The sequence below is a fragment of the Sphingomonas sp. DMC8 genome, assembly GCF_056314185.1.
Genome location: NZ_JBQUYV010000007.1, coordinates 108502 through 164198, shown reverse-complemented (window position 1 = coordinate 164198; position 55697 = coordinate 108502). Strand labels below are relative to the sequence as shown.

The 55697-nt window shown below is 61.9% G+C and carries 56 protein-coding genes, 2 tRNA genes and 2 pseudogenes (2 of these 60 only partly in view); 35 read left to right on the top strand and 25 right to left on the bottom strand.

Features of this window, described 5'->3' with window-relative positions:
• A protein-coding gene (locus ACT53K_RS15355; RefSeq protein ID WP_476229584.1) for a response regulator transcription factor crosses the window boundary here: on the bottom strand, positions 1 to 404 show its 5' portion. It extends 226 nt beyond the left edge of the window; the window shows 404 of its 630 coding nt (coding positions 1–404); the start codon lies at positions 402 to 404; its stop codon lies off the left edge, out of view.
• On the bottom strand, positions 397 to 1914 hold the full coding sequence (locus ACT53K_RS15350) for a PAS domain-containing sensor histidine kinase (RefSeq protein ID WP_476229583.1): 1518 nt from the start codon (positions 1912 to 1914) through the stop codon (positions 397 to 399). The genes ACT53K_RS15355 and ACT53K_RS15350 overlap by 8 nt, the downstream gene beginning before the upstream one ends.
• Positions 1915 to 2216: 302 nt before the next feature.
• Here ACT53K_RS15350 and ACT53K_RS15345 point away from each other — a divergent pair, with 302 nt between their 5' ends.
• The 7 genes from ACT53K_RS15345 (at position 2217) to mobF (ending at position 10001) form a co-directional block, all read left to right on the top strand.
• Positions 2217 to 3107, top strand: coding sequence for an ROK family protein (locus tag ACT53K_RS15345; RefSeq protein ID WP_476229582.1), 891 nt, complete (start codon positions 2217 to 2219; stop codon positions 3105 to 3107).
• Between the two features lie 81 nt (positions 3108 to 3188).
• Positions 3189 to 3265: transfer RNA gene (locus tag ACT53K_RS15340), tRNA-Pro, on the top strand.
• A gap of 187 nt (positions 3266 to 3452) precedes the next feature.
• Entirely contained in the window at positions 3453 to 4364 is a 912-nt protein-coding gene (locus tag ACT53K_RS15335) for a hypothetical protein (RefSeq protein WP_476229581.1), read from the top strand.
• Between the two features lie 73 nt (positions 4365 to 4437).
• Positions 4438 to 4635: a helix-turn-helix transcriptional regulator gene (locus ACT53K_RS15330; protein WP_476229580.1), complete on the top strand. Its 198-nt coding sequence runs from the start codon at positions 4438 to 4440 to the stop codon at positions 4633 to 4635.
• A gap of 388 nt (positions 4636 to 5023) precedes the next feature.
• Entirely contained in the window at positions 5024 to 5395 is a 372-nt protein-coding gene (locus ACT53K_RS15325) for a hypothetical protein (protein ID WP_476229579.1), read from the top strand.
• A complete protein-coding gene (locus ACT53K_RS15320; RefSeq protein ID WP_476229578.1) occupies positions 5392 to 7239 on the top strand; it encodes a type IV secretion system DNA-binding domain-containing protein in 1848 nt (615 codons plus the stop codon). The genes ACT53K_RS15325 and ACT53K_RS15320 overlap by 4 nt, the downstream gene beginning before the upstream one ends.
• A complete protein-coding gene (gene mobF / locus ACT53K_RS15315) occupies positions 7239 to 10001 on the top strand; it encodes a MobF family relaxase (protein WP_476229577.1) in 2763 nt (920 codons plus the stop codon). The genes ACT53K_RS15320 and mobF overlap by 1 nt, the downstream gene beginning before the upstream one ends.
• A 140-nt stretch (positions 10002 to 10141) precedes the next feature.
• Here the strand turns inward: mobF and ACT53K_RS15310 are convergent.
• Positions 10142 to 11367: pseudogene (locus ACT53K_RS15310) on the bottom strand (IS701 family transposase).
• A gap of 16 nt (positions 11368 to 11383) precedes the next feature.
• Here ACT53K_RS15310 and ACT53K_RS15305 point away from each other — a divergent pair.
• From ACT53K_RS15305 to ACT53K_RS15285, 5 genes and pseudogenes are all read left to right on the top strand, one after another.
• Positions 11384 to 12250 (top strand): annotated as a pseudogene (locus tag ACT53K_RS15305) (integrase core domain-containing protein).
• A gap of 298 nt (positions 12251 to 12548) precedes the next feature.
• Positions 12549 to 13790, top strand: coding sequence for an HlyD family secretion protein (locus tag ACT53K_RS15300; RefSeq protein ID WP_476229576.1), 1242 nt, complete (start codon positions 12549 to 12551; stop codon positions 13788 to 13790).
• 62 nt (positions 13791 to 13852) lie between these two features.
• Positions 13853 to 14845 (top strand): FHA domain-containing protein, encoded by a 993-nt coding sequence (locus ACT53K_RS15295; protein ID WP_476229575.1) that lies wholly within the window; start codon positions 13853 to 13855, stop codon positions 14843 to 14845.
• A 526-nt stretch (positions 14846 to 15371) separates the two neighbouring features.
• Positions 15372 to 17513 carry a peptidase domain-containing ABC transporter gene (locus ACT53K_RS15290; RefSeq protein ID WP_476229574.1) on the top strand — a complete coding sequence of 714 codons (2142 nt, stop codon included), beginning with the start codon at positions 15372 to 15374 and terminating at the stop codon, positions 17511 to 17513.
• Positions 17510 to 19204 (top strand): hypothetical protein, encoded by a 1695-nt coding sequence (locus tag ACT53K_RS15285; protein ID WP_476229573.1) that lies wholly within the window; start codon positions 17510 to 17512, stop codon positions 19202 to 19204. Before ACT53K_RS15290 ends, ACT53K_RS15285 begins: the two co-directional genes overlap by 4 nt.
• Before the next feature lie 160 nt (positions 19205 to 19364).
• On the opposite strand, the gene ACT53K_RS15280 is transcribed toward ACT53K_RS15285, so the two are convergent.
• Together ACT53K_RS15280 and ACT53K_RS15275 are read right to left on the bottom strand one after the other, a co-directional pair.
• Positions 19365 to 19502 carry a transposase gene (locus tag ACT53K_RS15280; RefSeq protein WP_476229572.1) on the bottom strand — a complete coding sequence of 46 codons (138 nt, stop codon included), beginning with the start codon at positions 19500 to 19502 and terminating at the stop codon, positions 19365 to 19367.
• On the bottom strand, positions 19502 to 19645 hold the full coding sequence (locus ACT53K_RS15275; RefSeq protein WP_476229571.1) for a hypothetical protein: 144 nt from the start codon (positions 19643 to 19645) through the stop codon (positions 19502 to 19504). The genes ACT53K_RS15280 and ACT53K_RS15275 overlap by 1 nt, the downstream gene beginning before the upstream one ends.
• 162 nt (positions 19646 to 19807) lie before the next feature.
• Here ACT53K_RS15275 and ACT53K_RS15270 point away from each other — a divergent pair, with 162 nt between their 5' ends.
• The 4 genes from ACT53K_RS15270 to ACT53K_RS15255 all read left to right on the top strand — a co-directional run bounded on the left by ACT53K_RS15270 (position 19808) and on the right by ACT53K_RS15255 (position 23088).
• Positions 19808 to 20728: a HEPN domain-containing protein gene (locus ACT53K_RS15270; RefSeq protein WP_476229570.1), complete on the top strand. Its 921-nt coding sequence runs from the start codon at positions 19808 to 19810 to the stop codon at positions 20726 to 20728.
• Positions 20729 to 20948: 220 nt separating this feature from the next.
• Complete coding sequence (locus ACT53K_RS15265; RefSeq protein WP_476229569.1) at positions 20949 to 21437, top strand: hypothetical protein; 489 nt, start codon at positions 20949 to 20951, stop codon at positions 21435 to 21437.
• Positions 21434 to 21946, top strand: a complete 513-nt coding sequence (locus tag ACT53K_RS15260; protein WP_476229568.1) for a sigma-70 family RNA polymerase sigma factor — start codon at positions 21434 to 21436, stop codon at positions 21944 to 21946. The genes ACT53K_RS15265 and ACT53K_RS15260 overlap by 4 nt, the downstream gene beginning before the upstream one ends.
• 239 nt (positions 21947 to 22185) lie before the next feature.
• Positions 22186 to 23088, top strand: a complete 903-nt coding sequence (locus ACT53K_RS15255; protein WP_476229567.1) for an ArdC family protein — start codon at positions 22186 to 22188, stop codon at positions 23086 to 23088.
• Between the two features lie 112 nt (positions 23089 to 23200).
• Here the strand turns inward: ACT53K_RS15255 and ACT53K_RS15250 are convergent, their stop codons facing one another.
• The 4 genes from ACT53K_RS15250 to ACT53K_RS15235 form a co-directional block, all read right to left on the bottom strand.
• Complete coding sequence (locus ACT53K_RS15250; RefSeq protein ID WP_476229566.1) at positions 23201 to 23542, bottom strand: helix-turn-helix domain-containing protein; 342 nt, start codon at positions 23540 to 23542, stop codon at positions 23201 to 23203.
• On the bottom strand, positions 23535 to 23894 hold the full coding sequence (locus ACT53K_RS15245; RefSeq protein ID WP_476229565.1) for a type II toxin-antitoxin system RelE/ParE family toxin: 360 nt from the start codon (positions 23892 to 23894) through the stop codon (positions 23535 to 23537). The genes ACT53K_RS15250 and ACT53K_RS15245 overlap by 8 nt, the downstream gene beginning before the upstream one ends.
• Before the next feature lie 39 nt (positions 23895 to 23933).
• Positions 23934 to 25148, bottom strand: a complete 1215-nt coding sequence (locus ACT53K_RS15240) for a phage integrase (protein ID WP_476229564.1) — start codon at positions 25146 to 25148, stop codon at positions 23934 to 23936.
• 305 nt (positions 25149 to 25453) lie between these two features.
• Positions 25454 to 26089, bottom strand: coding sequence for a tyrosine-type recombinase/integrase (locus ACT53K_RS15235; protein ID WP_476229563.1), 636 nt, complete (start codon positions 26087 to 26089; stop codon positions 25454 to 25456).
• Positions 26090 to 26569: 480 nt separating this feature from the next.
• Between ACT53K_RS15235 and ACT53K_RS15230 the strand changes: the two genes are divergently transcribed.
• The 5 genes from ACT53K_RS15230 to hslU all read left to right on the top strand — a co-directional run bounded on the left by ACT53K_RS15230 (position 26570) and on the right by hslU (position 31213).
• The gene (locus tag ACT53K_RS15230; RefSeq protein ID WP_476229562.1) at positions 26570 to 27166 is read left to right on the top strand and encodes a tyrosine-type recombinase/integrase; all 597 of its coding nucleotides are present in this window, start codon (positions 26570 to 26572) and stop codon (positions 27164 to 27166) included.
• Positions 27167 to 27533: 367 nt separating this feature from the next.
• Positions 27534 to 28052, top strand: a complete 519-nt coding sequence (locus ACT53K_RS15225) for a hypothetical protein (protein ID WP_476229561.1) — start codon at positions 27534 to 27536, stop codon at positions 28050 to 28052.
• A gap of 61 nt (positions 28053 to 28113) precedes the next feature.
• Positions 28114 to 29229: a helix-turn-helix domain-containing protein gene (locus tag ACT53K_RS15220; protein WP_476229560.1), complete on the top strand. Its 1116-nt coding sequence runs from the start codon at positions 28114 to 28116 to the stop codon at positions 29227 to 29229.
• 69 nt (positions 29230 to 29298) lie between these two features.
• Positions 29299 to 29865, top strand: a complete 567-nt coding sequence (hslV, locus tag ACT53K_RS15215; RefSeq protein WP_476229559.1) for an ATP-dependent protease subunit HslV — start codon at positions 29299 to 29301, stop codon at positions 29863 to 29865.
• A 52-nt stretch (positions 29866 to 29917) separates the two neighbouring features.
• Positions 29918 to 31213 (top strand): ATP-dependent protease ATPase subunit HslU, encoded by a 1296-nt coding sequence (hslU, locus tag ACT53K_RS15210; protein ID WP_476229558.1) that lies wholly within the window; start codon positions 29918 to 29920, stop codon positions 31211 to 31213.
• Between the two features lie 169 nt (positions 31214 to 31382).
• Here hslU and ACT53K_RS15205 read toward each other — a convergent pair whose 3' ends face one another.
• The 7 genes from ACT53K_RS15205 to ACT53K_RS15175 all read right to left on the bottom strand — a co-directional run bounded on the left by ACT53K_RS15205 (position 31383) and on the right by ACT53K_RS15175 (position 36310).
• The gene (locus ACT53K_RS15205; protein WP_476229557.1) at positions 31383 to 31964 is read right to left on the bottom strand and encodes a class I SAM-dependent methyltransferase; all 582 of its coding nucleotides are present in this window, start codon (positions 31962 to 31964) and stop codon (positions 31383 to 31385) included.
• A 72-nt stretch (positions 31965 to 32036) separates the two neighbouring features.
• Complete coding sequence (locus tag ACT53K_RS15200; protein ID WP_476229556.1) at positions 32037 to 32441, bottom strand: hypothetical protein; 405 nt, start codon at positions 32439 to 32441, stop codon at positions 32037 to 32039.
• 45 nt (positions 32442 to 32486) lie between these two features.
• Positions 32487 to 33221: a hydroxyacylglutathione hydrolase gene (gloB, locus tag ACT53K_RS15195; RefSeq protein WP_476229555.1), complete on the bottom strand. Its 735-nt coding sequence runs from the start codon at positions 33219 to 33221 to the stop codon at positions 32487 to 32489.
• Positions 33218 to 34261 carry an NAD(P)H-dependent flavin oxidoreductase gene (locus ACT53K_RS15190; RefSeq protein WP_476229554.1) on the bottom strand — a complete coding sequence of 348 codons (1044 nt, stop codon included), beginning with the start codon at positions 34259 to 34261 and terminating at the stop codon, positions 33218 to 33220. The genes gloB and ACT53K_RS15190 overlap by 4 nt, the downstream gene beginning before the upstream one ends.
• A 2-nt stretch (positions 34262 to 34263) precedes the next feature.
• Positions 34264 to 34698: a VOC family protein gene (locus ACT53K_RS15185; protein WP_476229553.1), complete on the bottom strand. Its 435-nt coding sequence runs from the start codon at positions 34696 to 34698 to the stop codon at positions 34264 to 34266.
• 65 nt (positions 34699 to 34763) lie between these two features.
• Positions 34764 to 35591 carry a tetratricopeptide repeat protein gene (locus ACT53K_RS15180; RefSeq protein ID WP_476229552.1) on the bottom strand — a complete coding sequence of 276 codons (828 nt, stop codon included), beginning with the start codon at positions 35589 to 35591 and terminating at the stop codon, positions 34764 to 34766.
• On the bottom strand, positions 35591 to 36310 hold the full coding sequence (locus ACT53K_RS15175; protein WP_476229551.1) for an alpha/beta fold hydrolase: 720 nt from the start codon (positions 36308 to 36310) through the stop codon (positions 35591 to 35593). Before ACT53K_RS15175 ends, ACT53K_RS15180 begins: the two co-directional genes overlap by 1 nt.
• Before the next feature lie 115 nt (positions 36311 to 36425).
• Between ACT53K_RS15175 and ACT53K_RS15170 the strand changes: the two genes are divergently transcribed.
• Positions 36426 to 36557 carry a hypothetical protein gene (locus tag ACT53K_RS15170; protein WP_476229550.1) on the top strand — a complete coding sequence of 44 codons (132 nt, stop codon included), beginning with the start codon at positions 36426 to 36428 and terminating at the stop codon, positions 36555 to 36557.
• Positions 36558 to 36609: 52 nt separating this feature from the next.
• On the opposite strand, the gene ACT53K_RS15165 is transcribed toward ACT53K_RS15170, so the two are convergent.
• From ACT53K_RS15165 to ypfJ, 3 genes are all read right to left on the bottom strand, one after another.
• On the bottom strand, positions 36610 to 37647 hold the full coding sequence (locus ACT53K_RS15165) for a M48 family metallopeptidase (protein ID WP_476229549.1): 1038 nt from the start codon (positions 37645 to 37647) through the stop codon (positions 36610 to 36612).
• Positions 37647 to 38714, bottom strand: a complete 1068-nt coding sequence (locus tag ACT53K_RS15160) for a YjgN family protein (protein ID WP_476229548.1) — start codon at positions 38712 to 38714, stop codon at positions 37647 to 37649. The genes ACT53K_RS15165 and ACT53K_RS15160 overlap by 1 nt, the downstream gene beginning before the upstream one ends.
• Positions 38715 to 38794: 80 nt before the next feature.
• Positions 38795 to 39685, bottom strand: a complete 891-nt coding sequence (gene ypfJ / locus ACT53K_RS15155) for a KPN_02809 family neutral zinc metallopeptidase (protein WP_476229547.1) — start codon at positions 39683 to 39685, stop codon at positions 38795 to 38797.
• 122 nt (positions 39686 to 39807) lie between these two features.
• Here ypfJ and ACT53K_RS15150 point away from each other — a divergent pair, with 122 nt between their 5' ends.
• The 9 genes from ACT53K_RS15150 to ACT53K_RS15110 all read left to right on the top strand — a co-directional run bounded on the left by ACT53K_RS15150 (position 39808) and on the right by ACT53K_RS15110 (position 48489).
• Positions 39808 to 40962: a patatin-like phospholipase family protein gene (locus tag ACT53K_RS15150; protein WP_476229696.1), complete on the top strand. Its 1155-nt coding sequence runs from the start codon at positions 39808 to 39810 to the stop codon at positions 40960 to 40962.
• A 4-nt stretch (positions 40963 to 40966) separates the two neighbouring features.
• Complete coding sequence (locus ACT53K_RS15145) at positions 40967 to 41752, top strand: 3-hydroxybutyrate dehydrogenase (RefSeq protein ID WP_476229546.1); 786 nt, start codon at positions 40967 to 40969, stop codon at positions 41750 to 41752.
• Positions 41749 to 42378 carry a DUF4893 domain-containing protein gene (locus ACT53K_RS15140; protein ID WP_476229545.1) on the top strand — a complete coding sequence of 210 codons (630 nt, stop codon included), beginning with the start codon at positions 41749 to 41751 and terminating at the stop codon, positions 42376 to 42378. The genes ACT53K_RS15145 and ACT53K_RS15140 overlap by 4 nt, the downstream gene beginning before the upstream one ends.
• A gap of 66 nt (positions 42379 to 42444) precedes the next feature.
• A complete protein-coding gene (locus ACT53K_RS15135) occupies positions 42445 to 43758 on the top strand; it encodes an amidohydrolase (RefSeq protein WP_476229544.1) in 1314 nt (437 codons plus the stop codon).
• 9 nt (positions 43759 to 43767) lie between these two features.
• Positions 43768 to 45060 carry a PDDEXK nuclease domain-containing protein gene (locus tag ACT53K_RS15130; protein ID WP_476229543.1) on the top strand — a complete coding sequence of 431 codons (1293 nt, stop codon included), beginning with the start codon at positions 43768 to 43770 and terminating at the stop codon, positions 45058 to 45060.
• Positions 45061 to 45193: 133 nt separating this feature from the next.
• Positions 45194 to 45532: a preprotein translocase subunit YajC gene (gene yajC, locus ACT53K_RS15125; RefSeq protein ID WP_476229542.1), complete on the top strand. Its 339-nt coding sequence runs from the start codon at positions 45194 to 45196 to the stop codon at positions 45530 to 45532.
• Positions 45532 to 47118: a protein translocase subunit SecD gene (gene secD, locus ACT53K_RS15120; RefSeq protein ID WP_476229541.1), complete on the top strand. Its 1587-nt coding sequence runs from the start codon at positions 45532 to 45534 to the stop codon at positions 47116 to 47118. Before yajC ends, secD begins: the two co-directional genes overlap by 1 nt.
• Before the next feature lie 14 nt (positions 47119 to 47132).
• A complete protein-coding gene (gene secF, locus ACT53K_RS15115; RefSeq protein WP_476229540.1) occupies positions 47133 to 48104 on the top strand; it encodes a protein translocase subunit SecF in 972 nt (323 codons plus the stop codon).
• Between the two features lie 13 nt (positions 48105 to 48117).
• Entirely contained in the window at positions 48118 to 48489 is a 372-nt protein-coding gene (locus ACT53K_RS15110) for an Mth938-like domain-containing protein (RefSeq protein ID WP_476229539.1), read from the top strand.
• A gap of 18 nt (positions 48490 to 48507) precedes the next feature.
• On the opposite strand, the gene rlmB is transcribed toward ACT53K_RS15110, so the two are convergent.
• Together rlmB and ACT53K_RS15100 are read right to left on the bottom strand one after the other, a co-directional pair.
• The gene (gene rlmB, locus ACT53K_RS15105) at positions 48508 to 49254 is read right to left on the bottom strand and encodes a 23S rRNA (guanosine(2251)-2'-O)-methyltransferase RlmB (protein ID WP_476229538.1); all 747 of its coding nucleotides are present in this window, start codon (positions 49252 to 49254) and stop codon (positions 48508 to 48510) included.
• On the bottom strand, positions 49254 to 50864 hold the full coding sequence (locus ACT53K_RS15100; protein ID WP_476229537.1) for a M20/M25/M40 family metallo-hydrolase: 1611 nt from the start codon (positions 50862 to 50864) through the stop codon (positions 49254 to 49256). Before ACT53K_RS15100 ends, rlmB begins: the two co-directional genes overlap by 1 nt.
• 119 nt (positions 50865 to 50983) lie before the next feature.
• On the opposite strand from ACT53K_RS15100, the gene ACT53K_RS15095 reads away from it, so the two are divergent.
• A tRNA-Tyr gene (locus ACT53K_RS15095) sits at positions 50984 to 51070 on the top strand.
• Positions 51071 to 51129: 59 nt separating this feature from the next.
• Here the strand turns inward: ACT53K_RS15095 and ACT53K_RS15090 are convergent.
• From ACT53K_RS15090 to rph, 4 genes are all read right to left on the bottom strand, one after another.
• Positions 51130 to 51330 (bottom strand): hypothetical protein, encoded by a 201-nt coding sequence (locus ACT53K_RS15090; protein WP_476229536.1) that lies wholly within the window; start codon positions 51328 to 51330, stop codon positions 51130 to 51132.
• Between the two features lie 319 nt (positions 51331 to 51649).
• Positions 51650 to 52141 carry a transcriptional regulator gene (locus tag ACT53K_RS15085; protein WP_476229535.1) on the bottom strand — a complete coding sequence of 164 codons (492 nt, stop codon included), beginning with the start codon at positions 52139 to 52141 and terminating at the stop codon, positions 51650 to 51652.
• A gap of 106 nt (positions 52142 to 52247) precedes the next feature.
• Positions 52248 to 52919 (bottom strand): RdgB/HAM1 family non-canonical purine NTP pyrophosphatase, encoded by a 672-nt coding sequence (rdgB, locus tag ACT53K_RS15080; RefSeq protein WP_476229534.1) that lies wholly within the window; start codon positions 52917 to 52919, stop codon positions 52248 to 52250.
• Positions 52916 to 53629, bottom strand: coding sequence for a ribonuclease PH (rph, locus tag ACT53K_RS15075; RefSeq protein WP_476229533.1), 714 nt, complete (start codon positions 53627 to 53629; stop codon positions 52916 to 52918). Before rph ends, rdgB begins: the two co-directional genes overlap by 4 nt.
• Positions 53630 to 53717: 88 nt before the next feature.
• On the opposite strand from rph, the gene ACT53K_RS15070 reads away from it, so the two are divergent.
• The 3 genes in view from ACT53K_RS15070 to grpE are tightly spaced (at most 35 nt apart) and all read left to right on the top strand, a layout consistent with a single transcriptional unit that may run on beyond the window.
• Positions 53718 to 54251 (top strand): DUF6438 domain-containing protein, encoded by a 534-nt coding sequence (locus ACT53K_RS15070; RefSeq protein WP_476229532.1) that lies wholly within the window; start codon positions 53718 to 53720, stop codon positions 54249 to 54251.
• A gap of 35 nt (positions 54252 to 54286) precedes the next feature.
• Positions 54287 to 55330, top strand: coding sequence for a heat-inducible transcriptional repressor HrcA (gene hrcA / locus ACT53K_RS15065; RefSeq protein ID WP_476229531.1), 1044 nt, complete (start codon positions 54287 to 54289; stop codon positions 55328 to 55330).
• A gap of 13 nt (positions 55331 to 55343) precedes the next feature.
• Positions 55344 to 55697, top strand: partial view of a nucleotide exchange factor GrpE gene (gene grpE / locus ACT53K_RS15060; protein WP_476229530.1) — the 5' portion only. 204 nt of this gene lie beyond the right edge of the window; only the first 354 of its 558 coding nucleotides appear in the window; the start codon lies at positions 55344 to 55346; its stop codon lies off the right edge, out of view.

Genomic DNA, 55697 nt, shown 5'->3' with positions numbered 1-55697 from the left:
TCATGGCCGGTGGCGACCTGGTCGGCGCCCTGGCGCAGCCGCTCGAAACCGCGCTCGATCGCATTGGTCAGTTCGGCGCGCTCGAACGGCTTTTCGATGAAGTCGACGGCGCCGCCCTTCATCGCTGTGACGGCAGTGGTGATGTCGCCATGCCCGGTCAGCACGATCACCGGCATCCGCACGCCGCGCGCATTGAGTTCGGCCTGGACTTCCAGCCCATCCATCTGCGGCATCCGCACGTCGAGCAGGATGCAGCCTTCTTCTGCGTTGCGTACTTCCTGCAGGAACTCGACGCCGGAGGCATAGGTCTTCACTTCATAGCCCGAAGTGCGCAGCATGAAGCTGGCCGAACGCCGGATCGATTCCTCGTCGTCGACGAGGTGGATGAGTTGTTTATCAGTCATGCGGATCGTCCGTTCCAGCGCCCATGATGGTGAAGTGGAAAATCGTGCCGCCGCCGGGCCGCGGCTCTGCCCATATCCGGCCGCCATGCGCCTCGACGATCGTGCGACAGATCGAAAGCCCCAGGCCCATGCCATGTTCCTTGGTGCTGGCGAATGCCTCGAACAGGCGCGGCGCTAGCGTCGGGTCGATGCCAGGGCCGGTGTCCGCCACCGAGATGCGGATCATGCCGCGGGAAGCGGCTTCGCTCGACACGGTCACGTCGCGCTGCTCGCTTTCGGCCATCGCTTCCACGGCGTTGCGGATCAGGTTGACCAGCACCTGCTGGATCTGCACCCGGTCGCACAGCACCGCGCCCGCATTGGGGTCGAGGTCGAAAAAGGCGCGGATGCCGCGTTCGCGTGCGCCCACCAGCGCCAGCCGGCTTGCCTCGTCGATCAGCCGGGGCAGGTCTTCGATGCCCTTCTCGACATCGCCGCGCGCGACGAAATCGCGCAGACGCCGCACGATATTGCCCGCACGCAGCGCCTCGCGGGTCGATTCCTCCATCGCCTCGCGCAGCAAGGCCCGCGCCTCTGGATCGTCGGCCATGTCGAGGACATTCTGGCCGGCTTCCATATAATTGGCGATGGCGGTCAGCGGCTGGTTCAGTTCGTGCGCCAGCGTCGATGCCATGGTGCCCATCGCCGACAAGCGCGAGACGTGGATCAGCTCCGACTGCAATTCCTTCAGCCGCAACTCGGCATGCTGCTCGGCAGTCAGGTCGCGGATGAAACCGGTGAAGATGCGGTGGCCCTCGCTGCTCGCTTCGCCGACCTGCAGCTCCATCGGAAAGTCGGTGCCGTCGCGCCGTTGGCCGACGACGATGCGGCCCAGCCCGATCACGCGGCGCTCGCCGGTGGAAAGATAGCGGGCGAGATAGGCGTCGTGCAGCTGGCGGTCCGGCGCCGGCATCAACAGGCTGACATTGCGGCCGACGACTTCGCTTTCCTTCCAGCCGAACAAGCGCTCGGCAGCGGCGCTGAACGACAGGATCAGCCCGTGCTCGTCGATCACGATCATCGCTGAGGGCACGGTCGCCAGGATCGAGCGCAGATGCAGCGCGCTGCCGGCCAGCGCCGTTTCCGAGGCCTTGCGGTCGGTCACGTCGCGGAACACTTCGGCATAGCCGCGCAGCGTGCCGTCGCGGGCGATCAGCGCGGTAAGCTGAACTTCGGCCAGAAATTCGGTGCCGTCGCGGCGGATGCGCCACCGTTCCTCGATCAGCCGCCCTTCGGCATGGGCGCGGGCGAGATCCTGTTGCGGGCGGCCGGCGGCGGTTTCGGCCGGCGGATAGAGCAGCGCATGGTCGGCGCCTTCGAGCGCTTCGCCGCTCCAGCCGGTGACGCGCTCGGCGCCCTGATTCCAGCTTTGCACCTTTCCATGCGGGTCGAGCAGGAAAATGCCGCGATCCGTGGCGGCCTCCAGCAGCAGGGACAGCGCCTCGGGATCATGTTCTGGCTTCATATGCATGATCCGAAAGGACATTCCTGTACTGCGCAAACAACAACGCCACCATGCGACGACGCTGCGGTTTCGTTCAAGCAAATTTGATCGCGATCAAGGTCCGATTTGGCCGGGATGCGATCATGGAACGCTTTTGACAGAGGTGTTCCCATGTTCGACATCATCGGCAGCAACTATCTGTTCGTCGCGCTTGGCGCGTTCGGCCTGTTCCTGGCTGCGCTGGCATTCGTCAGCGTCACCGACCGCGAAGACCATCACCCGCGCTGATGCCCTTTCCCTTCGCTGCGGAGCGCGCTAGCGCGCTGACCATGGCGAACCAACCTGTGATAGCCGGCCTGGAACTGGGCGGCACCAAATGCGTGGCCACGCTTGGCGTGGGCCCCGGAGACATTCGCGCGCAGTCGGTGGTGCCCACCACCGATCCTGCCACTACGCTCGCGGCGCTGGAGGCCGTGCTCGACGGCTGGACCTTCGACGCGATCGGCATTGCCAGCTTCGGGCCGATCCAGCTCGACACGGCGCAGCCCGATTTCGGGTCGATCATCGCGACCACCAAGCCGGGCTGGAGCGGCACCGATCTCACCCGCCGCCTTGCCGCCCGCTATGCCAAGCCGCTGGCGATCCAGACGGACGTCAACGGCGCGGCGCTGGCCGAGGGGCGCTGGGGTGCGGCGCAGGGGCTGGCTGCCCATGCCTATATCACCATCGGCACCGGCGTCGGCGTGGGACTGGTTGCCGGCGGACGCCCGATCATGGGCTATGCCCATGGCGAGGCCGGCCATATGCGTTCCGCCCGCGCGCCGGGGGACAGTTTTGCTGGCTGGTGCCCCTTTCACGGTGACTGCGCCGAGGGCCTGATTTCCGGCCCGGCGCTTGCCGCGCGGTTCGGCCGCCCGGGGCAGGACGTGCCGGACGATGCGCCCGAATGGAATTTTTTCGTCCATGATCTGGCGGCGCTGCTCCACAATCTGATCATGGCGCTGGCGCCTGAACGGATCGCGATCGGCGGCGGCGTCATCACGACTCGCCCCAGCCTGTTCCCGCGCGTGCGGGCGAAGGTGGCGGAGAGCCTGGCCGGCTATGGCGCGCTGGCCGGCTATGCGGCGGAACTCGACACGCGGCTCGGCCCGCCGGGCCTCGGCGCCATGGCCGGGCCGCTGGGCGCGATCGTGATGGGGCTGGAGGCACTGCACCGCTGAGCCTGGGCGCGCATTTGGCCGCGCGATGCGAATGCGTGCTTGCATCGCGCGGCCAAGCGGCATACAGGGCGCACCCTCGGTCGGGGCGTAGCGCAGCCTGGTAGCGCATCACACTGGGGGTGTGGGGGTCGCAGGTTCGAATCCTGTCGCCCCGACCAAGATTTCAATGACTTAGACAATATTTTCACCCCGTTGTGGGCCACCAAACTCGCTCTGGTGGTGCGCTGGTGGTGCAAATTTATTTTCGCAGCGGCCACACGGTGCAACCCAACGCGACGCTATTGAGCGCCCCCGGCACCCTTCCGAATTGAAGATTCGCCTCCCCACGCTTATGCCAACGGGCAGATGCGAGAGCAGTTACCTCTTCGCCCCGCCGAGTTCGTCAAAATTCGGGATGGCTATATTGCGTTTCTGAAACGACCCGCAGGAACGGCCCTTACGGCCATCATCCCGGCAAGCGTGCTTGACGCGATGGCATTGGCGGCAAGGCGCGGGAGGAACAGTCGCCGTTTAATCGATGTCTTGCGCTTGGCCTCAGCCCTCGTTGCCGTGCTCGGGGTCGCTCTCTTCCTTGCTCCCGACCCGATCGAGACGGGCATCGGGGTGGCTCTGTTGTTGGGCGGAGGCGTCGCATTCATGTTGGCGCACTTCCGCAGCAAGGTGCGCCGCGAACCGCAAATCGAGGAACTTGTCAGCGAAGCGAACGAGGAGCTGGAACGTGACCTGCGCGCACTCGACCTCTTTCGGGGCCAGATTGCCAGCGGCGATATCCCGACTGCGCAACTGCTTCCCGATGGGGCGTTCAAGTCGCTGTCACCAAATGCCTTGCAAGCATTTCTTGCCGATCATGGCGCCTTGCTTGTTGTCAGCAGGGACCAAGACCTCTGGCAATGCGTCCCGCATCGTCCGATCCCGATGAGCGAATTATGGGTCAAGCTGGGCGCGCGCATGGCGCCCGCCCTTGTCACGTCGAGAACATTGCTGGACACCGCCGACCGCGAACTGTTCGACCGCCGCACCGCATGGCTTCTCGCCCATGCCGTTGAAACCAACCAGCGCGCGAACGCCTTCCGCGAGGCCATTCAGATCATCATTGCCCTGCGACGCCCCGAACTCGACGGAATGACCTTCGAGCGGAAGAAGGAAATCCTTCGCAAAGAAGGCATTGGAGACAGCCGGATGGAAAAAATCCATGCTGGCGTCTATCCCGCCTTCAACAATTATCTACGCCAACTGCCCATGCATGAATTCCCGTGAATGGGGAACTGAATAGCGTCTGACGCCCCCTGCCGGCACGTCCTGCATTCTCGCGAATGGAAAGGACATCCTCATGCCGCCTGATCGAAACCGACTTTTGACGGTCGTGGACGTGCTTAACGTTACGGGCTTCAAATCCCGAACCACTCTCTATCGCCGCGCCCGCAATGGCAGCTTCCCTAGCCCCTGCCACATCGGTGCGGGCAAGATTCGATGGCGATCCGGCGATGTGGAGGACTGGCTAAATAGCCTTCAGCCCCGCCGATACTAAACCAAACCCCAGACGCTTCCCGGCCTTAGCCTGAACGATGGGCGGCCTGGTCGCGACTGAATCTCCCAGCGCGCACGAACCTACGCAATCGTGGTTTCACGAAAGGGTGACCCATGTCTTCAATCCGCAACACCGTCGATCGGTCGGTCGCAAGACTGGCGGGACGGTCCTATGCCACGCTGCGCTTCGTCTCTTCGGCAAGGTTGCAGGGCTGCGATGCTACGCATCGAGCCATCAATTCAGATACACACCTCACGCACGGGTGCATCCAGCAATTCTGCGGGTTTAGTGGGGTGCTAATAGCATCTCGCCAAACGCAGCTGCCCGGAAACCGCGCAATTCCGCCATTTCGCGCGATGGCGAATAGCATCTCGCCGGGGGCGGCACGATGAGCGCCCGCGCCCAGACCGTGCGGCTCTCTCCGGCCCAACACCGCACCCTTGCCGGCTTCGCCAAACAACGCGGACTGAGCGAATATGCGATGCTCGCCCGCGTCGTCGACGCGGGGCTGGCCGCCTTCGTTCACGGGGCAGGCGGCGGGATCGATGGCCATGAGATCGTTACCGAACTGGCATCGGTCAGCACCCGCATCGTCGATGTCGAGCGGATGCTGGACCGCACGCTGTTCACCGCCTGCGCCGCCTATTGCTACGCTCGCTGCGCGGCGAGCGGTGCGCGCAAGAGCGACGAGATCGTCACCGAAGAAATCACCGCCGCCTATAATCGCCAGCGGCGGCTTGCGCGGGAGAACCGGCGATGACCCGCGCCGACGATCGCCGCAACCATGCCGATGCCCTGCGAAAGCACCATCTCAGCACTCAGGGCGCGCGTCTCAAGCGGCATGCCATCATCATGCTGGCCTCTTTCGCCTTGGGCGGGCTGGGATTGCCCAACACGATGCTGAGCGGTGACGCCATGCTCGCCACCAGCACCTATTACTGGGCCAGAATCAAACTCTGGGCCGTGTCCGGCTGGGAGACCGATACCGGAATCGACGTTCACTATCCCGACCATGTCGAAGAAGGCAGATCGGCGCGTCAGATCATCGCGCATCCCTATTTTCGGCGACGCGTCGATCTTGTCTGGTCCTATGTCAGATGGGGCTGCGCGCTGGGCTTCGGTGGTTGGCTCGCAGCCCTGATCGCCTTGCGCGGCGTGGTGGCGCGGCGGCGCGAGCGCCTGCTGGCCGACCGCTGGATCGGCGGAACGCAGGTGGTGAGCGAGAAGCAGCTTGCCAGGCTGACCAGCAAGGAAGGCGATGCCCGCGCCCTGTCCATCGGCAAGGTGCCGATCCCCGCGCGTCTGGAAACCCGTCACATGGCGATGATCGGCACGACGGGCAGCGGCAAAACCACGGCGCTGCGTCAGTTGCTCGACGGGATCGAGGCACGAGGCGAAGCCGCTTTGGTCTACGACACCAGTGGCGAGTTCATCGCGCACTATTATAATCCGGCGCGCGGCGACATCATCCTGAATCCGTTCGATGCCCGTTGTGCCTTCTGGTCGCCCTTCGCCGAGATCGCCCACCCGGCCGACGCTGACCGTATCGCGCATCAGCTTATCACCGAGACCGGGCAACATGACAGCGACGTTTGGCTCGACACCAGCCGCATCCTTGTCGCCAATATGATCCGGGCTTTGTGGCAAGAGAACAGACGTAGCTTGCCAGACCTGCTCCATGCCCTGAAGAACCGGCCCAAGGACGACCTCAAAGAATGGCTCGCCACCAGTTCATCGGCGCGCACCTTTGCGGACGACGCCGACCGGGCGACCGGAAGCGTCCTGTTCATGCTGGCGAAGGCGGCGGACCTGATCCAGTTCCTGCGCGCCGAGGACGGCAAGGCCAAGCCCTTCTCGTTCCGCACCTTCATTGAAAAGCTGGACCGGCATCCCGGTGCGCGGCCCTGGATATTCGTGCCGAGGAAGGAGGACTATTTCGAGGCGTCGAAGCCCTTGCTTGGCCTCTGGTTGGAATGCGCGGCCAGCGCCGTGCTTGGTCTGCGTCCTTCGGAAGATCGACGCATCTGGTTCGTGCTGGACGAGCTGGCCGACCTGCCGCGCGTGGATAATCTGGCGCGGCTGCTGCCCGAAGGACGCAAATTCGGTGCGGCGGTAGTGCTGACCTTTCAGGCTCTGGGCCAGATGCAGCATCGCTATGGACCGCAGATTGCCGAATCCATGCTGGGCTGCTGCAACACCAAGCTGTTCCTGCAAACCATCGACAGCGACACCCGAAAATGGGCCAGCCAGACTATCGGCGACTGCGAGATGGAGATCCGGACCAAGACCGACATGCTGGGTGACGGCGGCGAGGGGCACCGCATCAATCTGGGCAGAATGCGCGAGGTGCGGCCTGCGGTCATGGAGAGCCAGCTACGTCTTGCACGGCATGAGGGCTATCTGTTGCTGCCCGATGGCTTGCCGGTTGCCAGGATCAGGCTGACCGCCGATCATATCGCACGGCGCGGTGATCCCAGCCAGCAGGGGTTCATCGCTGCCGATCCGGCGACCATGCTCTGGGGACAGGCCACGCAAGCTGCGCCGCCATCACCCGCACCATCGTCATCGCCGTCCACGCAGCCCAACGGTCAGGGGCCGGTGTGATGGTGGCGTCGTTATCAGCATTGACCAGTTCGGCGCAGGCCAGCAGCTATTATGAGGCCGACGACTATTATGCCGAGGGCGGGCTTTCTCCCTCCCAATGGCAAGGCCAAGGCGCGGAAGCACTGGGCCTGTCCGGCGACGTGGACCGCGATCAGTTCCGAGCCTTTCTGGACGGCAGGATCGGCGACCAGCTGCTTGGCACATTCCGCGACGGGCAGTTGAAGCATAGGCCCGGCTGGGACGTGACCTTGAGTGCGCCCAAGTCGGTGTCGATCATGGCGGAGGTGGCGGGCGATCGGCGGTTGATCGCCGCACATAGCGAGGCCGTGAAAACCGCGATGGCGCATGTCGAACGCCATATGGCCGCCACCCGTATTCGCGATGGCGGCACCGTCGCCCGCGAGGCAACCGGCAATCTGGTCATTGCCAGCTTCCAGCACGGTACCAGCCGCGCGCAGGACCCGCAGCTTCATACCCACAACGTCATCATGAACGCGACGCAGGGAGAGGACGGTGCTTGGCGTAGCCTGGAACCACGCGCGATCTATCAGCTTCAGAAGCAGATCGGGGCGATCTACCGGCAGGAACTGGCCTTGAGGGTCCGGGAACTCGGCTATGAGATCGAGGCAGGTAAAGAGTCCATGTTCGAGATCAGGGGTGTCTCCGCCGACGTCATCGAGGCGTTCAGCACCCGCAGCGCTGAGATCGAGGCCGCACTGGTGGAGCGCGGTACGTCGCGGGATGCCGCCAGCGCCCTCGAGAAGCAGATGGCGACGCTCGACACCCGCGAGGCCAAGGTCGTCGCCGACCATGCGAGTCTCGTCGCGGACTGGCGGGATACGGCGAACAAAGCTGGATTCGGCGTGGAAGCGAGAATGACGATGGTCAGGGAGGCCGAAGCCAGGGCCGCCGACCCTTCCCATCGCGCGGCAATGGAATTTCAGGGCGAGAACGCCGCTGCCCGCGCGGTTGCGCATGCCGCCGACAAGCTGGGCGAGCGGCAGTCGGTATTCTCCGCCGCCGCCTTGCAGGAGGAAGCCGGAAGGATCGGGCTGGGTCGGATCGGTTACGCGCAGATCGGGGCCGCCATCGAGATGGCCACAAAACAGGGTGATTTAATCGACCGCATCCATATCGACCGGCGCGGTGCGGAGTTTGCGGGGTTTACCACGCGGCAGAATGTCGCAACCGAAGCGAAGATGCTGAGGGTCGAGGCGGAAGGGCGCGGGGTGCTCCTCCCTATCGCGTCGCCGCTTGCCGCCGCCAAGGCCGTCGCCAGCGCTGCGGCCCAGGCCGAGCGTGCAGGCCATAGCTGGAACGGCGATCAGCGTGCCGCCACCGAGCAGCTTCTGACCAGCCGCAACCGGATTACCGCTGTTCAAGGTTATGCTGGCACAGCCAAGACCACGACCGTTCTTGCAACCTTCGCCCGTGAAGCCGAAGCGCGCGGGATAGCCGTTACGGCATTGGCCCCGACCGCGTCGGCGGCGATGGTATTGGGGGAAGCCCTGGGTACGCGTGGCGATACCGTTGCCCGGCACCTATTATCGCCAGAGCGTGTTGATCCCACCCGGCCTGCCGCGTGGATCGTGGACGAGGCTTCGCTTTTGTCAGCGCGTGACACTGCCCGGCTTTTCGACCTGGCCTCGAAGCATGGTGCCCGCGTCGTACTTGTCGGTGACGTGAAGCAGTTGGGTTCGGTCGAGGCGGGTGCGGCCTTTGCCCAGTTGCAGGGCGCGGGAATGGAAACCGCCAGACTGGCCGAGATCGTGCGGCAGACCAACGAATCCGCCAAAGAGGCTGTACTGGCATCGATCGAGGGGGATGCCCGGAAGGCGCTAGCCGCGCTGGACCGGGGCGGTGGGCAGATCATCGAGAATGGCGATCGGGCAGCGCGTTTTGCGGTCATCGCCGAGCGATATGCCGGGCTGGGCAAGGCAGAACGTGCCCGTACCATCGTGATCGAGCCGTCGCGCGAAGGGCGCGATGCGCTGACCGCCGACATTCGCGCGGCGCTTACCCGATCGGGTGCGCTGGCCGGTCCTGCCGTCCCGGTGGAAGCCCTTGTCAACAAGGGGCTGACCCGCGCCGAGGCTCGCGATTCGTTGAGTTACGACAAGGGCGATGTCGTCCGCTTCACCCGCGATTATGCCGACAAGGGCGTGGCGTGCGGCGAAGCCTACCGCGTCGAGAGTGTCGACCCAGCCAAAGCCGCCATCGCGCTCAAGTCGGAGGACGGGCGCGAGGTGGATTGGCGCTTGCGGCAATGGGGTGCGGGCCATGTCCAGGCTTTCGCGCCGCAGCCGTTGGACCTGAAGGCCGGTGATGCCATCCGGTTCACCCGCAACGACCGCGAGGCGGGCCGGATCAATGGTGCGCGCGCGGAGGTGATTGCGGTGGATCAGCAGGCCCGCACTGCCACCATTCAGACCGCGCGCGATAGGACGGAAACGCTCCACCTTGATTCCGCCCGCGATCGGCATGTTGCCCATGCCTATGTCGATACCGCCTTCACCGCCCAGGGGCGTACCGCCGATCATGTCATCATCCATGCCGACAGTAAGGCAGCCAATCTGGTCGATCAGAAATCCTTCTATGTGGGGATATCCCGAGCTAGGGAATCCGCAACTATCTTCACCAACGATCGCGGCAAGCTGGTCGCTGCGATCGGCGAACGGGCCGGCCAGGTGCAGACTGCTATCGCTCAGGCGGCGGCATCCGGGCTGGCGGCGAGCAACTCGAAAGGAGCCCGGTTGGGTTGAGGCCTGATTTACGTTCACGAGCCTACCGGTGTGGCGGAAATCAGTTGTCTTAGCATTACTTTGGCATAACTGTGGGATGCGGTGGTGGCAGCGACGTTCCGCAGTGCGGACGTTGGCGCGGCGGCGGGCGTAGCAGGCGATCAAGGATGGCCTGACGGACAGCCGGCAGACTCGGTTGCGGTGGCGGACCGGAGAGTCTTTTTTTCCGTCCCGTCTGAGCGAGCCTTCGTGTTTGCAGGAAAGCATAGGCGATCATGGTCATGAGCGCATGGCGATGGAGCCGGGTCCACGAGCGACCTTCGAAATGGTCGAGACCGAGTTCCTCCTTGAGTTGCTGATGCGCCTGTTCGCAGATCCAGCGCGCCTTGATGGCGCCGGCGACATCCTTGATCGGCGTGTCGGCGGGCAGGTTCGAGAGATAGTATTTCCGCTCGCCGCTGGAGCGATGCTCGCCCACCAGCCAGGCCTCTTCGCCTGGCATATGTTGTGCGCCAGCAGGGCCGATCCGCTGGGGCGCGCCATCGGCGATGCGCACACGCATGGCGGCAAAGCGAGCCTTCAGACGGCCCTTGGTGCCTCGGCGCCAACTGATCTGCCGCCACTTCGCCTCTTCCAGCATGGCATGGGCGGCTCGGGATTTGACATCGGGCACATGCCGAACCCGCGGTTTTCCACGTCCCGCCACAGGAAAGATCAACTGCACGTCTGCGGGATAGACCTTCTGATGGCGGGGAATGCCGACGGCCCAGCACAATCCTCGAGCGCTGAGCGCCTGCCGGAAGGGGGCTGACACGCCGTAGCCGGCATCCGCGAGGACGCAGCCAAAACGCACACCGGCAGCCAGGACGCGGTCGATCTCCTCAAGGGCGATGTCAGGCTTTGTGCGATAGGCCTGGAACGCTTCGGGCACGCCCGCCCTTGCCATCCGGGGCAGGTCGTTGGTCCAGCTTTCCGGCAGGAACAGTCGCAGGCCCAGCATGGGCGGAACTTCCCCCGAGACCAGCGTCACCGACACCAGGGTCTGGCAGTTCGCGTTCTTGCCCAGCACCGTGGCGTATTGCGGCGCGACACCGGCCGAGGCCTTCCACTTCTTGGGGAGCGCCGTATCGTCGATGATGAGCCAGGCCTTGTCACCGCCAACCAGCGCATCCGCCTGTCGCCACAACGTCACCTCCAGCGGCGCCCTGTCCCAAAGCCCCGCCCCGATGAAATGGTGGAGCCGGTCATAGCTGAGCGCTTCGGCCCGTGCTGCCATCTGCTGGATGCTCTTGCGGTCACCAGGACCGATCAGGCCGGCGATATAGGCCGGACACATCCGACGTCGCGTGTTTGGTCCCAGCATGTGATGGTGTAGATTTATCGCCATCGCAGCGGAGGGAGCTATGGGCCAGATTCTTCACGGCAGCGCCAAGACCACGCACGCCATTCGAGGCGAGCTACAGCGATCGCAAGCTTCGGTCGCGAGCCTCGCGAAGCGATACGGGATCAACGAGAAAACAGTCCTGAAGTGGCGGCATCGACGGTCTGTGGAAGATATGCCGATGGGGCCGAAGGAACGCCGCAGCACGGTGCTCTCGCCGATGGAAGAAGTCGCCATCGTGGCGCTGTGCGTACAGGCCCGGCTGCCACTGGATGAACGTCTTCGTCGCGCTGAAGGATGTGATCCCGCAGTTGACGCGTTCGTCCCTACACCGCTGTCTGCAGCGTCATGGCATCAGCCGCCTGCCCAAGGCCGACCGCGAGAAGCCCAAGAAGTTCAAAGGCTACGAGATCGGGTATTTCCACATCGACATCGCCGAGCGACCAAGCTGGCGGCTGCCGCGTTCCTCAAGGTGCTCATCAAGGCAGTGCCCTATCCGATCCACACCATCCTGACCCACAACGGCGTGCGGTTCGTCGATCGGGACCAAGGCGTGTCGCACACGTGGATTGGCCACATTTTCGGTCGCACCTGCCAAGACAACGGCATCGAGCATCGCCTTACCAAGCCGTATCATCCCTGGACCAACGGCCAGGCCGAACGGATGGCCAGGATAATCAAGGAAGCGTCCACCAAGTCCTTCCAGTACGCATCGATCCAGGAACTGCGACGACACATCGCCGACTGGCTCATTGCCTACAACTTCGCCAAGCAGCTCAAGGCTTTGAAGTTCAGGACGCCCTATGACGCCATCAACGCGCTATGGAAATCAAAGTCCGACGCCTTTATCGTAAAACCCGGCCATCACAAGCTGGGACCACACACCTAATTCCAGCTTTAACGCCTTAAGTTTCGACCGCGGTTGAAATTCCGTCGGCGCATCATCACCCTCCGGTTCCAAGAAACACCTTGAGTTGAGGTCCAGGAACCCGTGTGCAGCTAACACATCGATGCTGCGGGAGTGCGCTACAACCAGCGGCATCCGGTAAGCGCGGAGCGATTTATGCGACCGGGAAGCACCGTGTTCTCAATTGCCGAATTGACTCAAGCGTATTCTGAGCTAGCTTGGCATCTAAAGGATAGAAACGTATGCATGCTTCGCCCGCTTCTGGCAATCGCGTGAATTAATGCGGTTATTTCGCTCAGAAGTCTATGAAAAGCAAGTATATCGCCTTCACGGCGAAGTCGTGCTGACGTCTACTCTTTCGAACTGGGTGCTCATAGGTCTATTATTAACAATAGTATTGACCTCCTTAATATGTGCTTTGACTGGTCAGTACGCTCGCACTGAACTGGTCATAGGGCGCGTTGTTCCCGATGGTGCGCTCACACGGATTGTACCCACTCGACCGGGCACTGTAATAAGGCTGCAGGTCCATGAGGGCGACCATGTCAAGGTCGGGCAGCCCCTTGCCACAATCCTTGTTGCACAATCCTCGGAAGCTCGTAGCGATCCAAGTGGGGCTGAACTCAACGCCATTGATCTACAACACGCACTGGTGAGCCGCCAGATAGGTCTTTCGCAGAAGACTCAAGCTGAAGATAGCGCAAAATTGTCTTCCAGCATTAAAGAATATAGAGAAGAACTTGCGCTAAATCAACGTCAAATCTCTCTGCAAAAAGAGATGGTCGAATCAGCTAGGGATGGTTTCGAGCCTCTGTCTACACTCGTCACTAGTGGCTATGTTAGTAAATTTCAATATGAGGCAAGGCGACAAGCCTTACTGACACAGCAGGAGGAGTTACAGCAGTTAGAAGCTTCGAGGGCTCAATTGGTAGCAAATCTAAGACAAGCTCAGTTGACCCTTGCAGAGCTTCCAGCGCAAACGGCCGCTAAAATAAACGATTTGCAAAGTGGAGATGCAAATCTCACAGAAAAACGAATATCGGTTGAAAATGTTCGTGCTTACGTAATTACAGCGCCAATAGCGGGTAGAGTTTCTGGCTTGCAGATCACCAGGGGTTCTAATGTCACAACGCAGATCCCGATAATGATGATCGTTGAGGATGCAGTTCAGATGGCTGTGGAGCTATACGCGCCCACCCGCGCGATCGGGTTCGCTAGAAAGGGACAGGAGGTGAGAATTATGTATGATGCCTTTCCCTATCAACGCTTTGGTAGCTTCAAGGGGTACATCACTGAAATCTCTCACGCCGTACTGGCGCCGAACGAAATAGATGCACCCATCTCATCTAAGGAACCCGTTTATCGTCTCCGTGTTGCGCTCCCAATTCAGAAAGTCGAAGCGTTTGGTAAGCAGGTTTCTCTGCAACCAGGCATGACTCTTAGTGCACTCATTGTTCTTGATCGACGATCCTTCTTCGCTTGGGCGATAGAACCTATAAAAGCGGTTAGGTCTCGGATTTGATAGAGGTCGTATAAAAAAATGTCGACATTAGAATTAATCAAAAAAATTGGAAAGGATAAAATATGCGTATATTAACTATGGACGAATTGATGATAATATCTGGTGGAGTACATGTGACTTACTTCCCAGGAGGTGGATGGGTCGCGTCAGGCTCACTGGGCTCCAGTGGCAGCGATCCCTATGGTCTAGGCGCCATGGGTGAGGTGCTCGCATTTGAAAACGGGTATGCATCAGCACAAGCAGAAAGCGCCGTGGTAGAGTATAATGCGGGAACTATAAGCAATGGCGACGGGACCGTTACGGTATTTAACTCGCACGATGGGGGCCAGACGTACCAGAATGATGGCGTCATTTCCGCATCTCTTGCGGGAAATACGAACGCGATAATCCAGCAAATCAATAATAGTGGCGACAGCGGCACTATTATCGTAACGGGAGCTGTAGCAACATACTCCTTAGCGGAGAATCATCTTAATGATTTCAACGCTGCTAATTTATCCGGCTCTGCAAACGGCACAATTGTGTCCGACCGAAAATTTCAAAATGGCAATGTAACGCTAAAAACGCCCGGCGGGCATCTTTTTGGATATAGTCCAAACCTAAATTTGAGCCAGGATCAAATCCAAGCGGCCGAGCAAATTGTCGATTACGGATATGCGCATGGGGGTGACCAGGGAGCAATTCGGATCGCGCTTGCAGACGCTTTTTACGAGTCCCGCTTCACACAAGGCGCGACGAATGGAAGTCATATTGGCCTGTTCCAGTATAATCAAACGACGTGGGACGACTTAGGCGAGAGCGGGAGTATAAATAACGCCGGCGATCAGATAGCAGCTATTTTTAATGATATATCTAATTATGAAGCGCGTTTTGCAGCTGGCGGAGCAAATAATACTATTCCCAATACGATGAGCTTCGCGTCGTACTTCGAAATAAAGCATGAACTAGGAAATAACTCTGTCAACTGGAATGCGGTGAATCCAGTAACGGGGAATAAATACACTGATGACTGGAACGCAAAATACAACATGCTTAACCCCTCGATCGCGAAATAAATATTACGTCTAATTCTGGAGTGGTTGACATGCAGAAATTACACGCGGCATTGATCGCAATTTGCGCCATCTTTTCAGGTTTTCCGCAAAGTGCTAGCGCCCGAAATTTTGCGAACTGCGCACTGATCAAGTCTAACTACGTGTCGACAGACAAAGGCGGCTATACGTTGAACTTTAGCGCAACGGGCGGAGGTTATAAAGGTCGACTTATTCTGAATCTATACTCGTCGAAGAGCGGTAAGACATATTACTTTGCGTTAGACGCTGGTTCGGTATTAAATACAAGCCTTTTGCCCATTTCCGAATCAGAACACGCGTATTATATAAGGCATGGCGAATTTGAGAGCGATAGCCATCAAATCGCCGGGCAAGCTTCATTCATTGGTATAAAGCGCGGCGGCTACAGCTCATATAGTCCGCCGAAGAGCGATTCTTCGGCATTTTTATATGTTGTAATACCTGAGATTGGGGAGTGGCTTAGGCACTATAACGAACATGTAGTTGGCCCGGTTTTTATCTTGAATAGATGCGCTTAGGCGAACTTGAAATGCAGTTTCGACGCGGCCTACGAACAATTCGCCAGACGGAAGGCGCAGAGTGCGGTATAGCGTGCGTCGCCATGGTTGCAGCATTCTATGGACTAGATATTGATCTAGCAACAATGCGCCGACGTTACCCAATCTCAATGAAGGGAATGACATTAAGGGGCTTAATGGACGTTGGTGATGAGTTGGGCATGATATGCAGACCGTTGCAAGCTGAACTTGAGGAACTCCAAGATGTGCAGTGCCCGGCCATATTGCACTGGAATTTAAATCACTTCGTGGTTCTGAAGGCGGTTAAAAGGCGGCTCTCGGGGCAACATTATTTGTTGAATGATCCGGCATTAGGCGAGCGTTCATTAACAAAGCAAGAAATGTCGCGGTCCTACACGGGGATCGCTTTGGAGATGACTCCTTCACATAATTTTAGACGTGGTCGTGAGAAAGTTCCGTTTAAAATAAATCAGATGTGGTCAAATATAGTGGGGCTGCGACCCGTCTTTCTACAGATATTACTATTTTCTACGTTAATGCAGTTGCTCACGTTCGCAGAGCCATTTTATCTCCAACTTGCGGTCGATAATGCTGCCCCGGCACTCGACAAAGATTTCCTGATGGCGATAACCTTGGGGTTTGCCGGAGTTTCCGCTATTGGTCTATTTACTCGTACGTTGCGCGAAATTGTACTGATAAAGTTCGGTGCAGCTTTAGGTTTTCAGTTAGTTAACAATATTTTTAAGCAGATGCTGCGCCTTCCGATGGGCTATTTTGAGAAGCGCCACACCGGGGACATAATATCACGGTTCGAATCTACGCAGCCTATAACTGAAATACTGACCCATGGTCTGGTTGCAGCTTTGCTTGACGGCGCAATGAGCCTTGTCACGCTGGCCTTGATGTTTTTCTATTCACCTTTACTTGCGAGCTTAGCGGCCGCGAGTGTTGGCATCTACATCATTGTTCGAGTTCTATGGTTCGGCTCATTGCAGCTCGCCAACGTTAGCGTTATCTCGGCGCGAGCATCTGAAACCTCGACAATGATTGAAACGGTGCGCGGCATGGCCGCGATCAAGCTCTTCGCCCGAGAGGGAGATCGACACCGGCTCTGGCAGAATAAACGCGCGCGCGTTGTAAACTCAAATATTGTTATGAGCCGGATACAGATCTGGTTTGATTTAGTTAGCAACAGTGTGGCGGCTCTGGAAAATATTTTGTTCGTGTTTTTCGCCGTCAGTATGGTTATAGATGCTAAGTTCACTGTGGGAATGATATTCGCGTTCCAGGCCTATAAGCAACAATTTTTGGGTGCGGCTAATCGGTTAATCGGGCAGTGGGTGCAATTTCGTTTGATAGACATGCACCTCCTGCGAATTGCGGACATTGCTCTTGCGCCACCCGAAGTCGAAGGGCGGGTCAATAGTTCAAATTGTAACACTGAATTTACGGGCGCGATCGAGTTGAAAAACGTTCACTTCACGTATGGAGTTGGCGAGGATTTCGTGTTGAAAGGAGTAGATTTAAAAATTGAGCCGGGCCAAGCTGTGGCGATTGTCGGGCCATCTGGCGGTGGAAAATCAACATTATTGAAATTGATGTTAGGTTTTTATCCTCCACAATCGGGCGAAATTCGGATCGATGGGGAAAAATTGCTGCAGTACGGTTTGCGTCGGTACCGTAGGCAAATCGGGGCGGTTCTTCAAGAAGATGTTTTGTATGCGGGCTGCCTTTCCGAGAATATTAGTTTTTTCGATCCAGAAATAAATATGGATCGGGTCAAGGAGGTCGCTGGCATCGCATGCATTCATGATGACATTATGAAATTTCCCATGGGTTATGAGACTCTTGTTGGTGACATGGGGTCAGCACTTTCCGTTGGCCAAAAACAACGTGTGTTGTTAGCGCGCGCGCTGTATCATAGACCAAAAATCCTTTTTCTTGATGAGGGTACCGCGCACCTTGATATTCAGACCGAGTCCATAATTAATCGTTCTATTTCAGAACTTGGGATCACTCGCATTATTGTCGCTCACCGGCCAGATGCAATTCGTATGGCTAATAGAGTCGTGGCGTTGGTCAAAGGGCGGATAGTGGAAGTGGCGGACGTAAGATCGGAGGGGCTATTGTGATTTTCGCCGCACTGTTTATCCCCTTAATGGGAATCACGCGGTCCCGATTTGGGGTGCTATTTCTTTACTGTGTCGGTATTTTTTTTATAACTGTGGTATTGGTATGTCCGTTTGTTCGGCTTAACTCGAATTTAGGGTTCGGGGAAAATGTTCTATTCACAATTGCACTTTTGCTAACGTTCAACCAAGCTGCGAGCGATATAGTTCGTCAGCACTTTCTCCGTTTGCTGCCGCGCCGCGAGCTGCCTCACTTGGCGTTAAATCTTGCCCCGATGGCTGAAGTCGCGGTGGTCATACCGACACTTTTAATCAGCAGAGAGCAAGTTTTACAGCTCTCCAATCGCATTGATCTGAATTTTCGAAATGTAAATGACTTTCGGGTTAAGTTCGTAATTCTTGTCGACCCACTCGATAGCAGTGAGCAGGATTTAAATGATGAGGAGCGTGGTTTACTAGGTGATCTATCTAGCGCGATTGAACGGCTCAATCATACTTATCGGCGTGAAGGACACGCGCCTTTCGTTTTAATGACGCGAGAACGGCGATTCGCCCCCAGTGAGCATGTGTGGATGGGATGGGAGCGAAAGATGGGCAAGCTTTTAGAGTTCTTTGAACTAGTTTGTACCGGCCGCTCCAATCTTCGCGTTGTCTCCGGCCACTATGATGCTGATCTAGATCGGATAAATTACGCTATCGTCCTCGATGATGATAATATTTTGTCTCCCGGCTCTGCACATATCCTTGCTGCCACGATTTCCCATCCAAGTAATACGCCGGATTTGCGTAATTTGGGTGATAAGGCAGATTCCGGGTATGGGATAATCATGCCCTTAAGCTGCCAGAGGTCCGTCATATTGGATTCTAGGAATACAATATTCGACGCGTTTGGATTAGCTAAGTATATTGGTAAAGGGGCGTATAATATCCGGGCGTGCTATTCGGTTTTTAAAGATATATATCCTGTCGGGCGAGTTCTTTCCCACGATATGTGGGAGAGTTTGGTGGTGCGTACCGGCTTTACCCCCTACGCGACCGTGATCGAGAATATGCCCTCTAATCATTCTATCTTGCGTGAACGGGCCCATCGTTGGGTTCGCGGCGACTGGCAAAATCTCTTACTAATGATCACCAGAGGAAGCCGTGGATATCATTTTCCGCTTTTTGGTTGGTTAGTTGCGCTTGGCGACGCACGTAGAAGTTTGCAACCTCTGGGTTTGAGTATTGGTATCATCGTTATCGGTATTAATTGTAGCGCTGTAGAATTATGCGCTTTCATCCTCACCGCATATTCCAGTGAGGGCGTTCGTATAATTTTGTCTCTCTGTACGATAGCTAGAATGTCGGATGATAAATTCGTCTTAGCATTTAGGGCGGTTATTATATATCTGTTAATTTTGGTTTTTGAGTTAATTAACGCTCCGCTGCATGCGCTGATGAATCTGGATGCTATATTACGGACGATGTTCAATTTTTTACGTAGTAAACGAATGTTGGTTTGGCGTTCGTTTGCTCAGAGTGAAGGGGGCAAGATTTGTATTAGAGTTGGTGATATTTATCTATATGTTGTATGTTTCGTATCTGTGTTAATGGTAATTTGTCGTTCGGTTGGGCCTGCGATGCTTTTCATTTTGTTGCTTTGGTTAGTCTCGCCGGTGATACTAGGGGTGATCCGGCGAAAAGATAAGGGGTGATGGCCACTTAATTTCCATTTTTGGTCTCATTTTCAAATTCACGTACGAATAATGACTAGAAAGGTTTTAATTTTTAGATAAACTATTTTGTATCGCGAGATATGTTACGCAGTTTTCGATAGCGTGTTGTGCGTGATGTATCTGTTGAGCATTTCGCGAATCATGTGAATCTATATTGTGCTGCCGCGCCAAGGTCGAAGCCCAGGAAGCGCAGCCAGCTCAGCCGGTCGCGGGTCAGCCATTCCATGCGGGCATCGGACACGTTGTTCTGCGCGGCCAGCACCAGCACCTTCAGCATCACCACCAGATCATGCGGCGGACGACCCCCTTGGCGCCGTACGAGTAGGCCAGCGCTCCAACCAAGGTTGGTCGAAACGCTTCAAAATCCACAACCCGGGCCAGCACCTCCAGCGGATCGCCGTCCGCCGACAAGCGCTTCATGTGGTCCGATAACCCGAAAAGCCCCGATTGCCGTATCGTTCGCCCCCGCTGGCAGGAGCCAGTGGAGCATCTGAAAACCGTTTTGGCGAGCGGTAAATGGAGGCGCCCCCCTCGCTGCAATTGCGCTTGCCAAACAAGGGGAATGCCGAAAGGATCGTGCCAATGCGCACCGACATCGACCATCTTCCCGCGGCAAAGCGGCGCGAGCTTGAGCGCATCGTCGAGGTCGTTTTCGAAGAGTTTCGCGACGCGATCGGGAATGCCACCGGCCCCCGAAAGGGCGCGCGCATCCTGAAGGTCATCCTTTTTGGCAGCCACGCGCGGGGCGACTGGGTCGATGCGCCGCTGTCGGCGAACCAGTACAAGTCCGACTATGATATCCTCATCATTGTCAGTCAGGGGGAACTGACGGACCGGGCGGCTTATTGGGCCAAGGCTGAGGAACGGCTGATCCGGGCTTACACCATCGAGAAGACGCTGCGCACGCCGGTCAATTTCGTCGTCCATTCGCTGCACGAGGTGAACGACGGCCTTGCCCACGGTCGTGTGTTCTTCATGGAAGTCGCTAAGGATGGGATTGCGCTCTACGAAGTCGACGATCGGGAGTTGCAACAGCCGAAGCCAAAGACACCGCAGCAGGCGCTACAGGCGACAAAGGAGTATTTTGACGAAGGTTTTCCTTCTGCAATGAAGCGCTTTGAGTTCGCAAAGTTCGGCATCGGAAAAGGGTATTTAAAAGACTCTGCGTTTGACTTGCACCAGACGGCCGAACGCCTTTACTCGTGCTTGCTGCTCACGCTGACGTTTTATGCGCCCTATAACCACAACATCGCGTTCCTGCGGTCGCTGGCCGAGGGGCTCGACCGTCGCCTCTACGGAATCTGGCCTGAAACCACGCGCCGCGAACGCGCGATGTTTCAGAAGCTCAAGGAGGCCTATACGAAGGCCCGCTATTCCAAGCACTACCGGATCAGCGAGGAAGAACTGGCATGGCTCGGAGAGCGGATCGAGGAACTGGGCCGTGTCGTTTATCAGGTCTGCTCTGAACGAGTCGCTGAATTGGAAGCCGCCGCTGGGAAATAGCGATACCGCCAGACAGCTTGCCCGGTATCTCCTTGTCTGGCATATTCGGAAGTACGGGATGGAAGGACTGGCGGCCATCTCGGGGATAACCCTGCCAGGCATCATGTAGGTCCGGCCAACAAGGTCGGGCAGTTGCTGCAAGCCGCGATGGCGGCGCACAGTGGACACCGCTTGCACCATCCGCGCCCGAATGCGCGGACCGCCGGTGTGCGAGCTGCAAATGACATCCCCTACCGACGTTTATGCGCGCGAGGTCGTGATGGCGCGCGTCCGCCATCTGGTCCGGCGCAAGCAGAACGAGATCGAACGCATCGCGCGCATCATTCGCGGCTGCTTCGAACCCGGAAAGGTCCACGCACCCCAGCCGGGTAAGATTCGGCGGATTATCCTGATCGGTCCCTATGCGCGCCGTTCCTGGTATGAGGACCGGCACACCCTCCAGTTCTCGGATTATGAATTTTGGATCGTCGTCAACCATCCCGCCTTCAAGGATGGGCGCTGCTGGCAGCGGGTGCGCGATGTCATCGACAGCGAACTCGGTAGCCGGTGCGCGGTCGCTTTCGGCATCTACTCCAAGGCCGACATCCGCATCGCCGGGATCGAACGCGACACCTTCATCCTCGACCGCATCGAGGCGGGCATAACGCTCTACCGCGCTTCACGCGACGCGCCGTTGAACGAACGCGAACGTGGGGAGGCAGGGCGATGACTCGCTCCAGCTCCACGGCTGCGTTTGAGGGACTGTACCGGGCAGAATATGCACGGGTCCTGCGCTTCTTCCGAAAGCGGGTGGGCGGGGACGATGCTCCTGACCTCGCACAGGAGGTTTTCATCAAGCTGTTCGCTGCGGGCGTGGCCGAACACCTAGAGAATCCGCCAGCCTATCTCGTCCGGTGCGCCCGCAATCTTCTCATTGACCGCGCGCGCCGGAGGACATCGCCGCAGAACACCTGGTGTCCGATCGACGAGGGCAGGGATGCACCGGTGCCTCCCGAACAAGCGTTGCGGATTGAGGAGCGCGATGTTCGGAAGGTCTATCGACGAACACTTCTGGCCATGCCGCGAAAAACCCGCCGCATTTTCCTGATGCATCGGCTGAAATGCATGACCTATGCGGAAATCTCCGAACAGGTCGGCCTCGGCTATGACGGCGTCGAATACCATATGATGCGTGCATTGGCGCGGTGCCGCAGAACGGCTTCTACGCATCAACTATAGGATTGCTTCCTAATCCGAAGATTGAGCGCCGCCAGCGGCGCAACATTACTTATTTTCAAGGGAGAAAGAGGCGCTGCCTCTCTCTCCCTGCAAGGTGCCGCTTTGGGGCCGTGGCTCGCTGCGCTGCGCCCGCACCACCCCCGGCACCGGACCTTGCCCCCACTCTCTCCGCCCCTCGCCGGGTCGGCAGGGGTCATGCGCGGCATGACCCCTGCGCGGATCGGAAGGGAGTAACAGCAATGACTAGGCAAGACCTTCACAGCCGCATTACGGACCGCATCTTGGCCGAGCTTGAGCAGGGCGCGCGCCCTTGGTTGAAACCGTGGAGCGGCGGTGACATGGCCACGTCCGGGCAGACTCGCCCCTTGCGCGCCACCGGCCAGCCTTATCGCGGGATCAATGTCCTCCTCTTGTGGATCGAGGCGCAGGCGTCCGGCTTTGTCGCCCCATCATGGATGACGTACAAACAGGCGCACGCCTTGGGCGCGCAGGTGCGAAAGGGGGAGCATGGTGCAACAGTGGTCTATTATGGCGACAGCACCAAGACCGTGCATGACGACGCCAGCGGCGAGGATCGGGAGCAGGGCTTCCGTTTCCTGAAAACCTATACCGTGTTCAACGTGGCGCAGATCGACGGGCTGCCCGAACGGTTCCATATCGTGCCGGAACCAACGCCGGAGGCGGAGCGCATCGCGGCTGCCGAGGCATTCTTTGCCAGCATCCCAGCAACCGTGAACCATGGCGGCGACAGAGCATATTATATGCCGTCAGCAGACCGCATCCAGCTACCGCCCTTCGCAGCGTTCCATGATGCGCACGGCTATTACGCCACCAGGGGCCATGAAACCGTGCATTGGACTCGGCATGAGAGCCGCCTCGACCGCAGCTTTGGGCGCGAGAAATGGGGCGATGCAGGCTATGCCCGCGAGGAATTATGCGCTGAGCTTGGCGCAGCTTTTCTTGCCGCCGATCTTGTGCTTGGCATCGAGCCGCGCCCCGATCATGCCAGCTATATCGCAAGCTGGATCAAGGTCCTGCAAAACGACACTCGCGCTATCGTGCAAGCCGCCGCCCATGCCGAACGCGCCGTTGCCTATCTCCACCAGCTGGCGAGTCCCGAAGCGATCAAGGAAGCGGCATAGACGATCTATAATGAGGCCACCCCGGAAAGGGGTGGCCACTTCGTTTGTCCCACCCACCGACCCCATGCGCCGGCCTCTCCCTTCGGTCGCGAAGTGGGACAGAGAGACTGTTTCAGGCAGCGAGCGGCGAAACCGAAGCTCGCTTCCCACCCGCACGCGGCGCGACGGAAATCTTCACTCGAACATCCCGGTTGAGCCGGTCGAGAATCCGCAACAGCCGGTCGATGGTGAAACGGTCGAGTTTGACCTGACGGATACGCGAAAAATCCGCAGCCGATATGCCGGTGCGCGCTTCGGCATCGCGCACCGTGAGCCGCTCGGCATCGAGCGTTTTGACGATTTCAGCGGCGAGGATCGCGCGAAATTGGCGAATACTGGCATCGGGTTGATCGAAATCGGCAAAGACATTGCCCGAACCGCGAACCAGTTCGAAATCGTCATCTTGGTCAGCCATCGAGCATTTCCTTCAACCGCTTGATCCGCTCGCGCACGAGGTCGATTTCGTGCCGCGGCGTCGCAATTCCCCTGGTCGATTTCTTCTGGAAGGCATGAACCACCCAGATATCATCGCCCAGTTGCAGCGCATAGACGACCCGATAGGCGTCGCCGCGCTCCTTGATCGCCAGTTCCCACACACCGGCACCCAGCCCGGCAAGCGGCTTGGCAATGTCCGGCGTTCCGCCATCGGCCACCACTGTCAGGGCATCGAATGCTCGATCCATGGCGCGCGCAGGAAACGCCTCAAAATCTCGCCGCGCCGCCTTGATCCAAGAGACTGTGCGGAGCGTGTTACGTGATTTCGCCATATGTAGTCAAATCTGCCAACAAAGTCAATTTGAGACCGTTCAGGCCACCGCCGCCAGCGACGTTCGGCGATCCAACACCTCCACCGCTTTCAGCTTATGCTCCGGTGCCAGGTGGGCATAGCGCAGGGTCATCGCATAGTCGGAATGCCCCAGTAGCTCGCGCACGGTGTTCAGATCTACGCCGCCCATCACCAGACGCGACGCGAAATGATGGCGCATGTCGTGCCAGCGGAACGCGGTGATATTCGCGTCCTTGAGCAAATGCCGCCATGAAAAGTTGACGCGATCAAACCGCTTGCCTGCGTCATTGACGAAGACCAGCCCGTTCTCTTCTTCCACCTGCGCCCGCCAGCCTTGCAGCACGCGCGTGGCTTCACGGTTGAGCGGGATATGGCGTGTGCGCCGCGATTTGGCAGTCGCTCCGGTTACGGTCAGGATGCGCCGATCGAGATCGACGTTCGACCATTGGAGATCGAATAACTCGCCGCGACGGCAGCCGGTGTTGATCGACAGCAGGATCAGCGGCTTCACATGATCGGTGAACATGACCGTGCGCAGGCTGGGCAGTTGCACATAGCCCCTTTCTCGCCGCCAATGATTGGCGGAATCGCGTTCGGCGCGGCGGCGTTCCTCGCGGGCATCGATCGCGGCACGTAGCCGGCCTTCCTCGGCATCGCTCAAAAACCGGACCTTGAGGCAATCGTCGGTGCGCGATTTCTTGACCTTGGCCAGCGGGTTGGTTCCGATCAATTCCCAATCTACTGCCCGGTTGAAAGCCGCCTTGATCGACGAAATATCGCGATTGATCGTTTCTAGGCTCAAGCCTCGCTCGATTTCGCTCGCGCGCCAGCGTTCGACATCCAGCCCGGTGATCTTGTCGAGCGGCTTGTCGAGCAATGCCTTGAAAGCCGTCGTCAGCCGCTTGAGATTTTGGGCATGGGCTTTCTGATTGGCTCTGGCCCACACGGCATAATCGCCGTCTAGGAAATCACGAAAGGTCGGTACACCCTGCTTGGGTTTGCGCGCCTCGATCGGATCAATGCCACGATAGACTTCGGACAGGATCACGCGGGCGCTATCCCGCGCTTCGGCCAGACCCACGGCATCGGCTCTGCCCAGCCACACACGCTTGCCACGGGCGAACTCGCAATAGAAGGATTTGACGCCGCTTGGCATGACGCGCAGCACCAGCCCCTTGAGGCGTGCGTCACGGTGATCTTCCGGCCTAACCGGATTGACCATCTTCTCGATCATGGCTTGTGTCAGAACAGTTCGCATCGAGCGTCTCGCCAGCCGAATCGACTCAATTTTGGTGGTGCGCTGGTGGTGCAACTTGCTGCAACGAGGCGGAACAAGCAGCATCCAAACGCAACAACCTCAACGGTTAAAAGGTGGCATAAGCTACTGTAATTAGCAAGTTTTTGTGTTGCATTCGGGGGCGTTCAAAGCCTTCAAATTTGGGGCTGGGGGTGTGGGGGTCGCAGGTTCGAATCCTGTCGCCCCGACCAATTTCCTGAAAAGCGAAAATAAATGCTACCCGCCAAGTGGCGCGTGGCGTGTCACCCCCGGCGATTGTCCATTTCGATCAGTTCGGGGTCTTCCGGCCAGTCGGGCATCAACGCAACTTCGGCTTCGGCGGCGGCCAGGTCCTGGCCGCTTTCCTCAATATTCGGCAGATAATGCAGGCGCAGCCGTTCGGCGAGGGCGAGTTCCTCCGGCCCTGCAGCGTTGGCGTAGATCGCGGTGGTCTGCAGGTCCGAATGGCCCAGCCAGCGTTGCACCATGTTGAGCGGCACGCCGGCGCCCAGCGCGCCCACGGCAAAGCCGTGGCGGAAGCCCTTGGGTGTGGCATGCGGGCCGGTGATGCCCGCTGCGGCGCACACGCGGCTGACATGCCGCCATGCCGTCATCCGCGACCAGCGCCACAGTCGCCCGCCCGGCACCGTCACCGGCAGCGCGCATAGCTGCTCGGCCAGTTCGCGGGAGATTGGAACCGCGCGGAAAATGCCGGCCCGGCGCTTCTTCAGCGTTTCGAAAACGACCAGCCCGTCCTGCACATCAACGCGGTTTGCGCTGAGCGCCAGTGCCTCGGAAATGCGGCAACCCGTTTCGGCGAGCAGGCGGCAGAAAACGGCGACATCCGTGCGCTCCACCGCGGTGGCGGCAAGGAAACGCAGCACCTCCGTGCGGTTCACATATTTGCGTCTGCCATAGCCATCAAAGGGTGACCACTGCATCGTCCGTCAAGTCCCGCAAGCTTCCTGCGCGCCGACGCACGCCGACACGGGGTTTCGAGTTCATATTCCGGCAGTCCGCTGGTCTTCCCGAGGGCCCCCGCGCCGAGAAACCGGCATACCTTCCCATTATAGAAGGCATCGCGGTTGTGCAACTAAGGTAACTTACGTGATAACTCGTTTCAATAGCGAAACCGCCTGAAATGGGTGTTTCTGGCGTTTTCTGCCCGCTTATGGAGCAAAGCGGGCGTTCGGGCGTTCGGGCCGGCGTCAGGGGGACGTTTAGCAAAAATCGACCGAATGCCAGGTTAACTAACATATATAATTGTTAATGTTACACTATACTGCATAGTGTCACAAATGGCGGTTTTTGAACGATTTTCGTGCTTCGCTTGGCGTGGGTGACGTTCAGGTAGGGTAAGAATTAACGAGGGGATTGAAATGATAAATCTTGTCTTCTCCAGGGATGGAAAGCGTAAATATCTGACCGCGGAGGAGCGATCCAAGATTTTATCGGAGGCGGTGCGCGCCGGTCCGGAGCTTTATACTTTCTCTCTCACGCTGGCGGTGACAGGTTGTCGCGTTACCGAGGCCCTGATGCTTACGGCGGGGGGCGTTGATGCAAGCTCGCAGGCAATCATAATTGAAAGTCTTAAGAAAAGATCGCGCGGAATATTTAGAACCATTCCGGTTCCAGTACAGTTAATCGAAACCTTGAAGCGAGTGCACGATCTTCCCGCGCTCCCGCCCGGGCAGCGGCTATGGCCCTGGTCGCGCATGACTGCGTGGCGCAAGCTAAATCGGATAATGGAAGATGCCGGAATTGCCGGCAATCAGGCTAGTGCGCGCGGGTTTCGGCACGGATTTGGAGTATCCGCCATTCAATCCGGTGTGCCGCTCAACATGGTACAGCGCTGGCTAGGGCACGCAGACATGCGCACCACTGCCATCTATACATGCGCTATCGGCCCCGAAGAGCTTGAGATTGCTTCCCGCATGTGGAACCGAAACTTCAGGATCAACGACCACAATGGCTGAATAATTCAAGGCGCCTCCGTCGCGAGGCGTCCCCGAACCTTCCCGTAAGCACCTGTTTCGCCAAGCTAACAATTTGGCGAAATCTTTTGCGCGCGCCCAGGGTGGCGCCATTGCGCAACGATACATTTTGCAGTATTTCGTCACGCTAGCAGTTTCGATTCTGGACTTGCTGGTGGGCTTGCATGATGTTGGAAAGAAAGGGAAATTTTCGTATACGTGCGTCGGTGCCTCGGTTTTTTGCCGGTGCCGGCACGATTGCGATTTCCGCCTTTCCCAGCAAGTTTGCCAAGGATTTTGCGAGTCCTGAGAGCCAACAATTAACCTTCTATACTTGGGACGAGGCCGGGCGAGCCGGTCTCGCGCGCCGATGCGCCTGACCATCGGCAAGCGGGGGCGTCGGCCCCATGTCCGGCTGCGCTACGCGCCCGACCGCGCCGAGCCGGGCGATAGCATGCTTGCGGCGGCGCTCGACCGGGCTGCGGAAAGCCGGGCGAGCGATGCAGCGGTTCCCATCGAAGAGGCGCTCGCGTTCATCGAACGGGCGACTGGCACCGGCACTTTCCGTGGCGGGGCGCTTGCGGAGCGAGTCCATATTGGCAACGCGGGCGGCGACGGCGCTGCCGGGCGAGACGCCGCCGGTACAGGCCATTTTCCCTCGTTTTCCGTCCCGCGGGTGCGGCGCAATCGTGCCGGTGTCGAACGTTTTTCGGTCGTGAAGCCGCGGGGTATCGACGCGGCATTCCGCGATCCCGATGCGCGTCCGCTATCCGATTGCGAGACCGAACGGCTCTTCCCGGATCGCGACCTCGGCCCGTTTCGCGCCTTGCTGGTCGCGGTGCCTGCGTCGCTGCTGCTCTGGGCAGCGATTGCCTGGCTGCTGTCGTGATCCGGTGGCTCCTCTCTTCAACTCGTGATGCGCCGGCCCCCGCGCCGGAAGGACGGTTTCCATGCATGTTCTGACTGAAAAAGCCGCCAAGCATCCGAACAGCCTGATCGGTCGCCTGGAACTGGAAGCGCTGGCCGACCGCCTGTTTCACGCCATCACCGTTGCGGCGCCCAAGCACCGCCAGGAAGAATGCGTCGCCATCGCCAACGAGCTTGCGGACCTTGCCCGGCGCGAGCGCCGCATGCTCGAACAGTTCGAGACCCAGGGCACGGTGCTGCCGACGGCGCTGCGCGATGCGCTGCAGTTGAAGACGCCCAAGGCGGCGCGGCTGCTCTACCGGCTGATGCACGACGCAGACAAGCTGGTGCACAGGGCGGTGTTGATCCGCGCGCTGGAAACGACTTCTGCCGGTCTGTCGACGATGATCTGCGAAGTCCGGGCTGCGTTGCTGCCGCTCGGTCTGCGCGCCGACCTCCGTACGATCGGCGTGGCCTATACCCTGTCTTCCCAGGCGGCGGAGGCAATTGCAGCGCATTGCCAGCGCGATGGCGCCGCGCGCCTGCGGGCACTGCCGGTCCCGACGCCGCCTGCACCGCCGCCCGCGGCGCTGGTCCAGGTGCCCGCCGCGGCGTGGCAGGTCGATAATGATGCGGGCGAAGCCGGCGCGGAAGAAGCTGCGCCCGAAGGCGGGGCGGAAGGGCTGCAGGGCTTGCGCCCGGGCCTGCGCCTGCTCGCGGTGCTCCATCATTCATCCGCCCCCGGCGGTGCGAGCCAGGCCAAGCGGCAGAAGGGCCGCGAGGCGGATGTGCAGGGCATGTTCCTGGAATTGATCCGTCAGCGTGGCGGCATGGTGCTGCACCTGATGCTGCTGCTGGGCAGCAATCCCGGCCGCTTCGTCGAAGTGTCCGAACTGGTGGCGGCGCTCGGCTGTACCCCCGCTTCGCTGAAGGTCACCGTGTGCAAGCTGCGCAAGCAGTTCGCCGATGGCGGCATGCCCAATCCGATCGAAAGCGCGCGCGGCGAAGGGTATCGCATGTCCGAAGCGGCGCTGGCGGCGATTGCCGAACTGGGCGATGCACTGGTCGAATCGCGGCTGGCGACGGGGGATACGGTCGCCGATGTTGCCGCCTTCGCCGCACCCGAGCCCTTGGCGCGCCAGAGCCGCGCGGCCGCCTGAGGCGGGGCAGGGCGGTTCTCCGACGCCTGCCCCTTTGCGTTCCCGGAACGGGCTCCCATATGCCGGTCCATGAACGACAACAGCAATGCGTGGCACGGCACGACGATCCTCTCCGTGCGCAAATCCGGCAAGGTGGTGATTGCGGGCGACGGCCAGGTTTCGGCCGGTAACACCGTGATGAAGCCCAATGCCCGCAAGGTCCGTCCGCTCGGCGACGGCAAGGTGATCGCCGGTTTTGCCGGCGCCACCGCCGATGCCTTCACCCTGTTCGAGCGGCTGGAAGCCAAGCTGGAGCGCCACCACGGCCAGTTGCTGCGCGCGGCGGTGGAACTCGCCAAGGACTGGCGCACCGACAAATATCTTCGCAATCTGGAAGCGATGCTGCTGGTTGCCGACAAGGACGTAACCCTGGTCATCACCGGCAATGGCGATGTGCTGGAGCCGGAAGCGCATGAACATGGCATCGTCGCCGCGATCGGATCGGGCGGCAATTTCGCACTCTCGGCTGCCCGCGCGCTGATCGAATATGAACCGGATGCCGAAGTCGTCGCCCGCAAGGCGATGGCGATCGCCGGCGAGCTGTGCGTCTACACCAACGACCGGCTGACCGTGGAAACGCTCGACAGCGCGGCCTGACGAAAAAGCGCTCCGAGCCTAAACTTCCTAAACTTCGCCAGAAGAAAAATAGATGAATCAGAACCTTACTCCCAAGACGATTGTCGCTGCGCTCGATGCGCATATCATCGGCCAGAAAGACGCCAAAAAGGCGGTGGCCGTGGCGCTGCGCAACCGCTGGCGCCGCCAGCAGCTTGCGCCCGAGCTGCGCGACGAAGTGACGCCCAAGAACATCCTGATGATCGGGCCGACCGGCTGCGGCAAGACCGAGATCAGCCGCCGCCTGGCGAAGCTGGCCGATGCGCCGTTCGTGAAGGTCGAAGCCACCAAGTTCACCGAGGTCGGCTATGTCGGCCGCGATGTGGAGCAGATCGCCCGCGATCTGGTCGAGGAAGCGATCCGGCTGGAAAAGGAACGGCGCCGCGCGGCCGTGAAGGACAAGGCCGAGGAAGCGGCGATGGGCCGGCTGCTCGATGCGCTGACTGGCAAGGATTCGAGCACCGCGACCCGCGAGGCGTTCAGGCAGCGCTTTCACGAGGGGCTGCTCGATAACACCGAAGTCGAGATCGAAGTCGAACAGGCGCCGCAGATGCCGTTCGAGATTCCCGGCGCGGGCGCGCAGATGATCAACCTGTCGGAAATGATGGGCAAGGCCTTTGGCGGCGCCCCGCTGAAGCGTCGCAAGCTCAATGTCCGCGCAGCCTGGGAAAAGCTGGTCGAGGAAGAGGCCGACAAGCGCCTCGATCAGGACGAGGTGAGCCGCGTCGCACTGGCCGATGCCGAGGCGAACGGGATCGTCTTTCTCGACGAGATCGACAAGATCGCCGTGTCGGACGTGCGCGGCGGCTCGGTCAGCCGCGAAGGCGTGCAGCGCGACCTGCTGCCGCTGATCGAGGGCACCACCGTCGCGACCAAATATGGGCCGATGAAGACCGACCATATCCTGTTCATCGCGAGCGGTGCCTTCCACGTCGCCAAGCCCAGCGACTTGTTGCCCGAACTGCAGGGCCGTCTGCCGATCCGGGTGGAACTTAAGGCGCTGACCGAGGAGGATTTCGTCGCGATCCTGTCGGACACCAAGGCGAGCCTGGTGCGGCAATATGCGGCGCTGCTCGGCACCGAGGGCGTGACGATCGACTTCACCGAAGACGGCATCCGCGCCGTGGCGAAGATCGCCGCCGAGGTGAATGCCGAGGTCGAGAATATCGGCGCGCGCCGCCTCCAGACGGTGATGGAAAAGCTGCTCGAGGAAGTCAGTTTCGAGGCGGAGGACCGCTCCGGCAGCGCACTGGTGATCGACGCCGCCTATGTCGACCGGCAGCTCGCCAGCGTGGCGCGGAATACGGATTTGAGTCGTTACGTGCTGTAAGGCGCTATCCTGGTTTGCGCATTGCGACTAGGCTTTGCCAGAAGGGCGGGTGATTGGTGTCATCCTGCCCGCTGGTGAAGGAGGGCTCCTCGAATCCTATTCGGGTTGCCCAAAATCGTATCCAGTCAGGATGGAGGAATGTGTCCAGCAGGACCTGCCGCTTGCCTCGTTATAGCCGCTCCACGCGCTTGTCAAAGGCGATCTGGTGTGGTTCGTGGCCGATTTCGAGGTAGGAGAAGACAGTAATGCCGCCCGGCTTGAGCACGCGGAACGTGTCCCGAAGATAGAGGAAACACTCCTCCGGCGAGACGTGCGTAAAAACGGACCAGTGATATACCATGTCCAGTGATGCGTCTTCTGCCACTAGAGACGGCTGAAGATGGATATGGCCGGTATAGTCTGGACAGGTGCGCTGCAGCTCTTCGATGAAGCCCTTGACGATGTCTGCGCCCGTATAGCTGCCCTGCCAGCCGGACCGGCGCAGTGCCTGGGCGGTGCGTCCACAGCCGCAACCCAGGTCGTATACGGCCATACCGTCCACCAAGCCATGATGACGCAGCACCGCAACCTGACCGTCGCCCTGCTCCTTAAAAAAGGCGACGGTCTGCGAGCCGATCGCTTCCGCGAAGGCAAGCGCCCGGTCATTCGGGTGTTCTTTCAGCTTGGAGGCAAGAAACCGGCTATAGGCCCTGGCGGAATCATAATAGAGACCCCCAATAGGAAGGTGCAGAAATCGCTTCAATCGGCTCATCAATCCCCCTTCTTGTGACGTTTACGCCTAACGACGTTCACCATGGAGAACAAGAGCTGAGCGTTGGAGCTTTCAACTCCCCTTCGGCCGCGTGTACGGCGTGAACTTGCCCAGCCGGCAAGTGCCGCCGGGGATCGACGCACCCGCTTCCAGCACACGGAACAGATCGTTGCGGCAAATCTGGCTGCCGCGGATTTCGATGATGATCGTGTTGAGCGGCCCAAGCGAAGGGCACTCGCTCGGCAGATCGTTCCGGTATAGTCGCGTGCCCTGGCGATAGATCAGGGTGCGGCTGTCGATGATCTGCGGGCCGGTGTTGGTATTGGCATCGATGCAGTCCTGCGGAGCGCCGGCGACCCGGTCGCCCAGCGCATCGGCAAGTTCGCGTCGGGCCTGTGCCTCGCGCGTTGCCTGATATTGGGCGTTGGAGGTACATCCGGCGACTGCCAGCGCGCCGAGCGTCAGGACCATGCGCATCACAAGCTCTCCTTTCGGCCGCAGGGCCGTTCCGGACACTACGGCTCAGCCGGCGAAATTATCCTTGGCGGCGCGGCGTTCGGCAAGCGTCCTGGCGTCGGCAGCGCGCATGAAGGGGTTGGTCGCGCGTTCCTCGCCTATCGTCATGGGTACGGTGGCTTTGTCCTCGGCGCGCAGCCGCTCGACCGCCGCCAGCCGCGCGGCGGTGGCGGGATTGTCGGGCTCGGCCACTACCGCGAAGCGGGCGTTGGACAGGGTGTATTCGTGGGCGCAATAGACGCGGGTCTCGTCCGGCAGCGCGGCGAGCCGCTGCATGTTGGCGAACATCTGATCGGCCGTGCCTTCAAACAGCCGCCCGCAGCCCATCGCGAACAGCGTGTCACCGACGAAGACGAGCGCGTCCTCGGCGAAATGATAGGCGATATGGCCGGCGGTGTGGGCGGGAACTTCCAGCACTGTCGCATCGTGCACGCCGATCGACACGACATCGCCTTCTTGCAGCAGGCGGTCGGCAGTGGGGATCTTGTCCGCCTCGGCCGCCGGGGCAAGCACGGTGCAGCCGGTGGCCGCTTTCAGCGCCGCATTGCCGTCTATGTGATCGGGGTGCCAGTGCGTGTTCCAGATCGCGCCGAGCGTCCAGCCGCGCGCTGTTATCTCCGCCAGCACGGGGTCGGCTACGCCCGGATCGACAACGACTGCCTCGCCGGAAGCGGAATCATGGAGAAGCCAGATATAATTGTCCGTCAGCGCCGGTATGCGGACGATGGTGAGTGCAGTCATGGAGTCTCCGTCATCAACTGGGCCACTTCGGCTGCAAGGCGGCGGGTGAGCCCATCGGCGGATTCTGGGCGAATGCGCGCTGCCCCGACGCCGGCCCAGAGCGGCGAATAATCGCTGCGGCCCAATGCCTCCGCATGCACACGCAGCGGTGCCAATGCAGCCGATGCATAGGGGAAGGGCGGAATATCGGTGCGCGGCTCTGGCAGGTCGCGCATCAGTCGATTGACGATGCCGCGCGCCTCACGGCCGGAAAACAGCCGGGTGAAGCGCGCATCCGCAGCCGCCGGCGTCCCGAGCAGGGCGCGATAAGGCGTAGAGATGCTGCTTTCCGGCGTGGCGAGATAGGCGGTGCCGATCTGCACGGCCGCAGCCCCCAGGCGAAGCGCCGCGGCGATGTCGTCGGCATTGACGATGCCCCCGGCGGCAATCACCGGCACGGCGACCGGCGTTGCCAGCAGTTCGGCGAGTGGTGTCGGGACATGCCGGTCGCCAAGGAACCAGCCGGCGTGACCGCCCGCCTCGGCCCCTTGCGCGATCACCGCATCGACTCCCTGTGCCGCAAGCCAGCGCATCTCGTCGGGCGTGGTGGCGTTGCCGAACACCAGCGCCCCCGTCGCCCGCACCCGCGCGAGCAGGGGCGTATCGGGCAGGCCGAAGTGAAAGCTGACAATGGCAGGCCGAGCCTGCTCCACTGCTGCGCAGGCGGCTTCGTCGAACGGCCGTCGCAGCGGCGGAGGTGGCCCGGGCGAAACGCCTTCTGCCGCATAATAGGGGGCCAGCAGCGCGCGCCAGCCACGCTCGTCGGGCGGGTCGGGCAGCGTGTGGCAGAAGAAATTGAGGTTCAGCGGCCCGCCGGTTGACGCCCGGACTGCTGCCACCTGCCCGGCGATAGCCTCGGGTGCCAGCATCGCGCAGGGCAGCGACCCGACGGCACCGCCGCGCATCGCCGCAACGGCCAGTGCCACGCCGCCGGCCCCCGCCATCGGTGCCTGGACGATCGGTACCGTCGCACCGATCGCAGCCAGGAACCGTGGCGCCATCGTCACCACTCGCCCGTGTTCGGCATCGATGCCCAGGGCTCCTGCGGCGGCAGGCGACCGTCCTGCAGCAGTTCGATCGAAATCGCATCGGGTGTTCGGACGAACGCCATATGGCCGTCGCGCGGCGGGCGGTTGATCGTCACGCCGGCATCCATCAGCCGCTGGCAGGTCTCATAGATATTGTCGACCCGGAAGGCGAGATGGCCGAAATTGCGGCCGCCGGTATAAGTTTCGGGATCCCAGTTGTGGGTCAGTTCCACTTCCGCCCGGCCGCGCCCGGTTTCCGGATCGATGTCTTCCTCAGCCGCCAGATAGATCAGGGTGAAACGGCCTTTCTCGCTGGTGATGCGGTGCGTTTCCTTGAGACCCAGCAGTTCGAAGAAGCGGATCGACGCATCCGGATCGGTGACGCGGACCATGGTGTGGAGATATTTCACGCGGACGACTCCCTGTATGCCTTGGCGCTCCAGATAGGAGGCCGTCCGCGCCGCTGCCAGACCGGCTATTTCTCCGTCGCGCCGAACTGGGCGAGCGCGGCACGGGCCGCATCCGCCTGCTTGCTGCCGGGGGAGAGTTCCAGCACGCGATTCCAGGCTGCACGGGCGCCCGGTTCGTCGTTCGACAGTGCGGCGATATTGCCCGCCTCCAGTTGAACCGAGGCATCATCCCCCGCCAGCCGCAGCGCCTCGGCAATGTCCTTGCGGGCGCGGGGCAGATCCTGCTGGCGTCGGGCGAGGGTGGCCGACAGCAGCCAGGCCAGCGGATCGCCCGGGGCAGCAGCAACCGCACTGTCGAGATCCTTCCGCGCCCCCGCGGAATCGCCTGTGGCCACCAGCGACCGGGCGCGGTCAAGATAGACTTCGCCGAGGGCCAGCCCGCTCACGCCGCCGCTCGCGAGCGCTGCGTCGAAACCTGCGCGTGCCTTGGCGGCGTTGCCCGCTGCCAGCCAGGCATTGCCCGCCTGCGCCCAATAGGTGCCGGCGCGCTTGATATCGCGCTGGGTCTCCGCTTCATGCGCGGCCTCCTCAAACGCGCCAGCGGCGGAGTCCCAGCGGTGGAGGTTGCTATAGGCGACCGCCAGGCACTGGCGCGCGAACATGCCGCCATTTTCGGCGTGCCACTGTACTGCATTGGTGAGCGCGGCATTGGGATCGCCCGTTGCCAGGTCCATGCACTGGGCAAAGCGGGGCGGCTCGCCCTGCGGGGCCAGCGCCTTTGCTGCGGGCGTCGGCGGTTTCGGGTGCGCGCCGCGGATCTGCGGGCCGGCCTTGGCAGGCGCCGTCTGGGCGGCGGTAGCGTCCTGGATCAGGAGCAGCAGGGGCAGCAACATCAGGCGATCACATCCTCAACGGCGCGAAGCAGCAGGGTGATGTCCTGTTCGCGCGAAAGCCGGTGGTCGCCGTCCTTGACCAGCCAGACCTGCACCGCGTCTGAACGGATTGCGGTGGCGATGCGGGGCGCCAGCTCCCACGGCACTTCGGCATCACGCTGGCCCTGGAGCAGGCGCACCGGTCCGTCGAATTCCAGCGTTCGGTCCAGCACCTTGTTCGCTTCGCCGGCCTGCCAGAATCCGCGCGTAGTGACGGTAGGTTGATCGGAATAGTCGCTTGGCTGCTCGAGGCGACCCGCCTGCAGGATTTTCAGCTTGTCTTCCGCCGTAAAGCCCCAATCGGTGAAATCGGGCGCGGCGGCAATGCCGACCATGCCGGTCACGCGTTCGAGCCGCGCCGCCGCCACCAGCAGCATGATCCAGCCGCCCATGGACGAGCCCACCAGCACCACCGGGCCTTGCACCACCGTGTCGAGCATTCGCAGCGCATCGTCGCGCCACGAGGCGAGCGTCTGGTCTTCGAACGCTCCGTCGCTGGCGCCGCAGCCGGCATAGTCGAAGCGCAGGAACGCCTGACCGCGCGCTTGCGCCCAGGCCTCGAGCGCGAGCACTTTCGACCCCTGCATGTCCGATCCATAGCCGGGCAGGAAGACGATGGTGGGACTGGCGCCCGGGCTGTGATGAAAGGCGAGGCGGGGCGGGGCAGCGGCGTCGGACATCGCGCTTTTCTAGCCGCAGGACGGGCTTCTCACCAGCCATTCAGCGGAACGATCAATCAGTGTGAGCGTATTTTCGCGTGAGACAAAGCGCGACGAGAGGCACATGTTGGCGCCCATGAAACAGATCGAAAAAGCCATCGCCATACCCGTCGCCCGGATGGTCCGGCCCGGCGAACTCGCACTGGGCGCAGCGATTATCGTTGCCGGCCTGTCCACGCTTGCGGCCCAGCTGGTAGCCATGCTTTGAGCCCCCCTGGGAGGCGCCGGTCCCCCCAACCGGCGCCTCCACCCTTTTGGATTCAGTTGCTGCACATCGTTCTGAGTGCGCGCCACTGATCCGGGTCGAGTGCCGGGGTATAGGCTTCGCCCACCCGTGCGCTGCTGCTGAAGTGCGCTTCGCGTTCGGCAGATAGCGGGTGCGACGCGAAATAGCTGAACATCCGGTCTGCGTTTTTCAGCGCGCCTTCCTGGGCACCGAGGCGATGGAAAAGGGCTGCGGTCGGCCTGGGCGAGACATGCGCGCGGTCGAGCGCGGTGATAGCAAAATCATCGGCGCGGGATTCTGCCTTGCGCGAATAGCTCGCCGAGGCCAGCGCATTGGTATAGCCGGCGACATTGCTTTCAAAACCATTGGTCAGCAGTTGCAGGCCAAAGCGGCGGATCAGCGCCTCCAGCCCGTCGCGATGCTCGACATGGCCCAGTTCATGGCCAAGCACGCCGGCCACTTCGTCGGGTGATCGGGCACTCTGGATCAGGCCGTCGAACAGCACGACATGCCCGCCCGGAAGCGCAACTGCGTTGATGACCGGAACGCGGATGACGCGGATGTCGGTGTCGGGCGGCGCGCCCAGCCGCGTCGCCAGCGCCCGGACGGCGGCGTTGCCGGCGGCGCTATTGCAGCCCAGGCGTCCGAAATCGCCGAGCATCGCATTGCCCAACCGCGCTTCGGCCGATCGCGGGACGAGCGACACGATCAGCGACGGCAGCGCCATCACGCCAAACACCACCGCCACCGCGAGCACGGCCAGGATGGCCGCCGAGGGCCAGAGCCCCAGCCGGTCGATCAGCCGGCCATAGCGCGCCGGGCGGGGCAGCAGCGCGGCGATTTCTGCCGGCGGCGCTTCGGTGAAACCGATCCGCCAGCCCGGCCGCCGCTTCAGACCATATTGTCCGCCCCCGGCCTGAAATCCCTGGGGCTCGAGATCGGTGAAGCGATAGGGGCCGGGGTCTACCTCCGGCCCCGACAGCGTGAACTGTGCGCCATCATCCGCCAGCGCCAATAGCGGGTGATGCCGCGTCGCGTTGCGCCCGTCATAATGCCAGACGCGCACTTCCATCAGAAAGCGCCAACATCGAATGCGTCGAGCAGGCCCTCGCCCTGGCCCGGTGCCCGGGTTTCGGACTGGGTGAAATCATCGAGGATCAGCGTGCCATAGGCATTGAGGTGCCGGATGAAGAAAGACCAGTTGCGATAGCCGAGGAAGATCGTGCCGACCCCCAGCGTAACGATCACCAGACCGATATTGCCGAGCATCAGCTTCAGCCAGTCCATGCTGCTCGCGGTGAATTCAAAGTCGAGGTCACCCAGCGAGAGATTGCCGACCACTTCGCGGAAATAGGCGGCGTAGAAAAAGATCGAAACGATGCCCAGGCCGACGAAGAACAGCAGGTAACCACCGAAAATGACCAAAAAGAAGCCCGCTGGACCGTTGGCTGGTGTGGCTCCGGTCACGAGCGCAATGATGACACCCCCGACGACAAGCACGATCGGCAGCAGGTAATAGAGAAGGTACCGGCCCATCAGCCCGCCGGCCCGGCCCCTTGCGGTAAAGGCGAAGGGGCCGAAGCTCATGCCGTTCCACCGCTCGTTCCACAGGCTCACCATCGACCATGGCACCAGCAGCCCCAGCGCCATACCGCCGGCGATCGTCTTCCACAGATGCGACAGGCCATAGCGCAGGCCCGGATCGTTGGTGCCGCCGCGAATGCCGTGCCAGTAGGTGCGGCTGAGCCGGTAGCGGAGTGCCCGGAAAATCGCGACGCCGATCAGGTACATCACGCCGATATAGATGCCGAGCAGCAATACCGCCGCCGCGCCTTCATAGCCTTTGCTGGCCAGTGTAGGGATAAAGAACTGGGCGATCGCCAGCGGCAGGCCGACCATGAGCATCGCCAGTAGATAGCCGATGAACAGTTCCAGCCCGGTGCCGGTCCATTCCAGCCGATCGTCAATGAATTGCGTCTGCGACCAGAGATAGCGACGCTCCCGCGTCCGCGCCCAGAAGGTATAGACCCCCAGTGTCACGAGCGTCAGCAACAGGTTCGTGAAGGCGATCGGCGCGAACTCGCGCCAATTGCCATGGAACTGGAAGGCGCTGCCGCCTTCGTCACCCATATTGTTCATGAATTCTCCCCGCCCCCCGGCGCCGCGCATCTCAGCGCAGCAGTCCGGGTGCCGTCAAGCGGCGAGAAATGTGATTTTCCTCACACGGCGCCGGAGAATGTGTCGCATTGGCGCGGATCGCCGGTGTCGAGGCCGCGTTTCAGCCACGCCTTGCGCTGCGCCGAGGTGCCGTGAGTGAAGCTGTCCGGCACCACCGTGCCCTGTGCTTCCCGTTGCAGCGTGTCGTCGCCGATCGCATTGGCGGCGGTCATCCCTTCCTCGATATCGCCCGGCTCCAGCCGGTCGCGGTTGCGTGCCGCCCAGACGCCGGCATAGCAGTCCGCCTGGAGTTCCAGCCGCACGGACAAGCGGTTGCCTTCGGTCTTCGAGCCGCGCGCCTGCATCTGCGCGACCTGCGTGAACGTTCCGAGCAGATCCTGGATATGGTGGCCCATTTCGTGCGCAATCACATAGTCGCGGGCAAAATCGCCCTTGGCGCCGAACCGGTTTTGCAGCTCGTCGAAGAAGTCGGTGTCGATATACACGCCATTGTCGCTGGGGCAGTAGAAGGGGCCGACGGCGGAGGTGGCCGCGCCGCAGCCGGTCTGGGCGCCGCCTTTGAAGAAGTTGATCGTTGCGGGGCGATAATCGTCGCGGCCCATTTCGCGGAATATTGCCGCCCAGGTGCGATCGGTGCTGGTCATCACCCGGCACGCCTCCAGCCGGCGTTCGTTGATCCGGCAGACCTGCTGGCCCGATTGCCCGGCTGTGGGCGACTGGCCCCCGCCGCCGCTGGTGCCGAGCATGCCGCCGCCACCACTCAGGCCGAACAGTACGAAGGCGACGATGCCGAACAGCACAAGGCCGCCACACCCCATGCCGCGGCCGAGGAACAGCGGCAGCAGGCCGAGCAGGGGAAATCCGCCGCCGAAGCCGCCGCCCGATCCCAGATCGCGCGCATTGTCGGTTGGGTCCAGATCGTCGAGCCGCATCGTACCTCCCCTGGTGGATCGATCGTCACAATGCGTCAGATCGTCGCACGTTGCACGCGCTGCAAGGGGGCGATACGCAGGTTCGTATTGCCCTGCAGCATGGGATGGGCCACAGCGCGGGCATGGCCGATGCCGAGTCTCGCCCGCGCCGCCGCCACGCAGCCCCCGGGCTGCCGTTGCCGGATACCGTTGCTTTGGTGCTGCAGGGGGGCGGCGCCCTTGGCAGTTTTCAAGGCGGCGTGATCGAGGAACTTGCTGCCGCCCAGATCGAGATCGATTGGGTCGCCGGCATTTCGATCGGTGCTGTGAATGCGGCGCTGTTCGCAGGCAATCCGCCGGAGAAGCGCCTCGATGCGATCCGCAGCTTCTGGGATCAGGTGACGGCTACGCTGCCCGATTTCTCGCTGCCGATGAACGACGCACTGCGTGAATGGAGCCATGAATGGGCCGCAGGCATGGTGATGCTGGGTGGCGTGCCCGGCTTTTTCCGGCCGCGTCCGGTTCCGCCGCAATTCGCGATCCCCGGCTCGCCCGAGGCGCTCAGCTTCTATGACACTGCGCCGCTGCGCGATACGCTCGACCGGCTGATCGACTGGGATCGGCTCAACCACGGTCCGGTGCGGCTGTCGGTCGGCGCAGTGAATCTGCACAGCGGCAATTTTCGCTATTTCGATACGCGCGACGAGCGGATCGACGCGCGGCACATCATGGCATCCGGTGCGCTGCCGCCCGGCCTGCCGCCGGTTGAAATCGACGGCAGCTGGTATTGGGATGGCGGCCTCGTCTCCAACACGCCGCTGACGCATGTGCTCGACCGGCAGGAGGCGGGCATGCTCGTCTTCCAGGTCGATCTCTTCCCTGCCGCGAACGAAATGCCCCGAACCATCATGGATGTGATGGCGCGCGAGAAGGAAATCCGCTTCTCCAGCCGCACGCGCGCCATTTCCGACGAGCGGATGCGTCTGCGCACCGCGCGCGAGACGGTGCGGCGGCTGCTCGAGAAGCTGCCCGACGGGCTTGTCGACGACCCGCAGGTAAAGGCGGTCCACGCGCTGGTGACCGAGCATCCGGTAAGCCTCGTCCAGTTGATCTATCGTGCCAATGCCTGGGAAGGCGGCGCGCGCGATTTCGAATTTTCGGCCCGCTCGATGCATGAGCATTGGGAGGCCGGCCGCACCGCGGTGGCGGAGACCATGGCCAATTCGCGGCTGGTCGCGCAGAATATCGTTGACGGCAAGACCGCGGCGTTCGACCTGACCAAGGCAAGTGAGGAGTAAAGCGATGTTCCTGAAGGGCAAATCCGCGATCATCACCGGGTCTACATCGGGCATCGGCCTCGCTTATGCCAAGGCGCTGGCGGCGGAAGGCGCTAGCGTCGTTATCAACGGCTTTGGCGATACCGCCGCGATCGAAAAGGAACGCGCCGCGCTGGCGGAGACGAGCGGCGCCAAGGCGCTGTACGATGCCGCCGACATGACCAAGCCCGACCAGATCGCGGCGATGGTCCAGCGCTGCCACGACGAACTGGGTGGCCCGGACATCATCATCAACAATGCCGGCATCCAGCATGTCTCGCCGATCGAGGACTTCCCGGTCGAGAAATACGACGCGATCATCGCGATCAACATGTCGTCGGCCTGGCACATGATCCGTGCGGCCGTGCCCTATATGAAGGCGGCGAAATGGGGGCGGATCATCTCCACTGCCTCCGCGCACAGCTTGGTCGCCAGCCCGAACAAGACCGCCTATGTCATGGCCAAGCATGCCATTGCCGGCCTCACCAAAACGGTGGCGCTGGAAGTCGCAACCGACGGTATCACCGTGAACTGCGTATCGCCCGGCTATGTCTGGACGCCGCTGGTGGAGAACCAGATTCCCGACACGATGAAGACGCGCGGGCTGACGCGCGAACAGGTGATCAACGATGTGCTGCTCGACGCGCAGCCGACCAAGCAGTTCGTTCAGCCCGAACAGGTCGCCGCGCTGGTGCTGTTCCTGTGCCGCGACGAAGCGGCGCAGATCACCGGCGCCAATTATTCGATCGACGGCGGATGGACTGCCGCGTGAGCTTTCGTCTGCCACTGCTCGCGGCCGGCCTGGCGCTCGTGCTGGGCGGCTGCGGCGTCTATCGCGAAGGAACGACGGCGCGGATCGATACGAGCGGCAGCTGGCGCCGGGTCACGACCGATGCCGATCGCGAGCGGCTGCGCAACTGGCGCAAGTCGTGGAGCGAGGCGCTGCCGCTGGCGCGCGCCGCCGATGCTGCGGCGATCGACGGCGATGCGACTTTGTTCGATCCCGACCGCGCGTTGGCGGACGCGATGCCGCCGGTCGGCGCCTATCGCTGCCGTACCTACAAACTGGGTGGCGGCGGCACCAGGGTCTCGGCCTATACCGTCTATGACTGGCGGCCCTGTTCAGTCGGCGATCAGGGCGAGGTGCGCAGCTTCCGCATCACCCAGGGTGCGCAACGCCCCGACGGCGTGCTGTTCACCGATACCAAGGCGCGCGCCATCTTCGTCGGTACGCTGGTGATCGGCGACGAGACCGCGCCGCTGCGCTACGGCGTCGATCCGAAGCGCGACGTCCTAGGCTATGTCGAGCATATCGATACGACGCGCTGGCGGCTGGTGGTGCCGCACCCGCAGTTCGAATCGATGCTGGAAGTGACCGAGCTGGTCCCCGCCGGCTGAACGGGGCGGTTTGACAGCCGCCCCGCCGCGCGAGACACTTGCCCCGATCATGCGAAAGGGGCCCGAATGTTCCGTATGCTCTTGCTGGCCGGCGCCATGAGCGCCGCCACGCCTTCTGCCGCTGCGCCCGATGCCGTCCATGCGGCAACCGCGCGGGCACTGCCGCAGTTGATGGCGCTTTATCGCGACCTGCATGCCAATCCGGAACTCAGCCTGCATGAAGTGAAGACGGCGGCGAAGCTGGCGGCTGCCGCGCGCGAGGCAGGCTTTGAGGTCACGGAAAAGGTCGGGGGCACCGGCGTGGTCGCAGTGCTGCGCAACGGCGCCGGCCCGGTGCTTTTGATCCGCACCGACATAGACGGGCTGCCGGTCGTGGAAGATACCGGCCTGCCCTTCGCTTCCAAGGTGCGGGCCGTCACCGACGAGGGGATAGAAAGCGGCGTGATGCACGCCTGCGGCCACGATACGCATATGGCGAGCTGGGTCGGCACGCTGCGCAATCTGGCGGCGATGAAGAACCAGTGGCACGGCACGCTGGTGATGATCGCCCAGCCCGCCGAAGAGCGCGGCCGCGGTGCCAAGGACATGCTCGACGACGGGCTGTTCACGCGCTTCCCGAAGCCGCAATACGCTATCGCCTTCCACGACAGCGCCAGCCTGCCCGCCGGGCAAATCGGCGTGACCCCGGGCTATGCGCTGGCCAATGTCGATTCGGTCGATCTGGTGGTGAAGGGCGTGGGCGGCCATGGCGCCTATCCGCACACGACCAAAGACCCGATCGTCCTCGCCGCGCGGATCGTCACCACGCTGCAGACGCTGGTCAGCCGCGAAATGGACCCGCAGCAACCGGCGGTGGTGACGGTGGGGGCCATCCATGGCGGGTCGAAGCACAATATCATCGGCAATGACGTGACGATGCTGCTCACCGTGCGCAGCTTCACGCCCGAGGCGCGCAAGCAGTTGCTCGACGGCATTGCGCGCATCGCGAAGGGGGAGGCGATCGCCGCCGGCGTACCGGAGGACCGGATGCCGGTGATGACGGTGAAGGACGAATACACCCCCGCCACCTTCAACACCCAGCCGCTCGCCGGGCGGCTGCAGGCGCTGTTCACCACGCGCTTCGGCAAGGATCGGGTGGTGGAGACGAAACCGGTGATGGGCGGCGAGGATTTCGGCCGCTTCTACCTCGCCGATCCCAGCATCCAGAGCACGATCTTCTGGGTCGGCGGCGTGCCCCAGGCGAAATGGGATGCGGCGCAGGCCGGCAAGGCGATGTTACCCTCGCTCCACAGTGCGCAATGGGCGCCCGAGGCCGAAGCGGTGATCGGCACTGCGACCGAGGCGATGACGGCGGCGGCGCTGGATATTTTGAAGGGGTAGGGTTTGTCGATGCACGACCCGCTCTCCGCCCCCGGCGACAACAGCTATTCGGCGCTGCTTGTTGAGTTGAAGGAACGCATCCGCACCGCGCGTGTGCGTGCTGCGTCGACCGTCAATCAGGAGCTGATCCTGCTCTATTGGAGCATCGGCAATGACATCCTGGCCCGCCAGAGCGAGCAGGGTTGGGGTGCGCGCGTGATTGATCGGCTTTCGCGCGATTTGCGGCGCGACTTCCCCGACATGACGGGGCTGTCGGCGCGCAACCTTAAATATATGCGTGCCTTCGCCGAGGCGTATCGCGACCCCGCAATCGTGCAACAACATGTTGCACAATTGCCCTGGGGCCATAACATCAAGCTGTTCGAAGCGATCAAGGACGCGGCGGAGCGCCTGTGGTATGCCCGGCAGGCTGTCGAGCATGGCTGGAGCCGCAACGTGCTGGCGCATCAGATCGAAAGCGGTCTGTACCATCGCCAGGGGCGAGCGCTTACGAATTTCGCACGAACGCTGCCGGCGCCGCAATCTGACCTTGCGCAGGAACTGGTCAAGGACCCTTACAGCTTCGACTTCCTTGGGCTGCGTCCGGATATTTCGGAACGGGAACTCGAAAAGGGCCTGATTGCGCATTTTCAGGCGCTGGTGCTCGAGCTGGGAAAAGGGTTCGCTTTCGTCGGTAGCCAGTATCACCTCGAGGTAGCCGGGCAGGACTATTATCTTGATCTCCTGTTCTACCATTTGCGGTTGCGCTGCTTTGTTGTGATCGAGCTCAAGATCGAAGAGTTCAAACCCGAATTTGCAGGCAAGATGAACTTCTATCTGTCTGCCGTAGATGAGCAGCTACGGCATCCGGATGATGCGCCGACGATCGGCATAATCCTCTGCAAGGGGAAGAATGCGGTGATCGTCGAATATGCGCTGCGCGACTCCCATAAGCCGATGGGTGTGGCAGAATATCGCCTGTCGGCAAGGCTGCCTGAAAGCCTGGAATCCGAGCTCCCCACAAAAGCGGAACTGACGCAGCAACTGCCTTCTATGGCGCTGGTCACGCTGCGGATTGAGCTTGAACGAGAGCTACGACGATTGTCGGCCGGGGCCGCAGGAAATCGGCCACCGCCCATTGGGCTGATGCTTCGTCAATTGTTTGACGAGGGGGTGCTTTCGCAATCGGAGCAATCGTTCGGGGCAGCCCTCGAAGCCATGAACCGTGCGGTTCATGGCTGGGATGTCGATGCCAAAAAGGCGGAGGACGCTATGCGCCAGGGGAGCGCCTTGCTGGCGGCCTTGCAAGCGCTTCCGGGCTAGCCGGTTCTGCTCGCGAGTTGTTCCTGCGACCCCTCCCGGGACCAAAGAGTTGCACGCTTTCCCTGCCCATGGTAGCGCCCGCGGCTTGAATGGGGCCATTCCGCGTCCCTAACTTCAGGCTTTTCGGGAACCCATGTTCGCCACTCCAGCATATGCACAGGCCGCGGGCGCGGCAGGGGCGGGTAGCACCGCCGCCGGAATCGTTTCGATCCTGCCGCTCGTCCTGATCTTCGTCGTCTTCTATTTCCTGATGATCCGTCCGCAGCAAAAGCGGATGAAGGCGCTTCAGGATGCCGTGAAGGCCGTGAAGAAGAATGATACCGTCATCACGGCAGGCGGCCTGATCGGCAAGGTCACCAAGGTCGAAGACAGCGAAGTCGAGCTGGAACTCGGCCCCAATGTGAAGGTGCGTGCGGTCAAATCGACGCTCGCCGAAGTGCGCCCGCTGGGTGCCAAGCCTGCGAACGACTGATGCTGGATTTCCCGCGCTGGAAAGTCTGGTCGATCGTCATCGGCCTTGCCGCGATGATCCTGTTGTCGGTGCCGAGCTTCGTGCCCGAGAACGTCCGCAATACCTGGCCGAGCTGGGTGCCCAAGCCCGCGATCAACTTCGGTCTCGACCTTGCCGGCGGTTCGTATCTGCTGCTCGAGGCTGATACTGCGGATGTCGCCCAGGCCAAGCTGGAGCAGATGCGGGACCAGGTTCGCACGGCGATGCGGCGCGATCCGCGGATCGATATCGGCGACATCTCGATCCAGGGCGGCAAGCTCAGCTTCATGGTGCGTGATCCCAGCAAGGTCGATGCAGCGCGTGAAAAGCTGATTCCGATGACCAACGGCGTCGGCAATACCGGCCAGCGCGACTGGGAGATCGCCGTGCGCGATACGTCGGTGTTCGTGCTGACGCCCACCCAGGCGGGGATCAACCAGCAGGTTGAAACCGCGATGAACGATGCGCGCGAAGTCGTCGAGAAGCGTATCAACGCGATGGGTACGCGCGAACCGACCGTGGTGCGTGAAGGCAGCAACCGCATCGTCGTGCAGGTTCCGGGCCTGCAGGATCCGACCGCGCTCAAGGCGCTGCTCGGCAAGACCGCCAAGCTCGAATTCAAGCTGGTCGATGTCACGGTGACGCCGCAGCAGATCGCGGCCGGCGACATTCCGCCGACCAGCCAGGTGCTGCAGTATGAAAACGGCGCGCCGATCGTTGTCGATCGCACGGCGATGATCACCGGCGACATGCTGGTCGATGCCCAGCAAAGCTATGACCAGAGCAACCGCCCGGATGTCACGCTGCAGCTGAACGGCGTCGGCGCCAAGCGCTTCGCACGGGTGACGCAGGAAAACACCGGCAAGCCGTTCGCGATCATCGTCGACAACAAGGTGATCTCGGCACCGCGCATCGATACGCCGATTCTGGGCGGCAGCGCTTCGATCTCCGGCGGGTTCACGGTGCAGAGCGCGAACGAACTGGCGATCGCGCTGCGTTCGGGCAAGCTGCCGATCACGCTGAAGGTCGTGCAGGAATCGACCGTCAGCCCCGAACTCGGCAACGACTCCATCCGCGCCGGCATCACGGCCTCGGTCATCGCCATCGTCGCGGTGATCGTGTTCATGGTGCTGACCTATGGGCGGTTCGGCATCTATGCGAACATCGCCGTCACCATCAACGTGCTGGTGATCCTGGCGATGATGGGTCTGCTCCACGCGACGCTGACGCTGCCGGGCATTGCCGGCTTCGTGTTGACGATCGGTACGGCGGTGGACGCCAACGTGCTCATCAACGAGCGTATCCGCGAGGAACGCCGGCGCGGCCGCTCGGTGATGCAGTCGGTCGAGCTTGGCTATAAGGAAGCCAGCCGCACGATTTTCGAAGCGAACGTAACCCACGCCATTGCCGGGCTGATCATGCTCGTGCTCGGTTCGGGCCCGATCCGCGGTTTCGCGGTCGTGCTGCTGTTCGGCATCGCCAGCTCCGTCTTCACCGCCGTGGTGTTCACGCGCATGCTCGTCACGCTCTGGCTGCGCAAGAAGCGCCCGAGCGAGATCCATATTTAAGGAAGCGCTGACCCATGCGGCTCCTCAAGATCGTTCCCGACAACACCAATATCGGCTTTGTCCGCATCCGCTTCGTCGCCTTTGCGGTGACGGCGCTGCTGACCGTCGCCGCGATTGCGATGGTGGCGTTGCACGGCCTCAATCTGGGCGTCGACTTTGTCGGCGGCGTCTCGATCGAGGAAAAGTTCGCCACGACCCCGCCGATCGATCAATTGCGTTCGACCGTCAACGAACTGGGCTATGGTGAAACCGCAATCCAGCAGATGGGTAGCGCGAACACTGTCACCATTCGCCTGCCGCTGCCCAAGTCGACGGCGCCCGATGCCACCAATGCGATGGTGGAGCGCGTGAAGACGGCCATTGCCGCCAAATTCCCCGGCGCGACCTTTTCCACCTATAACACCGTTTCGGGCAAGGTTTCGGGCGAACTGATCCGCAACGGCATGCTTGCGGTGTTCCTCGCGATCGTCGGCATCGCGATCTTCTCGTGGCTGCGCTACGAATGGCAGTTCGGCGTGTCGACCGCGGTGGCGATCCTGCACGACGTGCTGATGACATTGGGCTTTTTCGCGGTCACCGGCATGGTGTTCGACCTGAACATCGTCGCGGCGGTGCTGACGATCATCGGTTATTCGATCAACGACAAGATGGTGATCGACGACCGCATCCGCGAGAATATGCGCAAGTACCGCAAGATGGGCATGGGCGAGCTGATCGACCTGTCGGTCAACGAAACGCTGCCGCGCACGGTTATGACCTCGCTGACGGTGATGCTGGCGCTGGGCGCGCTGCTCATCTGGGGCGGCCATGTGCTGCGTGGTTTCACCTCGGCCATGATGCTGGGCATCGTCGTCGGTACCTATTCGTCGATCTACGTCTCTTCGTCGCTGCTGATCTCGCTGGGGCTGAAGCCCGGCGTGAAGCCTGAAAAGGTCGATCCCAAGATCGGCAATGCCGAACGCATCGGGCCGCGCGAACTGCCCTGACGGAGGTGCCGCGATGAAGATCGAACGGCGTAGCGCCGAAGGGCCGTTGGTTTCCGGCTTTTCGGGGCGCGGATTCCGCGTGGACGAAAATGTCTATGAAGGACTGCTGATTACGCCGCAGCGCGCTGACGGCTGGGCGCCGCCGCCCATCGCCGAGCTGACCGAGGCCGATCTGGCGTCGGTACTGGCGATCGATCCGCAGCCGGAGTTCCTGCTGCTCGGCACCGGCGCAACGCTGGTGCGCCCGCCGCTGGCGCTGGTGAAGGCGCTGGAGGCACGCGGCATCGGCGTGGAGGCAATGGACAGCCGCGCCGCCGCGCGCGCGTGGGGCGTGCTGCGGGCGGAGCTGCGCTGGGTTGCGGGGGCGCTCTACCCGCTCGGCTGATCCGGCTTGCGGGGGCTATTACCCCCGCGTCGTCACCGCATAGAGCGCAATCGCCGCCGCGTTCGACACGTTGAGGCTTTCGACCTTGGGCGAAATCGGCAGGCGAGCCAGCTCGTCGCAATGCGCCTCGGTATTCTGGCGCATGCCTTCACCCTCGGCGCCGAGCACCAGCGCGATGCGGGCGTCGCCCATCACTTCGTGCAGCATGCCCTTCGCGTGGCCGGTCAGCCCGACCCGCCAGAAGCCTGCCTCGGCAATCTCGTCGAGCGCGCGCGACAGGTTCACCACGCGCACCCAGGGCACCACTTCCAGCGTGCCCGCCGCCGATCGCGCCAGCGCGCCGGTTTCGGGCGGGGCATGGCGGTCCTGCGTGACGATGCCCAGCGCGTCGAATGCCGCCGCCGAACGCAGGATCGCGCCGACATTGTGCGGATCGGTCACCTGGTCGAGCACCAGCAGCGGCCTTTTGTCGCCCGCGCCGGTTTCCAGCAGGTCGCCCAGCCAGATTTCCTCGAGCGGATCGACTTCCGCCACCAGCCCCTGATGCGGGGCATCGGACGGTACCAGCCGGGCGAGATCAGCGGCTTCGGCATAAGTGATCGGAATCACCGGCGGCAAATCGAGCGCGGACAGCGCCTCGCGCGTGCCCCAGATCTTGCGCACGGTGCGTTCGGGATTGGCAAGGGCGGCCAGCACCGCGTGCCGGCCGTAGAAACGCGGCCGGGACGAGGGTGCCTGGCTGGGGCGATGCCCGCGACGCTTCATCAGTGTGCGCCCTCCGTACCGGCAAACGGGTAGAATTGATCTGCCGGGGTCGGCTGGGTCGCCAGCGGCATGCGCGGCAGCGGCTGGTCGGCATTCGCCGCATTCACCAGAAAGGCGGCGAGGATGATCGCACCCTGGCGCATGTCGTCCGCCCGCAGATGGTCGTACGTGTCGACGTCTGTGTGGTGGACCGACGATTCATAATCGAGCGGGTCCTGGATGAACTGGAAGGCAGGGATGCCGACCGCGTCGAAGAAGACATGGTCGGTGCTGCCGGTGCGCCCCGCTGCCACGGTGGTGGCGCCCATCGCGTGGAACGGCTCGAACCATTTCTCGAAGATCGGCATCACCGCCGTGTTGCCCTGGGCATAGATGCCGCGCAGCTTGCCCGAGCCATTGTCGATGTTGAAATAGGCCGCCAGCTTGCCATAGTCCGCGCCCGGCGTGATCGGGAAACCGCGGCTCCAGGTGGCATAGCGGACGATGCCCGACGATCCCTTTTCCACCGGCCGGCTGGCGACATGGTTCTCGACATAGGCCATTGAGCCCAGCAGGCCCTGTTCCTCGCCCGCCCACAGCGCAAAGCGGATGGTGCGCTTCGTCTTGATGCCGGATGCCTTGATGATCCGCGCAGCCTCCATCACCATTGCGCTGCCGGCGCCGTTGTCGGCGGCGCCGTCGCCCATCGCCCAGCTGTCGAGATGCGCGCCGGCCATCACATAGCCGGCCTTGGGATCGGTGCCGGGCAAGTCCGCCAGGACGTTATAGGCCTTGGTGTCGCTGTCGTCGAAACGGTTGACGGCGTCGATCTCCAGCGTCGGGTGCGCGCCCATCTTCGCCAGCCGGGCGAGGCGGCGATAATCTTCGGCGGCGATTTCCACCCCCGGCAGGGCCGGCGTCTGGCCGACCTGATACTGGCTGTTCTGGCCATGGACCAGCTTGCCGTCGCGGCCCGACATGGTGGCGATGGCGATCGCGCCTTCTTCCTTCAGAAAGGCGTCGCGCTTGGCCGCGAACATATAGCGCGCGGGGTTGAACGGGCGCCCGCCATGGCCGTTCGGCAGCTCATATTTGTCTTCCTTGGCGAGGTCTTCGCTGGACAGGCGTTTGAACGGTGCCTCGACATGGTCTTCCATCTCCCGCGGTTCGGAGACCATTACGATCTTGCCGCGCAGCTTGCCTTTGTACTGGGCGAAGGCTGCTTCGTCCGGGATCTGGGCGAGCACGACCTCGCCGCGCACCGGCCCGCTGGTGCCGGGCGTCCAGGCGAGCGGGGCTGCCACGAGCTGCAACGACCGCGGCGTCACCATGCGCACGATCAGCCGGTCATTGGTCCAGCCGCGACCGAATTCGAAGCCTTCCTTATGGACATTCACCAGGCCCCATTCGCGGAACTTCGCCTGGGTCCAGTCCTCGGCCTTGCGCATGGCCGGCGAATTGGTGAGCCGGCCGCCGATCACATCGGTCAGATATTGGGCGATGCGCATCACTTCGGAGTGATTCGTGCCTTGGTCGATGATGCGGTCGGTCGGGCCGGTCTGGATCGTCTGTGCAGCAATCGGCGCGGATGCGAGCAGCGCAGCGGCAATGGCAATCGACGTTCGGCGCATGAATGTCCCCTTTATTTTCAGCGCGGGACGCTATGCGTGCAGAAGATGCTGCGCAAGGCGTTGACAGGGGCGATTTGCTTCGGCAATGGCACGCCCTCGCTCGCAAGCGGCGGTTGCCTGGATAGGTGGCCGAGTGGTTAAAGGCAGCAGACTGTAAATCTGCCGGGCTTCGCCCTACGGTGGTTCGAATCCATCCCTATCCACCACCGCCGCTGCGAGCGATCTTCCCGCCGAAGCAACTCCACAAATCTATCGTCTGGATCTTTCAGGCGTGGATAAGCTTTGCCGTCACGCGCTCGCGATATTCGACGAGCTGCAGCAGATGATCCAGTTCGCGAATATAGCCTAATTCCGCGCCTGCCCGGATAGAACGCTCAATCTGATCCAGCAGGAAAGCCGGACTTGCTTTGCCATGCGTGAGATAAACGGCTTCAGCGCGTTCCAGGAGCGTGGTGAGCGGCGGCAAGGGCGATACCCGGTGTTATAGAGGATATTACATATCCATAATGGATATATATCCGCAATGCCGAATTCATTAAAATTGGTCCATTTCGGCGGAAAGCCCCACGGCTGCGGACATTCCTTACCTGTTCAACCCGGTGAAAATAATCCAATACGGATATATTCATACGCAGGTGATTTACGAATGAAGGTGGAAGGGGAAGGGATCGACGCAGTCTGTCGTCACCTTTTGGAGGCGATCCGGCTGCTGGATCGAGCCGGGGAAGATACGGAGGCTGCACATCTGTCGCTCTCGCTGGAGCGACTATGTCGCAAACATCAGATCAGCCTGCCTGCAGTGCCGCAAAACGATCCAGTATAAGCTGGAGGAGATGGTCCAGCTGGCGCGCGCAGTCGTCGCTCAGCTCCAGAAAGGTGTAACGCTTGTCCGACGGGGCGCTGCGCCGCACGACCATGTTGCGGCGCGCCAGCGCGTTGATCCATCGCAGCGCCGTCGTGGTCGGTACCCCAGATGCGGCGCACGTGTTGGAGGTCGACATGCTGCGGCGCTCGGCTCGGCCGATATAGAGAGAGATCAGGATGTTCAGGGCAGGGTTGGCGAACAGGTCGGAATCGAATTCAGAATCGAGCATGCCGCGCATCCAGAGGATCAGCTTCGCCATGTCGAGCCGATTCATCCCCGTCGCTTTACGCGGCGCGGTCGAGCGATCGCCGGCGTAACCGGTCGCTTCGGCGAAAAGCCGTTTGATGTCGGTCAACCGCGCGTCGAATTCGTCAAGAAGATCCGGGCGGGTGCCTCGCAATTGTTTCTCCATCGCGGGTCACGCTAGGGCAGCGCTGGCGCACGAATCAAGACGCAGCCATGCTTATCGGGGCCTAAACCCATTAAGCGCCGGCCTGTTCGTCCTCAGCGCCCGCCAGCTATAGTATCGCCGCAACCAATTGCCGGAATGCGTCTGCCCGATGGCTCATCGCATGTTTTGCCGCTGGATCCATTTCTCCGAAGCTTTCGGTGTGGCCGAGCGGCGCGAACATCGGATCATAGCCGAAGCCCCGGTCGCCGCGGGGCGGCCACACAAGCGTGCCATCGATACGGCCTTCGAACCATTCGACATGGCCATCCGGCCAGGCAAGCGCCAGCGCGCAGACGAAATGCGCGGCCCGGCTGGTGCCGGGCGGGAGCGCTTCCAGCCGTTCGTTGACGCGGCGCATGGCCAGCGCGAAGTCGCGGCCTTCAAAGGGCTCCACCGGCTCCAGCCCGGCAATGCCGGGGGCAGCGAGACCCCAGCGCGCCGAATAAATGCCGGGCGCATTGCCAAGCGCCTCGACGCAGAGCCCCGAATCGTCCGCCAGCGCCGGCAGGCCCGAAAGGTCTGCCGCCTGCAACGCCTTCAGCTCCGCATTGGCGACGAAGCTGGTGCCGGTCTCCTCGGGTTCCGGCAGGTCCAGCTCGGCCGCGGAGACCGGCTCGATCCCATAGGGACCGAGCAGATCGCGGATTTCGCGCACCTTGCCCTGATTATGGCTGGCAATCACCAGCCGGCCGGGACCGAGTTTGCGGATCGCCTGGGGCGCTGCCTCGTCTTCGTTCATGCCAGCGCCTTCAACTGCGCTTCGAAGATGCGGTTGCAGCCGATGCGCGCAAGGCGGAGCAAGCGGAGCAGCCCTTCCTCGTCATAGGTAGCGCCTTCGGCGGTCGCCTGCGCCTCGGCGATGTTGCCGTTGGAGAGCAGCACGAAATTGGCGTCGGCATCGGCAGACGAATCCTCAAGATAGTCGAGGTCGAGCACCGGCGTGCCCTGATAGATGCCGCAGCTTACCGCCGCGACCTGCGTCGTGATCGGATCCTCGGTGATCGCTCCTTCGGCGAGCAGCTTGTTCACCGCCATGCGCAGTGCAACCCATGCGCCCGAAATGGCGGCAGTACGGGTGCCGCCATCGGCCTGGATCACGTCGCAGTCGAGGGTGATCTGGCGCTCACCGAGCAGCTTCAGGTCGGTCACGGCGCGCAGCGAGCGACCGATCAGCCGCTGGATTTCCTGGGTGCGGCCCGACTGCTTGCCCTTGGCCGCTTCACGCTGGCCGCGGGTATGGGTTGCGCGGGGCAGCATGCCATATTCGGCGGTGACCCAGCCTTCACCCTTGCCGCGCAGGAAGGGCGGCACGCGTTCCTCGACGCTGGCGGTGACGAGCACGCGCGTGTCGCCAAAGCCGATCAGCACCGAACCTTCGGCGTGGCGGGTGAAATTCGGCGTGATCGTGATGTCCCGCATCTCGTCGGGGGCGCGGCCGGATGGGCGCATGCGATATTCTCCTGAAAGGTCGAACCGGGCACCTAGACGGCATAGGCGCGTTTCGCCAGTCTCGTGCGACGGACGAAGGAGCAAGTGGATGCGGGGGAAGTGGCGGTTCGCAGCGTTGGGTCTGGCGCTGGGGGGATGTATTCCGCCCGGTCATCCGCCGCAGGGGACGGTGCCTGCACCGACGCCGGCGCCGGCGGGGCCGGCGGCTGGTGCAGAGGCGATCCGGTACGAAACCGGCCCCTGCTATGGCCGTTGTCCGGTCTATGCAGTGACGGTGAACCCCGACGGCAGCGGCCTGTTCGAGGGCAAGCGCTTCACCGCCGTCACCGGCACGCGCAGTTTTCGCGCCAGCCCGGCACAGGTTGCTGCCTTTGCCGCTCGGCTGGCGCCCTATCGCCCGGTGAACGGCACGATCCGCTATGCGCCGGGTGAGCCGGCATGTCGGACCATCACCACCGACATGCCCAGCGTCGACGTGCAGTGGATGCGCGGCGGTGGGGCGGGGCAGCATCTCTATTTCTATTTCGGCTGCGATCGTGAACGGCTGCGCGCGATGGCGAGCGCGCTGGGGAACGCGCCGGAGTTCTTGCCCATCCAGGACATGATCGGCGCGCGGCCTTGAACCCGCCGGGCAGCGTTGCCTAGATACGGGACATCATGATCACCCCGCCGATCCACGAACTGACCGACCGCGCCCGCGACGTGTTCCGGATCGTCGTGGAGTCGTATCTGGATAATGGTGCGCCGGTGGGTTCGCGCACCATTTCGCGGATTTCGGCGCTCAACCTGTCGCCTGCCTCGATCCGCAATGTCATGCAGGATCTGGAGGAGCTGGGCCTGCTCGCCGCGCCGCATACCAGCGCCGGACGGATGCCGACCGAATCGGGGCTGCGCCTGTTCGTCGACGGGATGATGCAGGCGAACGAGCCGTCGGCCGAGGAACGGGCCGCGATCGAATCGCGGGCCGGCACCGGCGGGCCGGTGGAGGACGCGATCGCCAACACCACCGCCGCGCTGTCCGGCCTTTCGGCCTGTGCCGGGCTGGTGCTGGTGCCCAAGGCAGAGACGGTGCTGCGTCAGTTCGGCTTCGTGCCGCTAAGCCGTGACCGCGCGCTGGCCGTGCTGGTCGGCGAAGACGGATCGGTCGAGAACCGCGTCGTCGAGCTGCCCGGCGGGCTGGACCCCATGTCGCTGCAGCGCGCCGCCAATTACATGAGCGCAACGCTCGCCGGACTTACGCTTGCCGAGGCGCGCCGCCATCTGGAGCGCGAGCTGCGCCAGCATCAGGCCGCGCTGGACGACGCCGCCGCCGATCTGGTCGAACGCGGGCTGGCGGTGTGGAGCGAGGATGGCGGCCGTCGACCGGTGCTGATCGTGCGCGGGCAGGCGCGGCTGCTCGATGCCACCGCCGCCGAGGATCTCGATCGTGTACGGCAATTGCTTGACGAACTGGAGGGCAAGGAGGAAATCGCGCGCCTGCTCGACAGCGCACGCGAGGGCGAGGCGACCCGCATCTTTATCGGATCGGAGAACAAGCTTTTTGCCCTGTCGGGCTCATCGGTGATCGCCAAGCCGGTGCGCGCGCTCGACGGGCGCGTGGTGGGGGTGGTCGGCGTGATCGGCCCTACGCGGTTGAACTATGCGCGCGTCGTACCCATGGTGGATTTCACGGCGGCCACATTGGCCCGTTTGCTGGCCTGAAGAACAGGGAACCATGTCAGAAGAAACCGAAAGCAAGACGACCGAAGCCACCGAAGCACAGGCTGCGGAAACCGCCCAGCCCCAGACTGAGGGAGCGGAACCGGACCAGGTGAGCACGCTGGAGGCGCAGCTCGCCGAGGCCAAGCAGGCGCATCTGTACCTGCAGGCGGAGATGCAGAATTTGCGTCGCCGCACCGAAAAGGAAGTGGCCGACGCGCGCACCTATGCCGCGACCGGCTTTGCCCGCGACATCCTCTCGGTGTCGGATAATCTGTCGCGCGCACTCCAGGCGATCCCTGCCGAGTTGCGCGAGGACGACAAGCTGAAGGGGCTGGTGACTGGCCTGGAAGCAACCGGCCGCGAGCTG

Coding starts and splice junctions, on each gene's coding strand:
- ACT53K_RS15265 (WP_476229569.1), top strand. CDS start 20,949: ATGACATCCCCTACCGACGTTTATGCGCGCGAGGTCGTGATGGCGCGC.
- ACT53K_RS15330 (WP_476229580.1), top strand. CDS start 4,438: ATGCCGCCTGATCGAAACCGACTTTTGACGGTCGTGGACGTGCTTAAC.
- ACT53K_RS15320 (WP_476229578.1), top strand. CDS start 5,392: ATGACCCGCGCCGACGATCGCCGCAACCATGCCGATGCCCTGCGAAAG.
- hslU (WP_476229558.1), top strand. CDS start 29,918: ATGAATCAGAACCTTACTCCCAAGACGATTGTCGCTGCGCTCGATGCG.
- ACT53K_RS15250 (WP_476229566.1), bottom strand. CDS start 23,542: ATGGCTGACCAAGATGACGATTTCGAACTGGTTCGCGGTTCGGGCAAT.
- ACT53K_RS15345 (WP_476229582.1), top strand. CDS start 2,217: ATGGCGAACCAACCTGTGATAGCCGGCCTGGAACTGGGCGGCACCAAA.
- gloB (WP_476229555.1), bottom strand. CDS start 33,221: ATGACTGCACTCACCATCGTCCGCATACCGGCGCTGACGGACAATTAT.
- ACT53K_RS15110 (WP_476229539.1), top strand. CDS start 48,118: ATGAAGATCGAACGGCGTAGCGCCGAAGGGCCGTTGGTTTCCGGCTTT.
- ACT53K_RS15165 (WP_476229549.1), bottom strand. CDS start 37,647: ATGGAAGTGCGCGTCTGGCATTATGACGGGCGCAACGCGACGCGGCAT.
- ACT53K_RS15175 (WP_476229551.1), bottom strand. CDS start 36,310: ATGTCCGACGCCGCTGCCCCGCCCCGCCTCGCCTTTCATCACAGCCCG.
- ACT53K_RS15150 (WP_476229696.1), top strand. CDS start 39,808: ATGGCCGATGCCGAGTCTCGCCCGCGCCGCCGCCACGCAGCCCCCGGG.
- ACT53K_RS15300 (WP_476229576.1), top strand. CDS start 12,549: ATGCGGTTATTTCGCTCAGAAGTCTATGAAAAGCAAGTATATCGCCTT.
- ACT53K_RS15260 (WP_476229568.1), top strand. CDS start 21,434: ATGACTCGCTCCAGCTCCACGGCTGCGTTTGAGGGACTGTACCGGGCA.
- ACT53K_RS15070 (WP_476229532.1), top strand. CDS start 53,718: ATGCGGGGGAAGTGGCGGTTCGCAGCGTTGGGTCTGGCGCTGGGGGGA.
- secD (WP_476229541.1), top strand. CDS start 45,532: ATGCTGGATTTCCCGCGCTGGAAAGTCTGGTCGATCGTCATCGGCCTT.
- hrcA (WP_476229531.1), top strand. CDS start 54,287: ATGATCACCCCGCCGATCCACGAACTGACCGACCGCGCCCGCGACGTG.
- ACT53K_RS15145 (WP_476229546.1), top strand. CDS start 40,967: ATGTTCCTGAAGGGCAAATCCGCGATCATCACCGGGTCTACATCGGGC.
- ACT53K_RS15220 (WP_476229560.1), top strand. CDS start 28,114: ATGCATGTTCTGACTGAAAAAGCCGCCAAGCATCCGAACAGCCTGATC.
- ypfJ (WP_476229547.1), bottom strand. CDS start 39,685: ATGCGGCTCGACGATCTGGACCCAACCGACAATGCGCGCGATCTGGGA.
- rdgB (WP_476229534.1), bottom strand. CDS start 52,919: ATGAACGAAGACGAGGCAGCGCCCCAGGCGATCCGCAAACTCGGTCCC.
- ACT53K_RS15335 (WP_476229581.1), top strand. CDS start 3,453: ATGCGAGAGCAGTTACCTCTTCGCCCCGCCGAGTTCGTCAAAATTCGG.
- ACT53K_RS15205 (WP_476229557.1), bottom strand. CDS start 31,964: ATGAGCCGATTGAAGCGATTTCTGCACCTTCCTATTGGGGGTCTCTAT.
- ACT53K_RS15275 (WP_476229571.1), bottom strand. CDS start 19,645: ATGAAGCGCTTGTCGGCGGACGGCGATCCGCTGGAGGTGCTGGCCCGG.
- ACT53K_RS15180 (WP_476229552.1), bottom strand. CDS start 35,591: ATGTTGCTGCCCCTGCTGCTCCTGATCCAGGACGCTACCGCCGCCCAG.
- ACT53K_RS15085 (WP_476229535.1), bottom strand. CDS start 52,141: ATGGAGAAACAATTGCGAGGCACCCGCCCGGATCTTCTTGACGAATTC.
- ACT53K_RS15245 (WP_476229565.1), bottom strand. CDS start 23,894: ATGGCGAAATCACGTAACACGCTCCGCACAGTCTCTTGGATCAAGGCG.
- ACT53K_RS15350 (WP_476229583.1), bottom strand. CDS start 1,914: ATGCATATGAAGCCAGAACATGATCCCGAGGCGCTGTCCCTGCTGCTG.
- yajC (WP_476229542.1), top strand. CDS start 45,194: ATGTTCGCCACTCCAGCATATGCACAGGCCGCGGGCGCGGCAGGGGCG.
- ACT53K_RS15190 (WP_476229554.1), bottom strand. CDS start 34,261: ATGGCGCCACGGTTCCTGGCTGCGATCGGTGCGACGGTACCGATCGTC.
- hslV (WP_476229559.1), top strand. CDS start 29,299: ATGAACGACAACAGCAATGCGTGGCACGGCACGACGATCCTCTCCGTG.
- ACT53K_RS15270 (WP_476229570.1), top strand. CDS start 19,808: ATGCGCACCGACATCGACCATCTTCCCGCGGCAAAGCGGCGCGAGCTT.
- ACT53K_RS15100 (WP_476229537.1), bottom strand. CDS start 50,864: ATGCGCCGAACGTCGATTGCCATTGCCGCTGCGCTGCTCGCATCCGCG.
- ACT53K_RS15225 (WP_476229561.1), top strand. CDS start 27,534: ATGCGCCTGACCATCGGCAAGCGGGGGCGTCGGCCCCATGTCCGGCTG.
- secF (WP_476229540.1), top strand. CDS start 47,133: ATGCGGCTCCTCAAGATCGTTCCCGACAACACCAATATCGGCTTTGTC.
- ACT53K_RS15160 (WP_476229548.1), bottom strand. CDS start 38,714: ATGAACAATATGGGTGACGAAGGCGGCAGCGCCTTCCAGTTCCATGGC.
- ACT53K_RS15325 (WP_476229579.1), top strand. CDS start 5,024: ATGAGCGCCCGCGCCCAGACCGTGCGGCTCTCTCCGGCCCAACACCGC.
- ACT53K_RS15135 (WP_476229544.1), top strand. CDS start 42,445: ATGTTCCGTATGCTCTTGCTGGCCGGCGCCATGAGCGCCGCCACGCCT.
- ACT53K_RS15130 (WP_476229543.1), top strand. CDS start 43,768: ATGCACGACCCGCTCTCCGCCCCCGGCGACAACAGCTATTCGGCGCTG.
- mobF (WP_476229577.1), top strand. CDS start 7,239: ATGGTGGCGTCGTTATCAGCATTGACCAGTTCGGCGCAGGCCAGCAGC.
- ACT53K_RS15200 (WP_476229556.1), bottom strand. CDS start 32,441: ATGCGCATGGTCCTGACGCTCGGCGCGCTGGCAGTCGCCGGATGTACC.
- ACT53K_RS15255 (WP_476229567.1), top strand. CDS start 22,186: ATGACTAGGCAAGACCTTCACAGCCGCATTACGGACCGCATCTTGGCC.
- ACT53K_RS15230 (WP_476229562.1), top strand. CDS start 26,570: ATGATAAATCTTGTCTTCTCCAGGGATGGAAAGCGTAAATATCTGACC.
- ACT53K_RS15170 (WP_476229550.1), top strand. CDS start 36,426: ATGAAACAGATCGAAAAAGCCATCGCCATACCCGTCGCCCGGATGGTC.
- rlmB (WP_476229538.1), bottom strand. CDS start 49,254: ATGAAGCGTCGCGGGCATCGCCCCAGCCAGGCACCCTCGTCCCGGCCG.
- ACT53K_RS15240 (WP_476229564.1), bottom strand. CDS start 25,148: ATGATCGAGAAGATGGTCAATCCGGTTAGGCCGGAAGATCACCGTGAC.
- rph (WP_476229533.1), bottom strand. CDS start 53,629: ATGCGCCCATCCGGCCGCGCCCCCGACGAGATGCGGGACATCACGATC.
- ACT53K_RS15290 (WP_476229574.1), top strand. CDS start 15,372: ATGCGCTTAGGCGAACTTGAAATGCAGTTTCGACGCGGCCTACGAACA.
- ACT53K_RS15295 (WP_476229575.1), top strand. CDS start 13,853: ATGCGTATATTAACTATGGACGAATTGATGATAATATCTGGTGGAGTA.
- ACT53K_RS15280 (WP_476229572.1), bottom strand. CDS start 19,502: ATGCTGAAGGTGCTGGTGCTGGCCGCGCAGAACAACGTGTCCGATGCC.